Source organism: Stenotrophomonas sp. KH_036_B (assembly GCF_057839485.1).
The window spans coordinates 1,989,080-2,045,885 of record NZ_CM174491.1; the positions used below are offsets into that span (position 1 = coordinate 1,989,080).

50 protein-coding genes and 1 pseudogene (2 of these 51 cut by a window edge) are annotated in these 56,806 nt (G+C 67.9%); 9 read left to right on the forward strand and 42 right to left on the reverse strand.

Annotated features, from left to right (window positions below):
* The 3 genes in view from AC3ITN_RS09100 to acnB are tightly spaced (at most 60 nt apart) and all read left to right on the forward strand, a layout consistent with a single transcriptional unit that may run on beyond the window.
* Positions 1–132 carry the 3' portion of an AbrB/MazE/SpoVT family DNA-binding domain-containing protein gene (locus AC3ITN_RS09100; protein ID WP_313342853.1) on the forward strand. 93 nt of this gene lie to the left of the window's left edge, so the window shows 132 of its 225 coding nt (coding positions 94–225); its start codon lies beyond the left edge, outside the window; the stop codon is at positions 130–132.
* Positions 133–139: 7 nt separating this feature from the next.
* Positions 140–538 (forward strand): type II toxin-antitoxin system VapC family toxin, encoded by a 399-nt coding sequence (locus AC3ITN_RS09105; protein ID WP_313342856.1) that lies wholly within the window; start codon positions 140–142, stop codon positions 536–538.
* Between the two features lie 60 nt (positions 539–598).
* The gene (gene acnB, locus AC3ITN_RS09110; RefSeq protein ID WP_313342858.1) at positions 599–3,184 is read left to right on the forward strand and encodes a bifunctional aconitate hydratase 2/2-methylisocitrate dehydratase; all 2,586 of its coding nucleotides are present in this window, start codon (positions 599–601) and stop codon (positions 3,182–3,184) included.
* A 62-nt stretch (positions 3,185–3,246) separates the two neighbouring features.
* Here acnB and AC3ITN_RS09115 read toward each other — a convergent pair whose 3' ends face one another.
* The gene (locus tag AC3ITN_RS09115) at positions 3,247–4,500 is read right to left on the reverse strand and encodes a LysR family transcriptional regulator (protein WP_489392728.1); all 1,254 of its coding nucleotides are present in this window, start codon (positions 4,498–4,500) and stop codon (positions 3,247–3,249) included.
* 101 nt (positions 4,501–4,601) lie between these two features.
* On the opposite strand from AC3ITN_RS09115, the gene AC3ITN_RS09120 reads away from it, so the two are divergent.
* The 6 genes from AC3ITN_RS09120 (at position 4,602) to AC3ITN_RS09145 (ending at position 11,040) form a co-directional block, all read left to right on the forward strand.
* The gene (locus tag AC3ITN_RS09120) at positions 4,602–5,273 is read left to right on the forward strand and encodes a 4-carboxy-4-hydroxy-2-oxoadipate aldolase/oxaloacetate decarboxylase (protein WP_489392729.1); all 672 of its coding nucleotides are present in this window, start codon (positions 4,602–4,604) and stop codon (positions 5,271–5,273) included.
* Positions 5,266–6,321 (forward strand): 4-oxalomesaconate tautomerase, encoded by a 1,056-nt coding sequence (locus tag AC3ITN_RS09125; protein WP_489392730.1) that lies wholly within the window; start codon positions 5,266–5,268, stop codon positions 6,319–6,321. Before AC3ITN_RS09120 ends, AC3ITN_RS09125 begins: the two co-directional genes overlap by 8 nt.
* A gap of 58 nt (positions 6,322–6,379) precedes the next feature.
* Positions 6,380–7,693, forward strand: a complete 1,314-nt coding sequence (gene dctA, locus AC3ITN_RS09130; protein ID WP_489392731.1) for a C4-dicarboxylate transporter DctA — start codon at positions 6,380–6,382, stop codon at positions 7,691–7,693.
* Between the two features lie 77 nt (positions 7,694–7,770).
* Entirely contained in the window at positions 7,771–9,051 is a 1,281-nt protein-coding gene (locus tag AC3ITN_RS09135) for a carbohydrate porin (protein ID WP_489392732.1), read from the forward strand.
* A 22-nt stretch (positions 9,052–9,073) separates the two neighbouring features.
* A complete protein-coding gene (locus AC3ITN_RS09140) occupies positions 9,074–10,096 on the forward strand; it encodes an amidohydrolase family protein (RefSeq protein WP_313342883.1) in 1,023 nt (340 codons plus the stop codon).
* 11 nt (positions 10,097–10,107) lie between these two features.
* A complete protein-coding gene (locus tag AC3ITN_RS09145) occupies positions 10,108–11,040 on the forward strand; it encodes an amidohydrolase family protein (RefSeq protein WP_489392733.1) in 933 nt (310 codons plus the stop codon).
* Here the strand turns inward: AC3ITN_RS09145 and AC3ITN_RS09150 are convergent.
* The 41 genes and pseudogenes from AC3ITN_RS09150 to fliF all read right to left on the reverse strand — a co-directional run.
* Complete coding sequence (locus tag AC3ITN_RS09150) at positions 10,980–11,360, reverse strand: hypothetical protein (RefSeq protein WP_489392734.1); 381 nt, start codon at positions 11,358–11,360, stop codon at positions 10,980–10,982. The genes AC3ITN_RS09145 and AC3ITN_RS09150 overlap by 61 nt on opposite strands.
* Positions 11,361–11,523: 163 nt before the next feature.
* Entirely contained in the window at positions 11,524–12,957 is a 1,434-nt protein-coding gene (locus tag AC3ITN_RS09155) for a hypothetical protein (RefSeq protein ID WP_489392735.1), read from the reverse strand.
* A 96-nt stretch (positions 12,958–13,053) separates the two neighbouring features.
* Positions 13,054–14,121 carry a protein-glutamate methylesterase/protein-glutamine glutaminase gene (locus AC3ITN_RS09160; RefSeq protein ID WP_313342891.1) on the reverse strand — a complete coding sequence of 356 codons (1,068 nt, stop codon included), beginning with the start codon at positions 14,119–14,121 and terminating at the stop codon, positions 13,054–13,056.
* On the reverse strand, positions 14,118–14,714 hold the full coding sequence (gene cheD, locus AC3ITN_RS09165; RefSeq protein WP_313342893.1) for a chemoreceptor glutamine deamidase CheD: 597 nt from the start codon (positions 14,712–14,714) through the stop codon (positions 14,118–14,120). The genes AC3ITN_RS09160 and cheD overlap by 4 nt, the downstream gene beginning before the upstream one ends.
* Complete coding sequence (locus AC3ITN_RS09170; RefSeq protein ID WP_489392736.1) at positions 14,711–15,577, reverse strand: CheR family methyltransferase; 867 nt, start codon at positions 15,575–15,577, stop codon at positions 14,711–14,713. The genes cheD and AC3ITN_RS09170 overlap by 4 nt, the downstream gene beginning before the upstream one ends.
* 11 nt (positions 15,578–15,588) lie before the next feature.
* Positions 15,589–17,859 carry a methyl-accepting chemotaxis protein gene (locus AC3ITN_RS09175; protein ID WP_489392737.1) on the reverse strand — a complete coding sequence of 757 codons (2,271 nt, stop codon included), beginning with the start codon at positions 17,857–17,859 and terminating at the stop codon, positions 15,589–15,591.
* A 225-nt stretch (positions 17,860–18,084) separates the two neighbouring features.
* Positions 18,085–20,451, reverse strand: a complete 2,367-nt coding sequence (locus AC3ITN_RS09180; protein ID WP_489392738.1) for a methyl-accepting chemotaxis protein — start codon at positions 20,449–20,451, stop codon at positions 18,085–18,087.
* A 94-nt stretch (positions 20,452–20,545) separates the two neighbouring features.
* Positions 20,546–20,929, reverse strand: coding sequence for a hypothetical protein (locus tag AC3ITN_RS09185; protein WP_313348498.1), 384 nt, complete (start codon positions 20,927–20,929; stop codon positions 20,546–20,548).
* A 147-nt stretch (positions 20,930–21,076) separates the two neighbouring features.
* Positions 21,077–21,568, reverse strand: coding sequence for a chemotaxis protein CheW (locus AC3ITN_RS09190; protein WP_313348496.1), 492 nt, complete (start codon positions 21,566–21,568; stop codon positions 21,077–21,079).
* 466 nt (positions 21,569–22,034) lie between these two features.
* Entirely contained in the window at positions 22,035–22,814 is a 780-nt protein-coding gene (locus tag AC3ITN_RS09195; protein WP_489392739.1) for a flagellar brake protein, read from the reverse strand.
* Between the two features lie 117 nt (positions 22,815–22,931).
* Positions 22,932–23,300, reverse strand: coding sequence for a hypothetical protein (locus AC3ITN_RS09200; RefSeq protein ID WP_489392740.1), 369 nt, complete (start codon positions 23,298–23,300; stop codon positions 22,932–22,934).
* Positions 23,301–23,589: 289 nt separating this feature from the next.
* Positions 23,590–25,830: a methyl-accepting chemotaxis protein gene (locus AC3ITN_RS09205; RefSeq protein WP_489392741.1), complete on the reverse strand. Its 2,241-nt coding sequence runs from the start codon at positions 25,828–25,830 to the stop codon at positions 23,590–23,592.
* A 919-nt stretch (positions 25,831–26,749) separates the two neighbouring features.
* The gene (locus AC3ITN_RS09210; protein WP_489392742.1) at positions 26,750–28,729 is read right to left on the reverse strand and encodes a chemotaxis protein CheA; all 1,980 of its coding nucleotides are present in this window, start codon (positions 28,727–28,729) and stop codon (positions 26,750–26,752) included.
* 48 nt (positions 28,730–28,777) lie between these two features.
* Complete coding sequence (locus tag AC3ITN_RS09215) at positions 28,778–29,143, reverse strand: response regulator (protein WP_038688521.1); 366 nt, start codon at positions 29,141–29,143, stop codon at positions 28,778–28,780.
* On the reverse strand, positions 29,140–29,448 hold the full coding sequence (locus AC3ITN_RS09220; RefSeq protein WP_313348486.1) for an STAS domain-containing protein: 309 nt from the start codon (positions 29,446–29,448) through the stop codon (positions 29,140–29,142). The genes AC3ITN_RS09215 and AC3ITN_RS09220 overlap by 4 nt, the downstream gene beginning before the upstream one ends.
* 190 nt (positions 29,449–29,638) lie before the next feature.
* Positions 29,639–30,829, reverse strand: a complete 1,191-nt coding sequence (locus AC3ITN_RS09225) for a chemotaxis protein CheW (protein WP_489392743.1) — start codon at positions 30,827–30,829, stop codon at positions 29,639–29,641.
* On the reverse strand, positions 30,826–31,608 hold the full coding sequence (locus AC3ITN_RS09230; protein WP_313348484.1) for a ParA family protein: 783 nt from the start codon (positions 31,606–31,608) through the stop codon (positions 30,826–30,828). The genes AC3ITN_RS09225 and AC3ITN_RS09230 overlap by 4 nt, the downstream gene beginning before the upstream one ends.
* Before the next feature lie 109 nt (positions 31,609–31,717).
* Positions 31,718–32,605, reverse strand: a pseudogene (motD, locus tag AC3ITN_RS09235) (flagellar motor protein MotD); the annotation flags it as partial.
* A gap of 1 nt (position 32,606) precedes the next feature.
* Positions 32,607–33,347, reverse strand: coding sequence for a flagellar motor protein (locus AC3ITN_RS09240; RefSeq protein WP_489392744.1), 741 nt, complete (start codon positions 33,345–33,347; stop codon positions 32,607–32,609).
* A 35-nt stretch (positions 33,348–33,382) separates the two neighbouring features.
* On the reverse strand, positions 33,383–35,221 hold the full coding sequence (locus AC3ITN_RS09245; RefSeq protein WP_489392745.1) for a chemotaxis protein CheA: 1,839 nt from the start codon (positions 35,219–35,221) through the stop codon (positions 33,383–33,385).
* 4 nt (positions 35,222–35,225) lie between these two features.
* On the reverse strand, positions 35,226–35,843 hold the full coding sequence (locus AC3ITN_RS09250) for a protein phosphatase CheZ (RefSeq protein ID WP_313348477.1): 618 nt from the start codon (positions 35,841–35,843) through the stop codon (positions 35,226–35,228).
* Positions 35,843–36,235, reverse strand: a complete 393-nt coding sequence (gene cheY, locus AC3ITN_RS09255; RefSeq protein ID WP_313348476.1) for a chemotaxis response regulator CheY — start codon at positions 36,233–36,235, stop codon at positions 35,843–35,845. The genes AC3ITN_RS09250 and cheY overlap by 1 nt, the downstream gene beginning before the upstream one ends.
* Positions 36,236–36,251: 16 nt before the next feature.
* Positions 36,252–36,998, reverse strand: coding sequence for an RNA polymerase sigma factor FliA (locus AC3ITN_RS09260; RefSeq protein WP_313348475.1), 747 nt, complete (start codon positions 36,996–36,998; stop codon positions 36,252–36,254).
* Positions 36,995–37,882 carry a MinD/ParA family ATP-binding protein gene (locus tag AC3ITN_RS09265; RefSeq protein WP_313348473.1) on the reverse strand — a complete coding sequence of 296 codons (888 nt, stop codon included), beginning with the start codon at positions 37,880–37,882 and terminating at the stop codon, positions 36,995–36,997. The genes AC3ITN_RS09260 and AC3ITN_RS09265 overlap by 4 nt, the downstream gene beginning before the upstream one ends.
* On the reverse strand, positions 37,869–39,788 hold the full coding sequence (locus AC3ITN_RS09270; RefSeq protein WP_489392746.1) for an AAA family ATPase: 1,920 nt from the start codon (positions 39,786–39,788) through the stop codon (positions 37,869–37,871). Before AC3ITN_RS09270 ends, AC3ITN_RS09265 begins: the two co-directional genes overlap by 14 nt.
* A 151-nt stretch (positions 39,789–39,939) precedes the next feature.
* Positions 39,940–42,042, reverse strand: coding sequence for a flagellar biosynthesis protein FlhA (gene flhA, locus AC3ITN_RS09275; protein ID WP_489392747.1), 2,103 nt, complete (start codon positions 42,040–42,042; stop codon positions 39,940–39,942).
* The gene (gene flhB / locus AC3ITN_RS09280) at positions 42,039–43,169 is read right to left on the reverse strand and encodes a flagellar biosynthesis protein FlhB (protein ID WP_489392748.1); all 1,131 of its coding nucleotides are present in this window, start codon (positions 43,167–43,169) and stop codon (positions 42,039–42,041) included. The genes flhA and flhB overlap by 4 nt, the downstream gene beginning before the upstream one ends.
* Before the next feature lie 727 nt (positions 43,170–43,896).
* Entirely contained in the window at positions 43,897–46,038 is a 2,142-nt protein-coding gene (locus AC3ITN_RS09285) for a putative bifunctional diguanylate cyclase/phosphodiesterase (protein WP_489392749.1), read from the reverse strand.
* Positions 46,039–46,230: 192 nt separating this feature from the next.
* Positions 46,231–47,022, reverse strand: coding sequence for a flagellar biosynthetic protein FliR (gene fliR, locus AC3ITN_RS09290; RefSeq protein ID WP_313348467.1), 792 nt, complete (start codon positions 47,020–47,022; stop codon positions 46,231–46,233).
* A 12-nt stretch (positions 47,023–47,034) separates the two neighbouring features.
* A complete protein-coding gene (locus AC3ITN_RS09295) occupies positions 47,035–47,304 on the reverse strand; it encodes a flagellar biosynthetic protein FliQ (RefSeq protein WP_313348465.1) in 270 nt (89 codons plus the stop codon).
* Positions 47,305–47,311: 7 nt separating this feature from the next.
* Positions 47,312–48,094 (reverse strand): flagellar type III secretion system pore protein FliP, encoded by a 783-nt coding sequence (gene fliP / locus AC3ITN_RS09300; RefSeq protein WP_489392750.1) that lies wholly within the window; start codon positions 48,092–48,094, stop codon positions 47,312–47,314.
* Between the two features lie 2 nt (positions 48,095–48,096).
* A complete protein-coding gene (gene fliO / locus AC3ITN_RS09305; RefSeq protein WP_489392751.1) occupies positions 48,097–48,498 on the reverse strand; it encodes a flagellar biosynthetic protein FliO in 402 nt (133 codons plus the stop codon).
* On the reverse strand, positions 48,495–48,833 hold the full coding sequence (gene fliN / locus AC3ITN_RS09310) for a flagellar motor switch protein FliN (protein WP_313348460.1): 339 nt from the start codon (positions 48,831–48,833) through the stop codon (positions 48,495–48,497). The genes fliO and fliN overlap by 4 nt, the downstream gene beginning before the upstream one ends.
* On the reverse strand, positions 48,830–49,837 hold the full coding sequence (gene fliM / locus AC3ITN_RS09315; protein ID WP_313348458.1) for a flagellar motor switch protein FliM: 1,008 nt from the start codon (positions 49,835–49,837) through the stop codon (positions 48,830–48,832). The genes fliN and fliM overlap by 4 nt, the downstream gene beginning before the upstream one ends.
* 9 nt (positions 49,838–49,846) lie before the next feature.
* The gene (locus AC3ITN_RS09320) at positions 49,847–50,380 is read right to left on the reverse strand and encodes a flagellar basal body-associated FliL family protein (RefSeq protein ID WP_313348456.1); all 534 of its coding nucleotides are present in this window, start codon (positions 50,378–50,380) and stop codon (positions 49,847–49,849) included.
* 658 nt (positions 50,381–51,038) lie between these two features.
* Positions 51,039–52,190 (reverse strand): flagellar hook-length control protein FliK, encoded by a 1,152-nt coding sequence (locus AC3ITN_RS09325; RefSeq protein WP_489392898.1) that lies wholly within the window; start codon positions 52,188–52,190, stop codon positions 51,039–51,041.
* Complete coding sequence (gene fliJ / locus AC3ITN_RS09330; RefSeq protein WP_313348454.1) at positions 52,190–52,648, reverse strand: flagellar export protein FliJ; 459 nt, start codon at positions 52,646–52,648, stop codon at positions 52,190–52,192. Before fliJ ends, AC3ITN_RS09325 begins: the two co-directional genes overlap by 1 nt.
* 3 nt (positions 52,649–52,651) lie before the next feature.
* Positions 52,652–54,034: a FliI/YscN family ATPase gene (locus AC3ITN_RS09335; protein WP_489392752.1), complete on the reverse strand. Its 1,383-nt coding sequence runs from the start codon at positions 54,032–54,034 to the stop codon at positions 52,652–52,654.
* Positions 54,031–54,666, reverse strand: coding sequence for a FliH/SctL family protein (locus AC3ITN_RS09340; RefSeq protein ID WP_313348451.1), 636 nt, complete (start codon positions 54,664–54,666; stop codon positions 54,031–54,033). The genes AC3ITN_RS09335 and AC3ITN_RS09340 overlap by 4 nt, the downstream gene beginning before the upstream one ends.
* Entirely contained in the window at positions 54,663–55,667 is a 1,005-nt protein-coding gene (gene fliG, locus AC3ITN_RS09345; protein ID WP_489392753.1) for a flagellar motor switch protein FliG, read from the reverse strand. The genes AC3ITN_RS09340 and fliG overlap by 4 nt, the downstream gene beginning before the upstream one ends.
* Positions 55,660–56,806, reverse strand: the 3' portion of a protein-coding gene (gene fliF, locus AC3ITN_RS09350; protein ID WP_313348449.1) for a flagellar basal-body MS-ring/collar protein FliF. It continues 500 nt past the right edge of the window; 1,147 of the gene's 1,647 nt are visible here — the last part of the coding sequence; the start codon falls outside the window, past its right edge — the gene reads right to left on this strand; it ends in the stop codon at positions 55,660–55,662. Before fliF ends, fliG begins: the two co-directional genes overlap by 8 nt.

The window sequence follows — 56,806 nt, forward strand, 5'->3', positions numbered from 1 at the left end:
GAGCTGGACGGCAGCCGCATCATCCTGCGCAAGAGCGTGGACGACGCCATTTCCCGTGCACGCGGCAAGTTCGCGCTGGACGGTTTCGAGTCGGCCGACGCGGCCGTGCGCACCGTGCGCGACGAGGAATGAGCGCCGCATGATCGCCGTCGATTCCCCGGTCCTCATCGAACTGCTCAGCAACGGCCCGCAGGCCGATGCGGTGGAAGCCTGCCTTCGCCAGAGCCTGGTCGGGGGACGCGTGGTGATCTGCGGGGTGGTGCTGGCCGAGATCTGCGCCGCGCTGCGCGGCGGTACCGAAGCACAGGAAGCGCTGGAGGAAATGGGCATCCATTTCAGCCCGCTCGAAGCCAAGTCCGCGCTGCGTGCCGGTGAGATGCACCGCCGCCACCGGCAGCGTGGCAGCGGCCGGCGTGGCATCGACGACTTCATGGTCGGCGCCCATGCGCTGCTGCAGTGCGACGGCCTGATCACCTGGAACGACACCTTTTACCGCGACTACTTCAAGGGCCTGAAGCTGATCGTGCCGCACGCCTGAGCCCCGTTTTTCCACCGCAGTATTCAACCGTATTCTTCAAAGAATCACCCGGGAGTTGTCATGTTGGAAGCCTACCGCCACCACGTAGCCGAGCGCGCCGCGCTTGGCATCCCGCCGCTGCCGCTGAGCGCCCAGCAGACGGCCGACGTCATCGAACTGCTCAAGAACCCGCCGGCCGGCGAGGCAGAGTTCCTGCTGGAACTGCTGACCCACCGCGTTCCGGCCGGCGTGGATGACGCCGCCAAGGTCAAGGCCTCGTACCTGGCCGCCATCGCCTTCGGCAGCGAAACCAATGTGCTCATCAGCCGCGAGCGCGCCACCGAACTGCTGGGCACCATGCTCGGCGGTTACAACGTCGCCCCGCTGGTGCAGCTGCTCGACGACGCCGCGGTCGGCGCGATCGCCGCCGAAGCGCTGAAGAAGACCCTGCTGGTCTTCGACGCCTTCCACGACGTCCAGGAAAAGGCGAAGGCCGGCAATGCCCACGCCCAGGGCGTGCTGCAGAGCTGGGCCGATGCCGAATGGTTCACCAGCCGCCCGGAAGTGCCGCAGAGCCTGACCATCACCGTGCTCAAGGTGACCGGCGAAACCAACACCGACGACCTGTCGCCGGCGCCGGACGCCACCACCCGCCCGGACATCCCGCTGCACGCCCTGGCGATGCTGAAGAACAAGCGCGATGGCATCGAGCCGGAAGAAGACGGCAAGCGCGGCCCGGTGAAGTTCATCGAATCGCTGAAGGACAAGGGCCATCTGGTCGCCTACGTGGGCGACGTGGTGGGCACCGGTTCGAGCCGCAAGTCCGCCACCAACTCGGTGCTGTGGTTCACCGGCGAAGACATTCCGTTCATTCCGAACAAGCGCTTCGGCGGCGTGTGCCTGGGCTCCAAGATCGCCCCGATCTTCTACAACACCATGGAAGACGCCGGCGCGCTGCCGATCGAGCTGGACGTGTCGCAGATGAACATGGGCGACGTGGTCGAGCTGCGTCCGTATGACGGCAAGGCACTGAAGGACGGGCAGGTCATCGCCGAGTTCCAGGTGAAGTCCGACGTGCTGTTCGACGAAGTGCGTGCCGGTGGCCGCATTCCGCTGATCATCGGCCGTGGCCTGACCGCCAAGGCGCGCGAAGCGCTGGGCCTGGCCCCGACCGATCTGTTCCGCCTGCCGATGGACCCGCCGGACACCGGCAAGGGCTTCTCGCTGGCGCAGAAGATGGTCGGCCGCGCCTGTGGCCTGCCGGAAGGCCAGGGCATGCGCCCGGGCACCTACTGCGAACCGAAGATGACCTCGGTGGGCTCGCAGGACACCACCGGTCCGATGACCCGCGACGAACTGAAGGACCTGGCGTGCCTGGGCTTCTCGGCCGACCTGGTGATGCAGTCGTTCTGCCACACCGCGGCCTACCCGAAGCCGGTCGACGTCAAGACCCACCACACGCTGCCGGAGTTCATCTCCACCCGTGGCGGCGTGTCGCTGCGTCCGGGCGATGGCGTGATCCACAGCTGGCTCAACCGCATGCTGCTGCCCGACACCGTCGGCACCGGCGGCGATTCGCACACCCGCTTCCCGGTGGGCATTTCGTTTCCGGCCGGCTCGGGCCTGGTGGCCTTCGCCGCCGCCACCGGCGTGATGCCGCTGGACATGCCCGAATCGGTGCTGGTGCGCTTCAAGGGCACCATGCAGCCGGGCGTGACCCTGCGTGACCTGGTCAACGCGATCCCGCTGTACGCGATCAAGTCGGGCCTGCTGACCGTGGCCAAGGCCGGCAAGAAGAACATCTTCTCCGGTCGCATCCTGGAAATCGAAGGTCTGCCGGAGCTGAAGGTCGAGCAGGCGTTCGAACTGTCCGATGCCTCGGCCGAACGTTCGGCTGCCGGTTGCTCGGTGCACCTGAACAAGGAGCCGATCATCGAGTACCTCACCAGCAACATCACGCTGCTGAAGTGGATGATCGCCGAGGGTTACCAGGACGCGCGTTCGCTGGCCCGCCGCATCGAGAAGATGGAAGCGTGGCTGGCCAACCCGGAGCTGCTGCAGCCGGATGCCGACGCCGAGTACGCCGCCGTCATCGAGATCGACCTGGCCGACATCCACGAGCCGATCGTGGCGTGCCCGAACGATCCGGACGACGTCAAGACGCTGTCGGACGTGGCCGGTGCGGCCATCGACGAAGTGTTCATCGGTTCGTGCATGACCAACATCGGTCACTTCCGTGCGGCGGCCAAGCTGCTGGAAGGCAAGCGCGACATTCCGACCAAGCTGTGGGTGGCCCCGCCGACCAAGATGGACGCCTCGGAGCTGACCAAGGAAGGCCATTACGGCACCTTCGGCACCGCCGGCGCCCGCATGGAAATGCCGGGCTGCTCGCTGTGCATGGGCAACCAGGCGCAGGTGCGTGAGGGCGCGACGGTGTTCTCCACCTCGACCCGCAACTTCCCGAATCGTCTGGGCCGCAACTCGAACGTGTACCTGGGTTCGGCCGAGCTGGCCGCGATCTGCTCGCGCCTGGGTCGCATCCCGACCAAGGAAGAGTACATGGCTGACATCGGCGTGCTCGATGCCAGCAGCAAGGACATCTACCGCTACATGAACTTCGATCAGATCGAGGACTATCAGGACGTGGCCAAGACGGTTGCTGCCTGAACCTGATCGGTTGATGTGTTGAACGAAAACCCCCGGTGAAAGCCGGGGGTTTTTCTTTTCCTTCAACGCGCGGGGTAACGGAACGGCCAGGCGCCGTCCACGTCGTTGCTGCGTTCGGCGCACACGGTACGAAAGGTGTCCACGAACGCCTGCTGCAGGCGGGTCGGGTGCCAGTCGGTGCGGGTGGTCAGGCCGATGCGGCGGCGCAGCTCGTCGCCGGCGCTGCCGATCTCGCAGAGCAGGCCGGCGCGGCGTTCGATCACGAACTGGTCGCGTGACATCAGGGTGAGCCAGTCGTCTTCCAGCAGCAGGCCGCGGGTGATCAGCACCGAACCGCATTCGATGCGCAGGCGTGGCGGTTCATGGCCGTGCTGGCGGAACATGCGCTCCCAGCGTGCGCGCACCGGGGCGCCGGTCGCGGCGATGACCCACGGGTAGTCGAGCAGCCGGTCGAACGTGGGGGTGCCCGCATGGGCGAGCGGATGGCCGCTGCGCGCGACGATCACCGGGTCGTCGTCGAACAGGCCCTCCTGGGCCACGTCGCGCACCGGCAGGGTGTCGCGCATGGCGCCGATCAGCAGGTCCAGGCTGCCTGCACGCAGGTCACCCAGCAGTTCCGCATACGGACCTTCAATCACGTTCACGGACGCGCCCGGATGCGCACGGGCGAACCGTGCGAGCACCTGCGGAAGGAGGATGGCGCGGGCCAGCGGCATGACGCCGAGGGTGACCCTTCCGCCGTGTTCCGAGCGCAGCAGGGCCACTTCATCCAGCCCTGCGGCCAGTTCGGACAGCGCCAGCCGTACCAGCCGCAGCATGCGCGTGGCGGCCGGCGTGGTCTGTACGGTCTTGCCGTGACGTTCGGTGAGTGGAATTTCGATGGCGGTGCCCAGCTCGTGCACGGCACGATAGATCGCCGGCTGCGAGATGCCGGCACGGCTGGCGGCCAGGGTGAAGCTGCCAGCGGCGTCCACCGCCACCAGCGCCCGCAGCTGGCCGAGCGTGACCCGTCGCTCGACGGCGGGCAGCGCGGGCAGGCGCTGCGTGCGACGGGCAAGCCTTACGCCGTCGGCGATGTAGCTGATGGCGCGCTCGATCCGGGGCACCAGCAGTTCAGCCGCCTCGGTCGGCGCCATGCCGCCGGGCTGGCGGTCGAACAGGATCGCATCGAGCTGTGTTTCCAGCCGCGCGATCGCCTGGGTCAGCGCGGGCTGTGACAGATTCACCTGCGGCGCAGCGGCGCTGATGCCGCCATGCCGGTGCACCGCGACCAGCGCGTGCAGGTGTTTCAGGTTCAGTTCGTCGACCCGCTTCATGCACCAACTATAACCAAACCCAATGGCAGTTGCGGAAATCGATCTTGAGGGGGTGGTCGAAGGGGGACAACACTTCATCATCGTCATTGAAGGATGGATGGATGTCCCGCGTCGTCACCCATGTCGAACGCGCCGCTGCCGGCGCGATCCAGATTCTGGCCCAGGCCGGTGTTGCCACCGCGCACGAAGCCCAGGGGCGCAGCGGCCTGCTGCACCCCCGGCTGCGCCCCCTCTACAGCGGCGCGCGCATTGCCGGGAGCGCCATCACCGTGTCGGTGCCCCCCGGCGACAACTGGATGATGCATGTGGCCATCGAGCAGCTGCGCGATGGCGATGTGCTGGTGGTGGCGCCAACCAGCGAGTGCACCGACGGATATTTCGGCGACCTGCTGGCCACCTCGGCCCAGGTGCGCGGCTGCCGTGGGCTGGTGATCGATGCCGGCGTGCGCGACGTGCGCGACCTGACCGCGATGGGCTTTCCGGTGTGGAGCCGGGCGATCCACGCGCAGGGTACCGTCAAGGAAACACTGGGCGCGGTGAACGTGCCGGTGGTGTGCGGCGGGGCTCTGGTGCACCCCGGCGACGTGGTGATCGCCGACGATGACGGCGTGTGCATCGTGCCGCGTGCCGATGCCGCACGCGTGGCGGCCGAGTCGCAGGCGCGCGAGGCGCGCGAGGCGGAGAAACGCGATCGTCTGGCCAAGGGCGAGCTGGGCCTGGACATCTACGCCATGCGCGAGCGCCTGGCGGCCAAGGGCCTGCGCTATGAATGAGGGCGTGCCGGCGATGTGGATGCGCGGTGGCACGTCCAAGGGCGGCTACTTCCTGGCCACGGACCTGCCTGCCAACGCGGACGCCCGCGATGCGTTCCTGCTGCGCGCCTACGGCTCGCCCGACCCGCGCCAGATCGACGGCATGGGCGGCGCCGATCCGCTGACCTCCAAGGTCGCCGTGGTGTCTCCGTCCACGCGGCCCGATGCAGATGTGGAATACCTGTTCCTGCAGGTGTTCGTGGACCAGGCCGTGGTGAGCGATGCGCAGAACTGCGGCAACCTGCTGGCCGGCGTAGGCCCGTTCGCCATCGAGCGTGGGCTGGTCCCGCCCACCGGCGAAAGCACCGATGTGCGCATCTTCATGGTGAACACCGGCAAGGTGGCGACCGCCAACGTACATACGCCCGGTGGCCAGGTGCGCTATGACGGCACCGCCCGGATTGACGGGGTGCCGGGAACGGCTGCGCCGATCCCGCTGACCTTTGCCGACATCGCGGGTTCGAGCTGCGGCGCGCTGCTGCCGACGGGCAGGGCCCGTGATGTGATCGACGGCGTGGACGTCACCCTGATCGACAACGGCATGCCGTGCGTGGTGCTGCGCGCCAGCGACGTGGGTGTGAGCGGGTACGAGGACCGCGCCACGCTGGATGCCGACGACGCAGTGAAGGCGCGGTTGGAGGCGATCCGGCTGCAGGCCGGCCCGCTGATGAACCTCGGCGACGTCGCGGCGCAGTCGGTACCGAAAATGATGCTGGTGGCCGCGCCACGCGATGGCGGTGCGATCTGCGTGCGTTCCTTCATTCCGCACCGCTGCCACGCCTCCATCGGGGTCCTCGGTGCGGTGACCGTGGCGACGGCCTGCCTGTTGCCCGATTCACCGGCCAGCGCACTGGCGGTGGTGCCGGACGGCAGCCGCCTCCAGCTGGACATCGAACACCCCAGTGGCAGCACCGGCTGCGTGCTGGAGCGGGATGCAGAAGGCCACGTGGTTGCCGCCGCGATCCTGCGCACGGCCCGGAAACTGTTCGACGGGGTGTTGTTCGGTTGAACCCCGGTTCGACTGAATGCGCGCCACGTCTTTATTCTTGCGACCTGGGAGGGTTGATATGACCGTTGTAGAGAAGCGGCAGGGCCGCTTCGGCGTCTTTGGCCAGTTGTGGTTCCAGGTGCTGGCCGGCACCCTCATCGGCGTCGTGCTGGGCTGGCTGCAGCCGGACTGGGGTTCGGCGATGAAGCCGTTCGGTGATGCCTTCATCAAGCTGATCCGGATGATGATCGGGCCGATCATCTTCGTCACCGTGGTGCACGGTATCGCCGGCATGCGCGACATGCGCAGTGTGGGCCGGCTCGCACTGAAGTCGTTGATCTATTTCGAGGTGATCACGATTCTCGCGTTGATCGTCGGCCTGGTCGCGGTAGACCTGTGGAAGCCGGGCGCGGGCATGAACATCGACCCGGCGACCATCGACATGGCCAGCATCCAGGGCTATGTGCATACCGCGCATGACCAGTCGATCGTCTCCTACATCATGGCGATCATCCCCAACACGCTGGTCAGCGCGTTCACCGAAGCGCACGTGCTGCAGGTGCTGTTCGTGGCGGTGCTGTTCGGTGTGGCGCTTGCCTCCATTGGCGAGCGCGGCGCGCCGGTGATGAAGGTCATCGAAGGTACGTCGGCGGCCCTGTTCAAGATCATCGGCTACGTCATGTACTTCGCGCCGATCGGTGCGTTCGGTGCCATCGCGTTCACCGTGGGCCAGTTCGGCGCCGGTTCGCTGCTGTCGCTGGGCGAGTTGATCATCGAGTTCTTCGTGGTGTGTGCGGCGTTCACGGTGTTCGTTCTCGGCGCGGTGTGCTGGTGGACCGGTGCCAGCCTGTGGCGGCTGCTGGCCTACCTGCGCGATGAAATCGTGATCGTGGCAGCCACCACGTCCACGGAAACCGTGCTGCCGCGCCTGATCGAGAAGATGAAGAAGCTGGGGTGCGAGGAAGGCGTGGTCGGGTTCGTGATTCCCGCCGGGTACTCGTTCAACCTCGATGGCACCTGCCTGTACCTGACCACGGTGGCGCTGTTCCTGGCCCAGGCGACCAACACCGAGCTGACGGTGTGGCACCAGCTGGGCCTGATCGCGGTGCTGCTGCTGACCTCGAAGGGCGCTGCCGGCGTGGCCGGTGCGGCGTTCGTGGTGCTGGCGGCGACGCTGGGCACCACCGGCACCATCCCGGTGGCCAGCATCGCGCTGATCCTGGGCATCCACCGCATCCTGGCCGAAGGCCTGACCTTCGTGAACCTGGTGGGCAACGCGATTGCGGTGCTGGTGATCGCCAAGTGGGAAGGCAAGCTGGACGAGAAGGTGATGGCCGCGCAGATCGGCACCCGCCGCGCCCGCCTGCGCCATCTCGGCGTGCGCGAAGCCTGACCGACGCGCCGCGGGTTCGCGGCGCCCACCCCGAATGCATTGAACCCGCTGCCCATGGCAGCAGGGAGGGAGAGTTCATGTCCATCCTCCGCCACACCCCGCTGGCGCTGTTGTTGAGCGCCGCACTGGCCGCACCGGCCGCCGCCGAGGGCACCGTCCCCAAGGGCGTCGACCTCACCCTGGATTTCGTCGGCAACGTCGCCTCCAACCCCGTGGGCGGGGTGGAGCAGGGCACCGAAGGCTCGTACTGGATCATGGCCCAGTCGAAGTTTGATCTGGACGAGCTGTTCGGCGTGCACAACACCGACGTGGACGCGCAGTGGGCCTGGTTCGCCGGGCGCAACCTGGCGCGCGAGAAAATCGGCAACTCGATCAGCGCCCAGCAGACCTGGCGCCCGGTGGCCGGTGGTCGCCTGACCCGGCTGACCATCCGCCACCGCTTCGACAACGGCCTGAGCATCACCGCCGGCCGCGCGCCGGTGAACAGTTACTTCAACAATTCGGCGCTCAACTGCGTGTTCATGAGCAATGCGATGTGCCTCACCCCGTACGGGGCGATCACCGACCTCGGCATCACCGCGTTCCCGAATTCGTCGTGGGCCGGCATCCTGCGCTACGACGTGGACGATCGCTGGTACGTGCAGGGTGGGGCCTTCGACTACAACAACGAGCTGAACAAGGCCGGCAAGAACGGCCTGGATTTCTCGGTGGGCGAGGGCACCGGCACCATCACCGCGTACGAGGCCGGCTACCAGACCAGCTTCGCCAACGACCGGCTGCCGCGCACGTATCGGCTGGGCATGTACCGCAACAGCGATGGCGGCAAGAGCTCCTACTTCGATGCCGCTGGCAACTCCGCGGCGCTGACCGGACGCCCCACGGCGGTTCAGGACGGCGCACGGACGGGCTGGTATGCGATGGCCGACCAGACCGTGTGGCGCGGTGACGGCAAGCGCAACCTGGCGCTGTTCGCCCGGGCTTACGTCAACACCGGCAACGAGGCGCCGGTGGACCAGTTCCTGGCGGCCGGTTTCGTCAAGACAGGCACCTTCGCCGGCCGCGACCAGGACACCTTGGCGATGTTCGTTTCCAACACGCACTTCAGCGACGAACAGATCGCCTTCCTGCGCGACCGCCGCGCGCGCAATGGCGGCAGCGGTGCCCCGAATGCCGACGAGATCATCGCCGAGCTCAGCTACGGCTGGGCGGTGCACAAGGGCATCCGCCTGATGCCGAACCTGCAGTATGTGATCAACCCGGACCCCATCTACGCACCGACCCGCACCACCGACATTCCCGACGCATTGATCGTCGGGCTGCGCGTGGACGTCCACTTCGCCCAGCTGTTCGGCTGGTAACTCCTCCCCCACGAGGCCGCTCATGATCATCGATTGCCACGGTCACTACACGACCGCTCCCGCCAGCCACGATGCGTTCCGCAAGGCGCAGGTGGCCCACTTCAATGACCCGTCGCTGCCGGCGCCGGTGTACCCCACGATCAGCGACGACGAACTGCGCGACAGCGTGGAAGGCAACCAGCTGCGCCTGCTGCGCGAGCGCGGTGCGGACATGACGATCTTCTCGCCGCGCGCCAGCACCATGGCCCACCACATCGGCGACGAGGCCGTCAGCGCGGAATGGACGCGCCGCTGCAACGACCTGATCGCGCGGGTGGTGGCGCTGTACCCGGAGACGTTCATCGGTGTCTGCCAGCTGCCGCAGTCGCCCGGCGTGCCCATCGCGAATTCGATCGCCGAACTGGAGCGCTGCGTCAACGAGCTGGGCTTCGTCGGCTGCAATCTCAATCCAGACCCGTCCGGGGGTCATTGGACCGGCCTGCCGCTGACCGACCGCGCCTGGTATCCGTTCTTCGAGAAGATGGTGGAGCTGGACGTGCCGGCCATGGTGCACGTCTCGGGCAGCTGCAACGCCAACTTCCACGCCACCGGCGCGCACTACCTCAACGCCGACACCACCGCGTTCATGCAGTTCCTGCAGGGCGATCTGTTCCGTGACTTCCCGGACCTGCGCTTCATCATTCCGCACGGCGGTGGCGCGGTGCCCTACCACTGGGGCCGTTTCCGGGGGCTGGCGGACATGCTGGGCAAGCCGCCGCTGAACGAGCACGTGATGAAGAATGTGTTCTTCGACACCTGCGTTTACCATCAGCCGGGTATCGACCTGCTGTTCAAGGTGATCGACATCGACAACATTCTGTTTGGCTCGGAGATGGTGGGCGCGGTGCGAGGGATCGATCCGGAGACCGGGCAGTATTTCGACGACACGCTGCGCTACGTGGAGGCACTGGGGCTCTCGGCCGCGGACCGCACCAAGGTGCTTTCGGGTAATGCGCGCCGGGTGTACCCGCGACTGGACGCCCAACTGAAGGCGAGGGGGCTGTAATGGCGGAGTTTGTGAAAGACGCCGACTGGCTGGACTTCTGCCCGGACCCGAGCCGGCCGCAGTTCGTGCCGCCCCCGGGTGCGGTGGACGCGCATTGCCATGTGTTTGGCCCTGGCGACCGCTTCCCCTATGCGCCGGAGCGCAAGTACACGCCGTGCGATGCCGGCAAGGACCAGCTGTTCGCGCTGCGCGACCTCCTGGGCTTCTCGCGCAATGTGATTGTGCAGGCGACCTGCCACGGCGCCGACAACAGCGCGCTGGTCGACGCGCTGCGCAGTGCCGACGGGCGTGCACGCGGGGTGGCGACGGTACGCGACAGCGTCACGGATGCGGAGCTGCGTGAACTGCACGACGCCGGGGTGCGCGGCGTGCGCTTCAATTTCGTGAAGCGGCTGGTGGACCCGAAGCCGGATGCCTACTACCACGCGATCATCGAGCGGATCGCGCCACTGGGCTGGCATGTGGTGGTCTACTTCGAGGCGGCGGACCTGGCCGAGCGCTGGAACTTCTTCACCTCGTTGCCGACCACCGTGGTGGTGGACCACATGGGCCGGCCGGATGTGACCCAGCCGGTGGACGGGCCAGAGTTCCAACGGTTCGTACGGTTGATGCGCGAGCACCCGAACGTGTGGACGAAGGTCAGCTGCCCGGAGCGGTTGTCGCAGTCGGGTCCGCCGGCGTATGACGATGTGGTGCCCTTTGCGCGGCACCTGGTGGAGCAGTTCCCGGACCGGGTGCTGTGGGGCACGGATTGGCCGCACCCGAACCTGACATCGCACATGCCCGATGACGGCACGCTGGTGGACGTCATTCCCCGGATTGCGCTGACGCCCGAGCTCCAGCAGATGCTGCTGGTGGACAACCCGATGCGCTTGTACTGGGATCAGTCGTCCCAGTCTTCGGGCGTCCACTCGGCCTTGCCTACGATGCGCCTGCCCTTGTAGTGCAGCACGCCGGTGTTGCCTACGACATCCATCTCGAACCACGGCAGGCCGTCCCGTTCGCGCGGGCGGATGTGGGCGCGCTTCTGCGCGCGATTGAACTCGATGTAGTACGTGCGGTGCGGCATGTAGCTCTTGAAGTCGCTGGACATGACCTGGATCGCGCCAGGATCCTGGCGGCCGGTCATTTCCAGCGTGAAGTGGAACGTTCCCTGTGAGGCCTCGAACTGGAACAGGCTGCCGCTGGCGATGACGGCGGGCGACAGGCAGCACAGCAGCACCCACAGCAGGCGGGTTCCGATCCAGCGGCAAGGCCTTTCCATGGCGTCTACTCCGTTGTGTTGACGGCATATCTCAACACAATGGCAGCAGGCGGGCGGCAACGTCAGTCACAGACATCGGCGGGCGCCACGACCCACGGTCGTGGCCTGCCTTGGTAGCGCACGACCTTGGGTCGTGCGGCGGGGTGCAGCGCCGTCGAAGGCGTCAGGCCTGCTCTGTGGCCACTGCGGGTGCCTCGTCGTCCACCGGTGCGATGGGCGCCGGCGCCGGCTCGGGCGCGGCCAATGCCGGGAACACGTTCGGCAGTTCGGCCACGAAGCGCGCGACGCATTGTTCAGCGAACGCCTGCGAGGCCGCTCTGACCTTGGCGTAGTCGTCGGCCTGCCAGTCTTCCAGCGGTGCCTGGAGCCGCTCGTCGGCACAATACACGGTGGTCTGGGTCTGGCCGTCCTTGGGCAGCAGGAAGCCGATGCTGGCTTGGTGGCGAAGCTCATACGGGACGTTGGAGCCGGCGAGTTTCTGGTACGCCAGCGTCCAGGTGCCGGCGCTGGCCTGTACCGTGCGCCGCTCGTAGGGAATCGCATCGGGGTGGGCGCGGAAAAACTCGGCAAGTCCTGCGCGCAGCAGGTCCGGCATGTGGACCACGGCCGGGCTTGGCACGCTCTCGATGGTGTCACCGCGCAGGTTGTTCTTGTTGAATCCATCAACGCGCCCCACGTAGGCACGACCCGTGACGGCCAGCGCCAGGACTCCCAGCTTCAGGCCGACGACCTTGCCGGTATCACCCCGGCTCACCAGACGAAGCGCCAGATCACCGTAGCGATTGTTGTCCTGCCCGCTGCCCTGGGTGGACATGATGCCCACGGTGCGGGTCCAGTCCCTCGGCGCAACAGCCTTGACGGCGGGCGGCCCAACCGCGTTGCCATCCGGCACAGCAGCGGCCTCGATCAACGCCGTCGCATCGGCGGCAACCGTCGTCATCGCGTCGCCCGTCCCTGCGCTGCCCACGGGCGTGGGTGACGCGGCCTGCACCGGTGCCTCGCAGCGCTGCGGCGGTAGCGTGGTCGCTTGCGGCTGCACGCTGCCATCCGCGCCCACGTGGTTGGCACTCAACCGGCAGATGCCGCCGGCCGTGCTCATGAAGACTTCGTAATCCTGGCCGGGTTCAGCAGTGAACTGCAGGGTCAGCTCACGGTCGCAGCGATAGTCGTTGGTGTTCTCGACGCGTGCGTCGAAGATCAGCGGTTTTCCGCCGGCAACGGCGTATTCCTGGTAGTTGGGCTTGGAGAACAGCACGCTCTTCATGTTGCGGACGGTGGGCGTCTCGGGCATGCCCAGCGAGACATTGTCCGGCGCGCCGCCAAACAGGCTGCCGATGGCGCGGGCACCGGAGCGGGCCACTTCCACCTCGTCGGTGTAGGTGTCGCGGCAGGCGGCGTTGGTGTACATGGTGATGCCCTGTCCATTCTGGCCGAAGATGCGGACACGGGCGTTGGCGGCGGGTGGGGCGTCGATGACGCTTGTGGACGCCGGGGCGACGCTGGCTGCGTCGTCGGGTGCGTCCTGGGCCAGGGCGGGGCCGGCCATCATCAGGGTGGCCATCAGCAGGCCGGGCAGGGTGTGAAGTGATGCACTCACGGTGTTGCTCCTTGTTGAAATCGGTAGTGCGTGACGCACGCGTTGACGAGTGCCGGGCAGAGCCCGGCGCTACGCCGCCAACGCATCGTCATGTTCTCAGCCGCGTGCCAGCGCCATCAGACGTTCGGCGATGCGCTCCAGCGGCACCTGCTCGTCGGTGGCGCCCAGCTTGAACGCGGCGCCCGGCATGCCCCAGACCACGCTGGTGGCCTCGTCCTGCACCAGGGTCGGGGCGCCGACGTTCTTGAGCTCCAGCAGACCCCGTGCGCCGTCGTCGCCCATGCCGGTGAGGATCGCGCCGATGGCGTTGGCGCCGGCGCTCTCCGCGACCGAACGGAACAGCACGTCCACGGCGGGCTTGTGGCGGTTCACCGCCGGGCCGTCGTCGATGCGGCAGCGCCAGCGGGCACCGTCGCGAATGACCCGCAGGTGCTTGCCACCGGGCGGCAGGTAGGCGTGCCCGGGCAGCACGGCTTCGCCGTCGGTGGCTTCCCGCACCGACATCGCCGAATGGCGGTCAAGGCGCTCGGCAAACGGGGTGCTGAAGGCGGCGGGCAGGTGCTGGGTGAGTACCACGGCGGGGGCGTCGGCGGGCATGCCTTCCAGCACCACGCGTAGTGCTTCGGTGCCGCCTGCCGACGCGCCGATGGCGATCAGGCGGTCGGTGGTACGGAACTGGATGGACCGCGTCGGGGCCGGGGCCACCGTGTCCAGGGTGATACGCGGGGTGATCGGACGCGCCAGCGTGCGCACGCGCGAGCGGGCGGCCATCTTGACCTTGCCGATGATCTCGTCGGCGTAGCCCTGCAGGCCACGGGCCACGTCGAACTTCGGCTTGGAAATGAAGTCCACCGCACCCAGCGCCAGCGCCTGCAGGGTGGTATCGGCGCCACGCTCGGTCAGCGAGGAAATCATCACCACCGGCAGCGGATGCAGGCGCATCAGGTTTTCCAGGAACGCCAGGCCGTCCATGCGTGGCATTTCCACGTCCAGCGTGATCACGTCCGGCGCCAGGCGCTTGATCTTCTCGCGCGCCAGCAGGGGATCGGCGGCGGTGCCGACCACTTCGATGCCCGGATCGGCGGCCAGGATCTCGCTCAGCATCTGTCGTACGACGGCAGAATCGTCGACGATCAGGACTCTGCAGGGTGCACCCGTGATCATTCGAAGAGCTCCACGCCACCGGTGACCGGGGCACGCGCCAGGCGGGCGCGCACGGCGATTTCGGTCGCGGCCACTTCGGCTTCGTGTGCGTGCGGCAGGCGCTGCACGACCACGCGGCCGGTGTCGGCGAAGAACCACACCTTGCGCGGATGGATGCCACACAGGTCCTCGGCCAGCACCGGGATGTGCTCGGCCTGCAGGTACTGGCGGACGAACTCGGCGTTGCGCGTGCCAACCGGATTGCTGGTGAAGCCCTTGAGCACGTTGGCGCCGCCGAACACCTTCGCTTCCAGGCGCTTGCGGTGCGCGCCGCGCTTGAGCAGGTCGTTGATCAGCAGTTCCATGGCGTAGCTGCCATAGCGGGCCGGCGCGCCGTCGCCGACGTTGCCTTCGGGCAGCAGGAAGTGGTTCATGCCGCCGATCTTCAGCACCGGATCGCGCAGGCAGGCGGCCACGCACGAACCCAGCGTGGTGGTGAGCGCGGTGTCGTCATCCACCACCAGGTACTGGGTCGGCAGCAGCTTGGCCGCCGTGACCTTGAAGCGGCTGTCGAAGTAGCGCATGACCTCGTCGTTGCGGGCCGCCAGGTTCATACCGGTGCTCCGGGCGCCCGCTTGTACAAGGTGCGCCCGCACGGCTGGATCAGGTCCGCCGCATGCAGGTAGTTTTCCGAGTGGCCGGTGTAGAGCAGGCCATCGTCGCCCATGTGCTGGATCAGCCGCGAGAGGATGCCGCGCTGGGTGGGCTTGTCGAAGTAGATCATCACGTTGCGGCAGAACAGCGCGTCGAACGGGCCGCCCACGTCGTAGCGCGGCGCCAGCAGGTTCAGCGGGCGGAAGTCGATCAGGTCGCGCAGTGCCGGATGCACCCGGCAATGCCCCTCGTTGGGGCCGCTGCCGCGCTGGAAGTAGCGCTTCTTGAGGGCGATATCCAGCCCCGACACGCGGTCGATCGCGTAGACGCCACGGCTGGCCGTGGCCAGCACCTGGGTATCCACGTCGGTGGCGAGGATGCGCACCGGCGGCTTGAGCGTGCCGAAGGCCTCGCATGCGGTGATGGCCATGGAGTAGGGCTCTTCGCCGGTGGAGGCCGCACACGACCACAGCTGCATCGTGCCGTGGCCGGCCCGCGCGCGCAGCTCGGTGTCGAGCTTCTCGAAGTGGTGCGGCTCGCGGAAGAACGCGGTGAGGTTGGTGGTCAACGCATTGGTGAACGCCTGCCACTCATCGCCGCCGTGCTTCTCCAGCTGGTCCAGGTAGTCCTGGAAGTTGCGCAGTCCCAGCGCGCGCAGGCGGCGCGAGAGACGGCCGTAGACCATGTCGCGCTTGGCCGGCGCCAGCGAAATGCCGACGCGCTGGTAGATCAGGTCGCAGATGCGGCGGAAGTCCCGGTCGGCGAACTCGAATTCGCGACCGGTCGTTGACGCGGCAGAAGCAGGTGCGGAAGGCGTGCTCACAGGCGGATTCCTCAGAACTCTTGCCAGTTGCCGTCGTCGGCGATGGGGGTGCGGGGCGCACGTGCGGCCGCGACCTGCCTCGGTGCGCTGGCCTTGGGCGCGGCCGCCGGCTTCACGCTGCGCAGCGGGGCCGGCGCGGCGATGCGGGCGGTGACCGCGCTGACGGCCGCAGCGACCTGGTTGTCGAGGCGGAAGATGGACACCGCATCGGACAGCTGGGTCGCCTGTTCTTCCATGGCGCGGGCGGCAGCAGTGGCTTCTTCAACAAGTGCGGCGTTCTGCTGGGTGGTCTCGTCCATCTGCGTCACGGTCTGGTTGACCTGCTCGATGCCGGCCGACTGTTCCTGCGAGGCCGCGGAGATCTCGGCCATGATGTCGGTCACGCGCTGCACCGAGGCGACGATCTCGCCCATGGTGGTGCCGGCCTTGCGCACCAGCGCGGAGCCATCGGCCACGCTGGACACCGAATCGTCGATCAGGCCCTTGATCTCCTTGGCGGCACCGGCCGAACGCTGGGCCAGGGTGCGCACTTCGGAGGCGACCACGGCGAAGCCACGGCCCTGTTCGCCGGCGCGTGCGGCTTCCACCGCCGCGTTCAGTGCCAGGATGTTGGTCTGGAAGGCGATGCCGTCGATGACCGAGATGATCTCGGCAATGCGCTTGGAGCTGGCTTCGATCGCGCTCATGGTGGTCACCACCTGGCCGACCACGTCCCCGCCCTGCGAGGCCACCGAATGCGCGCCGATGGCGAGCTGATTGGCTTGGCGGGCATGTTCGGCGTTCTGGCGCACGGTGGAGGTCAGTTCCTCCATCGAGGCGGCGGTTTCTTCCAGGTTGGCGGCCTGCTGTTCGGTACGGCGCGACAGGTCGTTGTTGCCGGTGGCGATCTCGCTGGCGGCCTGGTTGATGCTGCCCGCCGATTCCTGGATCTGGCCGACGATCTGGGTCAGCTGGGCGACGGTGGCATTGGCGTCATCGCGCATGGTGGCGAACACGCCCTGGAAATCACCGTGCATGCGCGCGGTGAGGTCACCTTCCGCAATGGCCGAGAGCAGCTGCGACAGCTTGCCCAGGTTGTCGTCGCTCACCTGCATCATCGCGTTGAGGCTGGCGATCATCTGGCGGAAGTCGTGGTCGAAGCGGGCCTCGTCGCCGCGCTGGGTGAAGTCGCCGGCGGCGGCCGACGCGCCCAGGCGCTTGATTTCGGCGTTGATGCTGGCCAGGTTCTGCTTGACCGTATCGACGGTGGTGCTGATTGCCGCCTTGTCGCCCGGATACCGGGCGATGTCGGCGCTGAGATCGCCCACGGCATAGCGCTGCACCACGCCCAGCACGTCCTGCATGGTCTGCACGTGCGCGCCGACCAGGGCGTTGGTTTCATGCACCATCAGGCCGTACTCGCCCGGGAAGGCGCTCTCGTCCATGCGGTAACGGGTCTGGCCGGCCTCGTGCTGGCTGGCCATCTCGCGCTGGGCGCCGATGACGGCGTGCAGCTGCTGCTGCATGCGGCCCATGCTTTCGAGCAGGCGGCCCGGTTCGTCCTGGGCCTGCGGACCGATGCGGCTGTCCAGCTTGCCGCCGGCGATGCTCTCGGCCACGGTGGTGGCCTGGCGCAGCGGCCCGGTGATGCGGTTGCCGATCAGCCAGCTCAGGGCCAGCACGATCAGGACCAGCGCGCCGCCGGTGGCGGCCATGATGCCGGTGAAGGCCATGGCGGCGGCCTGGACGTCGTCCATGTACACACCGCTGGTGACCACCCACTGCCACGGCGCATACATGCCGGCGTAGGTAGCCTTCTCGATCAGCTTCTCGCCGGCGCCCGGCTTGGTGGTCGAGTAGTAGGTGAAGCCGCCGCCGGTCTTGGCCAGGTCCACCTGCTGCAGGTACAGCGGCACGCCGTCCTTGGACAGGTAGGCCTTCTGCACCTTGCCAACGCGGTCAGGCGCGAACGGATGCATCAGCAGGGTGTAATCGGTGGTCAGCACGTTGTAGTACGCGCTGTCGTTGTCGGCGCGCATGCCGTGCAGCGCCTTCAATGCCGCGGCCTTGGCCGCCTCTTCGGTGAGCTCGCCGGTGCCGGCCAGGCGCTTGTACTGGTCGATGATGCCGTAGGTCAGTTCGACCTGGGTCTTCAGGCCTTCCTTGCGCGTTTCGGCCAGGTCGATGTACTGCATGCGCGCGGCGATGACGGCCAGTGCGATCACGCCGAGGGCGATCAGGGCGGTGAGCAGGTTGAGCTTGCCCCGGACGGAGAGGTTGGAGAAGCGACTGGAAAGATTCATGGGCATGGGGTCTTTTCGAGCGGGGGCGTGCAGCAATGCCTGGAGAGCGGGGCGGAAGCCGTGGGGGCCGACGTCGACGAACGTGTCGAGGCAATGCTGTTATCGGCCGCATACGCGGTCTATTGAGGTCGCGCAGCTGAGCGCATTCAGCATTGGATGCAAAAAGGCCCCGATGCCGGAGCATCGGGGCCTGTGCAGAACCGGGGCGCGCGAGCGCCGGGCGGCTTAGAACTCCTGCCAGTCACCGTCGGCCAGTTCGGCGGCGACCGCACGGCTGGCCGGCTTGCGTGCCGGGGCCGGGGCTGCCGACGGACGGGCAACGGCGCGCGGCGCCGGCGCGGCGACGGGAGCGGCGGAAACCACGTCGCGCTGGTCGAGCGTGAAGATCGACACGGCATCGCTGAGGTGGCCGGCCTGTTCTTCCATCGAACGGGCGGCGGCGGTGGCTTCTTCGACCAGCGCGGCGTTCTGCTGGGTGGTCTCGTCCATCTGCACGACGGTCTGGTTGACCTGTTCGATGCCGGCGGACTGCTCCTGCGAGGCCGCCGAGATCTCGGCCATGATGTCGGTCACGCGCTGCACCGAGGCGACGATCTCGCCCATGGTCGCGCCGGCCTTGTGCACCAGCGCCGAGCCTTCGTTGACCTTGCCGACGGAGTCGTCGATCAGGCCCTTGATTTCCTTGGCGGCACCGGCCGAACGCTGGGCCAGGGTGCGCACTTCGGAGGCGACCACGGCGAAGCCGCGGCCCTGTTCACCGGCACGCGCCGCTTCCACCGCGGCGTTCAGCGCCAGGATGTTGGTCTGGAAGGCGATGCCGTCGATGACCGAGATGATCTCGGCGATCTTCTTGGACGAGGTCTGGATCGCGCTCATGGTGGTGACCACCTGGCCGACCACGTCGCCGCCCTGCGAGGCCACCGTGTGCGCGCCGATGGCGAGCTGGTTGGCCTGGCGGGCATGCTCGGCGTTCTGGCGCACGGTGGAGGTCAGTTCCTCCATCGAGGCGGCGGTTTCTTCCAGGTTGGCGGCCTGCTGTTCGGTACGGCGCGACAGGTCGCTGTTGCCGGTGGCGATCTCGCTGGCGGCCGAGCTGATGGCCATGCTGGACTGCTTGATCCTGGTCACGATGCCGCTGAGCTGTTCGGCGGTGGCGTTGGCATCGTCGCGCATGGTGGCGAACACGCCGTCGAACTCGCCGTGCATGCGCACGGTCAGGTCGCCCTGCGACAGTGCGGTGAGCAGGCCGGAGATCTGCTCGATGCTGGATGCATTGGCGTCGAGCAGGCCGTTGATCTGCTGGGCCAGCTGCAGGAAGAAGCCGTCCTTGCCTTCGGCGCCAATGCGGCCGGACAGGTCGCCGGCGGCGGCCTGGGCGATCACGCGCGCCACTTCGGCCTCGACCAGCGCCTCGGGGGTGCGGTCGCGCCATTCGACGACATGGCCGACGCTCTCGCCTTCTTCATTCCGGATGGTCGACACGACCTGGGCGAACTGCGCGTCACCGAACTGCATGGCGCGGCGGGCGACACCGTGCTGCTTGAGGTTGGCCAGCAGGTTGGCGTCCATTTCGCCACGGTGCTCAAGCACGGTCAGCGGGCGGCCGACCAGCGAGGTGCCGGCGTCGAAGTCGGGCAGGCTCCTGCTCAGCTCGTCCTGGTACTGGGACAGGGTCTGTTCCAGGGCGCGGTTGGCGTAGACGATGTTGAGGTTGTTGTCGGTCAGGTAGACGCCGGTGGAGCTGTAGTCCAGCGCGGTACGGATGCGCAGGTTTTCGCGGGCCACGGCCTGTTCGGTCTCGGTACGGTCGCGCAGGTCGCGCTGCATGCGCTGCATGGCCTGCATGAGGTCGCCGACTTCGTCCTTGCGGCTGACGTCGATGGTGCCGTCCAGCTTGCCGCCGGCCACTTCGTTGGCCACCGACACGGCGCCGCGGACGCTGCCGACCAGGGAGCGGGCAAACAGGTACACCAGCACCAGGCCGAGCGCGGCACCGCCGAGCAGGGCGATGATGGTCAGGGTGGCCGAGGTGGCGTAGGTGGACTCCGCTTCTTCGCGCGAGGCGCGGGCGAGGCGGTTGTCTTCGGCAATCAGCGTTTCAAGCGCGCTGGAGGCCTTGAGGTGCTTGGTGCGGGTTTCGCCGACGAAGGTATCGATGGCGTCGTCCGGCAGGTCCAGCTCCAGCATTTCGGTGACGGAATCGTAGGAGGCCAGCGAATCGGTCCAGTCCTTGGCGAAGGCGTCGAACAGCTTCTTCTGCTGGGGGCTGTCGATGAGGGCGGGGTACTTCTTGATCGAGGCGTCGATCTTGCCGCGCAGGTCGGCCGCGCGGGTCTTGGCTTCTGCCTTGACGTCGTCGCTGGCGCGGATCAGGCCCTGGTAGGCCGAGTTGCGGTATTCGCCAAGCATGCCACGCATCTCGCCGGCCATGCGGATGCTTTCCATCCGGTTGCCGGCCAGTTCGGTGGTCACGTTGTTGAGGGAGTGCAGGCCACGATAGGCGACTACGCCCTGCAGCAGCATCACCAGCAGGAGTACGCCGAAAGTCAGCATCAACTTCGGCATCAGTTTGAGGTTATTGATCCACGGCATGGTGGTGCAGTCTCCAGTGGCAAACGCGTCCGGGCGTGGCGCCCGGTTGCAGCGACCACGCCGGCCAGTGCCGGCGTGGCAGGGCGTTGGACGGTTACTTGATGTTGGCGAGCTTCAGGCCGGCCGGCGAGCTGACTTCGATTTCAGCGCGCGAGGCATCACGGGCAATCTTGCCGATCACGCAGACGGTCTTGCCTTCCAGGGTTTCCAGCGGGAAGCTGAACTTGCCGCGGTTGGCGCCGGCGATGCGGGCCGAGAAGGTGTGGCGCGGGAAGGCGCCGCCCATGTACAGGAAGGTCGGCTGGCCTTCGGAGCCTTCAGCGTAGCGGGCCTTTTCGACCTTGCCGCAGACCATGCCATCCTTGCCGACGGCGCGCGCGGCCAGCTCCGGCGGGATCATGTCGGCCGACTGGGCGAAGGCGGACGACGCGGAAGAGGCGAGGACGGCAACCGAAAACAGAGCGAGCAGGGACTTCATCGGGAGATTCTCCGGGGGATATGGATAGTTGGCCCGGGCGTGGCGGTTGCCACGGCGCCGGGTCCTGAATCCAGCTATCGGCCGTTTGCGACAGAACTGAAGGACTTTCTTGAACGAAAATCGATCTCGTCCATCGCGGACGGCAGGTCAGGCGGCGACGTCTTCTACGACGGCGGTCTGGCCCATGTCAGCGCTGTCGAGCAGGGTTTCGATGTCCAGCAGGATGAGCATGCGATCGTCCTGGGTGCCGATGCCGGAGATGAAGCGGGTATCGACGGCGGCGCCGAACTCGGGGGTCGGACGGATCTGCTCGGCGCTCAGCGGGATCACGTCGGAGACGCTGTCGACCACGATGCCGACGACGCGGTCTTCGACGTTGAGCACGATCATGACGGTGAAGGCGTCGTAGCGGGCTTCGTCCAGGCGCAGCTTGAGGCGCAGGTCGATGACGGGAACGATGGTGCCGCGCAGGTTGATGACACCCTTGATGTAATCGGGGGCATCGGGAACGCGGGTGACGGAGTCATAGCCGCGGATTTCCTGCACCTTGAGGATGTCCACGCCGTAGTGCTCGGCGCCGAGGGTGAAGCTGAGGAACTCGCCACCGCTGCTGGCGGCGTTGGGGTTGCTGTCTTTCATGGAAGGGATCCTGGGTCGGGCGTGGCGGTCGGAAAAGCGGGGCGTCACGCTCAATATCGGCCTGGGATGTCGCGACTTTAGAGGCGCAGGGCATAGAGCAAGAGCGCTGGGTCTGAGGGTGCCCCGGGCTTGGGCTGGCGGGTGTGGGCATCCGGGGGACGCTGCAAGTACGTCCATGTAAGCTCCGTCGCCGCATCCATGCGGCTCAGGCCCCCGGATGCCCACCCCCGCCAACCCTTTGACGCTTGGTCGGTGCGCCAGCAAAAAGTGGTAAATACCAACCGTTGGTTGGTACTGCTCTTGCTTTCAACGAGGCGCCGACCATCCACGGACGGAGCGGTGGGGATGGGGTTGCGGGGGTGTGAGCGGCATGGATGCCGCGACCAAGCCCCCATGGACGGGTTTACGGCGTCCCCCGCAACCCCATCCCCACCGATCCGTAGCAGCGACCAACCTGCCGCCGCCCTCAGCTTTCGCCGTTTTTGCGGGCGCTGCGTTGGCGGTCGATGCGGAAGATGTAGCGCTGGATCGCGCTGTCGCCGCCGCGCGGCAGGCCGTCGAAACGCATGCCGATGCGCTTCATTTCCGCGCCGCTGGGCAGCTTGACCGCCAGCTGGTTGCAGACGATCAGCGACACATGCAGCGGGCCGGCGTCGGGCACGTCCAGGCGCGCGTCGTAGCGCTTCTGCATGCTGAAGATGTTGCAGTCCACCGGCACGGTCACGGCCAGGCCGCCGCCGCTGATGTCCACCACGCGCAGATGCAGGGCCTCGCTGCGGTCTTCGTTGATCGGGAACATCAGCTGCGGCGAGTCGGTGATGGGCGTCTCCAGCCGGTACAGCTCGCGGCGCTGCAGGTGCACCAGCTCGGTCGGGAACGGCACGCGGAAGGCAACGTGGCGGTGGCCGCCCGTGCGTTCCAGGTGGTCCAGGCGGAAGCGCACCATCACCCGGTCCAGCTGCGCGAAGCACAGCAGGTGGCCGGCGTCCTCGGCGGCGCGGTTGGCCGGCTCGGACGGGCTGCCGTCCAGCAGCAGGCAGTCCTCGTCCTCGTCCAGCTCGAGGATCGCGGTCGGGAACGACTGGTCGCGACCGCCCAGATGCGCGTTGATCAGCGAACGCTGGTCAATCAGCGCCTGCAACAACTGCCGGATCTGCCGGGGGTTGCGTACCAGGTAACGGTCATCCGTGCCGTCGTCATCGGCGGCATGGGGAGCGTCGTGTGCGTCAAGGCTGCCTTCGGACATGGACTCTGGCTGGGTTGGGCGGGTACAGACATCAAGCGATGCCGGGTCTCTGTCCGTTTATCGGCACCGGTTCACAATAATGTAGGGCGAATGTGTGTACGGCGACCGGTGATGGGGCTACTCCTGCACGCATGAGCAGCGCGACGACAGGATCATCGGTGGCTGCGGATGTGCCAGCAGGCGCTGCACCAGCGGTGCGGCCGACTGTGGACGGCCGTCTTCACGGGTGATCAGCGCAGGTCCCGCGTACACCAGCCGCTGCTCCCCATCGAGTACCACCCAGGGATAAGGCACCACGGTGGAGATGCTGTGGTAATCCACGGCCTGCAAGGCAGGCAGGACGGCCAGGGTGTTGTGGGCACAGGCGCAGGGCGCCCCGATCCGCAGCAGCAGCGGCGCACCGTGGGTGGCGGGCAGCGGGCCGAGCCGGGCCAGGATCTGCGCGGCGCTCAACGCCGGTTCGCTGGCCGAAAGATGCGGGTACACCAGGGGCACCAACCCGCCCAGCCACGCGGCCAGTGCGACCGCGCAGAGCGCAGCGCGGGCCGAAGAGGGACATCCCGACCACCGCTTCAAGAGACCGACCCCACCACGTTCCATCCTTCCCAGGCCATGCAGTAGACGGGTAGCGGCGCGGTGCGCGGTGAACTTGATGCGTTTCAGTGGGCATTCGACGATTCAAGGCAGTGTTGTTTCGGATATGTGACGGGCCGCTCAAAACGACACCACCCCGCGCGGGCGGGGTGGTGTCGTTCATGCGCAGTGCTGGCGTGCGTCAGAATTCCTGCCAGTCACTCTCGTTGGCCAGCGCCGGTTCGCGTACCGCCGCCCGACGCGCCGGTGCCGGCGCGGCCGGTCGGGCACGCGACGGTGCGGCGCTGCGCGAGGCCACCGGTGCGGCGGCCGCCACCGGCGCGGCGTGCGCATCGAGCTTGAACAGCGACACGGCATCGGTGAGGTGGCCGGCCTGTTCTTCCATCGAACGTGCGGCGGCGGTGGCTTCTTCGACCAGCGCGGCGTTCTGCTGGGTGGTCTCGTCCATCTGCATGACGGTCTGGTTGACCTGCTCGATGCCGGCCGACTGCTCCTGCGAGGCCGCGGAAATCTCGGCCATGATGTCGGTCACGCGCTGCACCGAGGCCACGATCTCGCCCATGGTGGCGCCGGCCTGGTTGACCAGTGCCGAGCCTTCGGCGACCTTGCCGACCGACTCGTCGATCAGGCCCTTGATCTCCTTGGCGGCGCTGGCCGAACGCTGGGCCAGGGTGCGCACCTCGGAGGCGACCACGGCGAAGCCGCGGCCCTGTTCGCCGGCACGCGCGGCTTCCACCGCGGCGTTCAGCGCCAGGATGTTGGTCTGGAACGCGATGCCGTCGATGACCGTGATGATGTCGGCGATGCGGCGCGAGGATGCGTCGATCTCGTGCATGGTGCTGACCACCTTGCCGACCACTTCGCCGCCCTGCGAGGCCACCGAATGCGCGCCGATGGCGAGCTGGTTGGCCTGGCGGGCATGTTCGGCGTTCTGGCGCACGGTGGAGGTCAGTTCCTCCATCGAGGCGGCAGTTTCTTCCAGGTTGGCGGCCTGCTGCTCGGTGCGGCGCGACAGGTCGTTGTTGCCCGAGGCGATCTCGCCGGCGGCGGTGCTGATGCTGCCCGACGCATGCTGGATGCGACCGACGATCTGGGTCAGCTGGGCCACGGTGGTGTTGGCGTCGTCGCGCATGCTGGCGAACACGCCGTGGAACTGGCCCTGCATGCGTGCGGTGAGGTCGCCGTTGGCGATCGCCTGCAGCAGGTGCGAGAGCTGGGACAGGTTGCCGTCGGCCACTTCCATCATGGTGTTCAGGTGTTCGATCATCACCCGGAAGTCGTGGTCGAAGCGCAGCGCATCGCCGCGCTGGGTGAAGTCACCGGCGGCCGCGGCCTGGGCGAGCGACTGGATCTGGGTGTTGATGGCCAGCAGGCTGGCCTTGGCCGCATCCATCGATTCGTGCAGGATCGCGCGGGTGCCCGGCAGGCGGCGCGCATTCTGCGACAGGTCGCCGGCGGCGTACTGGTTGAGGACGTTGATGGCGTCCTTGATCGAATCCAGGTGCTCGAAGATTACCGTGTTGACGCCCACGGCCAGCTGGCCGTACACGCCCGGGAAGTCTTCCGGGATACGGTGGCTGATGTCCGGGCCGGCGTGCATCTCGACCATCTGCTGGGTCTGCTCGGAGAAGCGGCGCAGCATCAGGGTCATGTCGCGGGTAGCGGCCAGCATCCGGCCGGACTCGTCGGCATTGGTGATGCTGGGGATGTTCACCGACAGATCGCCACGGGCAACCGCCTGGATCGCGGTCATGGCCTGGCGGATCGGGCGGGTGATGGCGCGCGAGATCACGAAGCCCATCGCCACGGCCAGCGCCGACAGCAGCAGGATGGTGGTGATGATGGCCGCCACGCTGTTGCGGTGGGTGGCATTGGCGTCGGCGATCTTGCTCTGCATCAGGTTGCTGCTGAAGGCGCCGAGTTCCTTGAGGTCGTCGAACATCTTGCGGCGCGCCGGGCGCGACTTGTCGTCGGAGATCTGCTGGGCCAGCGCGCCATCACCGGCCGCCACGGCCGCGCGCATCTCGCCATTGGCGGCGAAGTAGGCGTCGAGGTCGGTGGCGACCTTCTTGTACAGGGCCTTCTCCTCGCCGCCGGCCGGCAGGGCGGCATAGGCCGCCAGCTCGTCGCGCACGGTCTTGGCGGTGGCGTCCATGCGCTTGTTGTAATCGGCGACCTTGTCGGCCTGGTCCAGCATGGTCAGCTGGGCCAGCTCGAAGGTGCGGAACTCGCCCAGCTGCGCGCGCACTTCGCCCAGGTGCTGCACGGACGGGATGTCGTTGTTTGACATCTCGGCAAGCTCGGCATTGACGCTGTTGAGGCGCACCAGGGCGAACACGCCCAGCGCGATCGTCATCAGGGTGGTGAGGGCAAACCCGACCGCGAGTTTGCGGGCGATAGGCAGATCGTGGAACCACTTCATGCTGGAAACTCCGGACGGGTCGGGGGCGCACAGCCGTGGGAGCGCTGGGCGGAAGGACGAAAGCGGTGCGGCGGCAGGGCGTAGGACGGGCAATGAAAGTGTCATCGCTACTGCGGATAACGGCGGCAGAGCGTCTGAACTTGAGTGTTCGATGTCACATTTTTTTCGGGATGTCGGCACGCTGCGGGTTTGCCGTGATCGTTGCGAAAGCAAGCAGTAGCAATGCATTCGCCGTGCGGTGGCGAATGGGGTATCGATACCGGGCCGTATCGGCGCCGACCGACATCACGGTTTTCCATCAGGGGTTCCTGGCCCGGAACGAAGAGCATCCACGCAGGGCGTGGATCTACGCGTTCGGTCGCATTCGTTATCGCGGCCGGCCTCGCGCGTATCGCGTTGGGTTTGGATGTTGATTACGCGATCGTCCTGCGCACGTAACGGTTCGTAGGTCCACGCCGCGCCGCATGACCGTCGGGCACCATTTCGATGAGCGCGTCGCCACGCGCCCGGGACAGACCGCATCTGTGAGGCATGATTCTGTTGCGTGGACACCGCGCGCAGCGCGGCACAAGCGTCCGAAGCCGACGCGGCAACGGTTGCCGCCATGGTTCCAGCGTTTAGACCGAAACGAAGCCGCCCGTCAGGCGTTATGACCCCGCAACGAAGCGGCACAAGCGTCCGAAGCCGACGCGGCAACGGTTGCCGCCATGGTTCCAGCGTTTAGACCGAAACGAAGCCGCCCGTCAGGCGTTATGACCCCGCAACGAAGAACGGCCGACCAACGGTCGACCCCACCAGAAAACAATCACCGCTCGGCCCCACCGTCATTCGCGAAACCACGCGCCGAAAAACAATAACGCCCCCGACATCAAACGGGGGCATGTCCACCCGGCCAACGGCCGGCGCTACCATCGGGCAGTTACGCCGCCTGCGGCACCCGCAGCGAACGCACCAGTCCGCCGATATCGACGATCAGCGCGACACGGCCGTCGCCCAGGATGGTGGCACCGGATACGCCACTGATGCGGCGGTAGTTGTTCTCGATGTTCTTCACCACGACCTGCTGCTGGCCGACCAGTTCGTCCACTTCCAGCGCGATCTTCTGGCCATCGCCTTCCACCACCACCACCAGCGAATCATCGTTGGTGCGGCGGCCGAAGCCGTAGTACTCGCTGAGCGACAGGATCGGCAGGTACTCGCCACGCACGCGCAGCACGCGGCCTTCGCCGGCCATCGAACGCACGTCTTCGGCCTGCGGCTGCAGCGCCTCCAGCACGTAGGCAAGCGGCAGGATCACGGTTTCGCCGGCTACCGACACGGTCATGCCGTCGAGGATGGCCAGGGTCAGCGGCAGCCGGATCAGCACGCGGGTGCCATTGCCGGCCTTGCTTTCCAGCTGCACTTCGCCACCCAGGGCCTGGATGTTGCGGCGGACCACATCCATGCCCACGCCGCGCCCGGACAGATCGGTGACGGCATCGGCAGTGGAGAAGCCGGGCTGGAAGATCAGATCCCAGACCTGGGCGTCGGTGGGGTTGTCGGGCACGGCCAAGCCGCGCTCGAGGGCCTTGGACAGGATCTTGTCGCGATTCAGGCCGCGGCCGTCGTCGCTGACTTCAATCACGATGTGGCCGCCCTGGTGCGAGGCTGCCAGGGTGATGGTGCCGGTTTCGTCCTTGCCCGCGTCGCGACGGACATCGGGCATTTCCAGGCCGTGGTCGATCGAGTTGCGGACCAGGTGCACCAGCGGGTCGGCGATCTTCTCGATCAGGCCCTTGTCCAGCTCGGTGCCTTCGCCGATGGTGCGCAGGCGCACGTGCTTGCCCAGGCGCGAGGAGAGATCGCGGACCAGGCGCGGGAAGCGGCGGAACACCGCATCCACCGGCAGCATGCGCACGCCGATGACCGCTTCCTGCAGGTCACGGGTGTTGCGTTCCAGCAGGTCCAGGCCGGCGAACAGCTGCTCGGCATGCACCGGATCGAGGGCATGCGAGACCTGCTTGAGCATGGCCTGGGTAATGACCAGTTCGCCGACCAGGTTGATGAGGGCATCGACCTTTTCCACGGCGACGCGGATCGAGGTTTCCGCCTCGTGCGCGGCAGCGGCTGCCGGGGTGGCAGCGGCAGGTGCGGCCGCAGCGGCGGCGACCGGGGCCGCGGTGGCGGCCGGTGCGCTGGTGGCCAGGCTTGGCGGTGCGGCCGGACGGATGTCCAGTTCGCAGTCGTCCACGACCCAGGCGAAGGTATCTTCGATCTTGCTGCGCGGCACCTTGCCGACCAGGCCCAGGTCCCAGGCGAGGTGGGCCTCGAGCGGGTCCAGCTGGTCGAAGCCGGGCAGGCGTTCCATCCGCGCGGCGACCTGCAGCGAACCGAGGTGTTCCAGCTCGCGGATGATGCGCAGCGGATCGTTGCCGCTCATGAACAGCGACGGCGCCGGGACGAACCCGATCTGCCACGCTTCCGGGGTGTCGTCGACCTTGGCGGCAGCCGGTGCGGCGGCGGCCGGCGCCTGGCCGGACAGCACCGCTTCCAGGCGGGCCTTGATCGCGGCAACGGCCTGCGGGTCGGCCGGCGTGCCGTGTTCGGCTTCGCGCAGCAGCGCGCGCAGCACGTCCACCGAGGAGAGCATGGCGTCCACCGCGGCCGCTTCCAGCGCGCGCTTGCCGGCGCGCAGTTCGTCCAGCAGCGTTTCCAGGACGTGGGTCAGCGCGGCGATGGCATCGAAGCCGAAGGTGCCGGCGCCGCCCTTGATGGAGTGCGCGGCGCGGAACACCGAGTTGATGATCTCAGGGTCCTGCTGACCCGATTCCAGTGCCAGCAGCCCGGCTTCCATCGCGTCCAGCCCCTCACGGCTTTCCTCGAAGAAAGTGGCGTGGAAGCGTTGCAGGTCCATGCTCATGAGAGTTCGGGTCCGGTTACCAATGGGGGAGGAGAAGACGGAAGGGGATCAGCCCAGGACTTTCTGGACGGTGGCGACCAGCTGTTCCGGGTTGAACGGCTTGACCAGCCAGCCGGTGGCACCGGCAGCCTTGCCTTCGGACTTCTTGTCGGCGGCCGATTCGGTGGTCAGCATCAGCATCGGCGTGAACTTGTAGTCCGGCAGCTGGCGCAGTTCGCGGATCAGCGAGATGCCATCCATGTTGGGCATGTTCACGTCGGTGACCACCGCATTGAAGCGCTGGCCCTTGGCCCGCCCCAGTGCGACGGCACCATCTTCGGCTTCCTCGACGGAAAAACCAGCCGAGGTGAGGGCGAAAGAGACCATCTGGCGCATCGACGCCGAATCGTCCACCACCAAGATACGTGCGCTCATGCCGCGTTCTCCACAGATTTCAGGTTGTCATGGGTTGCATCCAGGCCGAGGGCCTGGGTGACACCGAGCAGGCGCGCGGCATCACGGAAGGTGGCAGTGCAGCCGTCGAATGCGGTCGGGTAGCCTGCCTGACGGCGGGCTTCGACGAAGGCACACAGGACCTGCATTGCCGCGGTATGGATACGGCCGACCTGGCTGGCATCCAGCGTCAGATCGCCGGCCTGGTCCACCAAGGGGGCCAGGCGTGTTTTGAGCTCGGTGCTGTTCTCGATTCCGAGATCATCACCCAGGGCCACAGTGCTCATCGTTGCTCCGGACAAACGGTTCCTAGGTCTATAACGGCGTGCGTTCCGAAACCTTTAGGGCGGGGTGATTGCGGGGTGGCCGGCGGCGCGTGGGACACGCATGGCGTGTCGCTACGCGTCCCGCCCATCAACGTGCACGCAGGTGTAGCGACACGCCATGCGTGTCCCACGTACCGCCGGCCACGTCCGATCAATTCAACAACTGGGTGGCATCCAGCAGGATCATCGGCTGGGCGGTCACGCGGGCCACGCCGCGGAACAGGTCGTTGGAGATCTGGCAGATGCGCGCGGTATCCGGCGGTTCGATCTGGGAGTCGGTGAGGTTGGCCACGTCCTCCACCGCCGAGACCCGCAGGCCCATGGTTTCGCCGTCTTCCTCGAGCACCACGATGCGGGTGTTGGCATCGTCGTGGGCCGGGCCGGCGCCGAGGTGGATGCCCAGGTCCATCACCGGCACCACCTGGCCACGCAGGTTCATGATGCCCAGCATGGCCGAGGACGTGCCGCGCAGCGGCAGCAACGGGACCGGCAGCACCACCTCCTGCACCTTCAGCAGCTCCAGCGCGTAGGCCTGGGCGCCGCAGCGAAGACGCAGCCAGCGTGAGGTGCGCTCGCTGGCGCGGCGGTCGCCGCGCGGACTGGAGGCGGGGTTGCGGGCCTGGGCCTGCAGTTCCTGCCAGCTGGTGGGGCGCCCGGAGGCGGCGGCAGGCGCGGGCGGCGGCGGTGCCGCGCGCGCGACAGGAGCGGGGAGCGGTGTGGGCATGGCGCGGGCAGTGGGGGCGGGCGTCGGTGTGGGGGCAGGCGCGCGTGCCGGCGGTGGCGGTGCAGGGGCCGGCGCTGGCGGCGCCGAGGTGTCGTGCAGGGCCTCTGGCGGGAGGTCGTCCCAGCTGGGGCGCGCATCGTTGTCGCTGGCGGCGACCGGGCCCAACGCCGGGTCGTTCATCAGCTCGTCGAGCAGGGCCAGCGCGGCCGGCGCGCCGGGCGCGGTGGGGCTGTCGAAGGCCGGTGTGGCGGCAGCGGGTGCCACCACCGGGCCCAGCGCCGGGTCGTTCATCAGCTCGTCGAGCAGGGCCAGCGCGGCGGGTGCGCCGGGCGCGGTCGGGCTGTCGAAGGCCGGTGCGGCGGCAGCGGGTGCAGCTACCGGGCCCAAGGCCGGGTCGTTCATCAGCTCGTCGAGCAACGCCAGCGCGGCCGGTGCCCCGGGTGCGGTGGGGGTGTCGAAGACGGGTTCGGCAGTCTCCTGGGGCTGCGCGAACTCGGCGCGGATCGCCTCGGCGACGCCCTCGGGCTCGTCCTGCGCGGCCACGGCGACCGCTGCGGCGGGCACGGCGTCCCCGAGCAGTTCTTCCAGGTAGTCGTCCAGTACGTCGCTGGTACTCATGCCGCGCGCTCCATATGCAGCGCGTCGTCGGCCAGGATCCACTCCAGCGCGCGCCGGTAGGAGGCCAGGCCGCGACCCGGGTAGTCGGTCGACTGCAGCGGCAGGGTCAGGCTGGCGGCATTGCTGACCCGGGTGTCCACCGGAATGGCGTCTTCCCAGACGCGGTGGCCGTGGTTGTCCTGCATCTGCTTGAGGGTCTCGTTGCCGGTGCGGGTGCGGCGGTCGAACAGGGTCGGCAGGATCGACATCGGCAGCGGGCGGCGACGCGAGCGCTCCACCATCTCGCCGGTGCGCACCATGCCATCCAGCCCGTGCAGGGCCAATGGTTCGGCCTGGGTGGGAATGATCAGGCGGTCGGCGGCGGCCAGCGCGTTGATCATCAGCAGGCCCAGGGTCGGCGCGCAGTCGAGCAGGATGTAGTCGTGCTGGCCCCGGTGCCGCGCCAGCGCGTTCTGCAGGGCCAGGCCCAGGCCGGGCTGGTTGGCGCTGCGGCGCTCCAGCGTGGCCAGTGCGGCTTGGGCGCACACGTAGTCCACACCGGGAATATCGCTGTGGTGGGCGAGGCTGGCCAGCTCGGCCGGCGGGGTGCCGAACAGTTCCAGCACGCCCTGCGGCGTGGGGTCCAGCGGCACGCCGAACGCGCGGGTCAGCGACGAGTGCGGATCAAGATCGATCAGCAGCACGCGGTGGCCGAGCGTGGCCAGGCCGCGGCCGAGAGCGAGCGTGGTAGTGGTCTTGCCCACGCCGCCTTTCTGGTTGGCGATTGCCCAGATACGCATCGGTTCACTCCTTCATTGCAGGGGGGGCGGCGGCGCCAATGCGGCTGCCGGCCGGCACCGGTGGCAACTGCACCGGGGCGAGGGGGGAAACTGGGGGCGCGGTGGACGACGGTGCCGCCGCGCTGGTTTCGGCGGTGAGCTGCGGACCCAGCGGGTCCACGGCCTGCGCGGTGTCGGCCAGGATGATCACCATCACGCGCCGGTTGCGGTTGCGGCCGTCGGCGCTGGTGTTGTCTTCGCGTGGGCGGAACTGGCCGTAGCCGACCATCGCCAGCCGTGCCGGCTGCACGCCCTGATCGGCGAACAGGTGCACCACGCTGGCCGCGCGCGCGGCCGAGAGTTCCCAGTTGGACGGAAACATCGCGGTGGCGATCGGCACGTTGTCGGTGTGGCCTTCCACGCGCACGCCGTTCGGGGCGTCGTGCAGGACCTGGGCCAGGGAGGACAGGGTGTCCCGTGCATGCACGTCGAGCGTGGCCGAGCCGGTGGTGAACAGGATGTCGCTGTTGATCTCCACTTCGATCCACAGCTCGGTGCGGCGCACGGTGATCATGCCGCGGTCGATCAGCGGCGCCAGCGTGGCGGTGAGGCGGTCGGCGATCGTGTTGAGCTGGCGCTCGGCGCGCTGCAGCTGTTCCTGGTTGTGCACCGAGACCGGCATGCGCATCTGCGAGGCCATGGCCGGCAGCAGGGTGGGGTCGTTGGTCGGGGAGGGCGCGGACGGGCCGACCCGGTTGCCGGCCTTGATCACCGACGGGCTGTCCCAGCCGCCGCCCTGGACCTGCTGGTTGCCGACCTGCACCGGGTTGATGGTGCGCGGCGCGCCACCGAAGGCGGTGGTCAGCGCATCGGCCATGACCCGGTACTTGCCCTCGTTGAGCGAGGAAATGGCGTACATCACCACGAAGAACGCGAGCAGCAGGGTCATGAGGTCGGCGTAGGGAATCGCCCAGGCCTCATGGTTGGCATGCTCTTCGTGGGCTTTGCGGCGGGCCATGTCAGTGCAGGAACCCGGACAGGTTGGTTTCGATGTTGCGCGGGTTCTCACCCTGGGCGATCGAGATCAGGCCTTCGATGATCATCTCGCGGTCGCGGCTGTTGTGGTGGATCACGCTCTTGAGCTTGGCCGAGACCGGCAGGAACAGCAGGTTGGCCGAGGCGATGCCGTAGATGGTGGCGGTGAACGCGGCGGCGATGCCGTGGCCGAGCTTGCTTGGGTCGGCGAGGTTCTTCATCACGGCGATCAGGCCCAGCACCGCGCCGATGATGCCCAGGGTGGGGGCGTAGATGCCCATGCCCTCGAACACCTTGGAGGCGGCCAGGTCCTGGCTCTCCTGGCTGCTCAGTTCGATTTCCATCATGTGGCGGATGGTTTCCGGCTCCACGCCATCCACCAGCAGCTGCAGGCCCTTGCGCAGGAACGGGTCGTCCTGTGCGTCCACCTGTGCTTCCAGGCCCAGCAGGCCCTGGCGGCGCGCGATGTTGCTCCATTCCACGATCTGGCGGATCAGTTCGGCGCGGTCGCTGCTCGGCGGGCGCACCACCCAGCTGACGATCTTGAAGGCGTGCTTGAACACGGCCGGCGAGGTGTGCAGCAGGATCGCGGCCAGGGTGCCGACAATGACGATCACGAATGCGGCGGGGGACCACAGCGACGCCAGCCCGGCACCCTTGAGGATGCTGCCGCCGACCAGCGAGGCCAGGGCGAGGAAAAGTCCAATGAGGCTGAGTCTGTCCATTTGTCCGTTATCGGCTTGCGTGTGGGGGACTTGAATCAATCGTGCGGGGTGCGCAGGCCGTCCACGTCGAGGATCAGCGACATGCGGCCGTCACCGATCAGGGTGGCGCCGGCGTAGCCGCGCAGGCCGCGCAGCGCCTTGGGCAGGGGCTTGATCACCACTTCCTCGCGGCCGCGCACCTGGTCCACGACCAGGCCGAAGCGTGCTTCCCCGGCCTGCAGCACGACGATGGTGAGCAGCGGCGAGGCCACCGGTTCCACCGCCAGCCAGTGGCGCAGGTCCACCAGCGGCAGGGTGTGGGACTTGCGGTCCAGCACGGCGCGCCCGTCGAACCAGCCCAGCGAGGAGTTGGGGGCGTGCAGCACCTCCATCACGCGCGCCAGGGGCAGGGCGTAGACATCTTCGCCGGCCTGGACCAGCAGGGTGGGCAGGATCGCCAGGGTCAGCGGCACGCGGATCATGAAGCGGCTGCCACGGCCCAGTTCGGACTGGATCTGGATCTGGCCGCTGAGTTCGCGGATACGCGACTGCACCACGTCCATGCCCACGCCGCGGCCGGAGATGTCGGTGACTTCCTGCTTGGTCGAGAAGCCCGGCAGGAACACCAGGTGCAGGCACTCTTCGCTGGTCAGGCGGGCGGCGGCTTCGGGATCGATCAGGCCCTTCTCGCGCGCCTTCGCACGGAGCCGTTCCGGATCGATGCCGGCGCCGTCGTCCTGCACTTCAATGCTGACGTAGTCGCCTTCCTGCTGTGCCGACAGGCGGACGTTGCCGCTGCGGGTCTTGCCTTGCGCTTCGCGCAGCTCGGGCATTTCAATGCCGTGGTCGATCGCGTTGCGCACCAGGTGCACCAGCGGATCGGCCAATGCCTCGACCAGGTTGCGGTCCAGTTCGGTCTCGGCGCCGATCAGCTCCAGCTCCACTTCCTTCTTGAGGTTGCGCGCGACGTCGCGGGCCACCTTGGGGAAGCGCGAGAACACCTTGCCCACCGGCTGCATGCGGGTGCGCATGACCGCCGATTGCAGGCGGGCGGTGGCGATGTCCAGGGTGGAGACGGCGCGGTCGAGTTCTTCGTCGTGCAGGCGCGCGCGCAGGGTCTTGAGCCGGTTGCGCGACAGCACCAGTTCGCCGATCAGGTTGACGATGGCATCCAGGCGCTTGGTGTCCACGCGCACGGTGTGTTCGGCTTCGGCCACCGGCTTGTTGGCGGCCGGCTTGGCCGGGGCCGGGGCGGCCACTGCGCGCGGTGGTGCGGCCACGGGTGCCGGCGCGACGGCTGCGTGGCTGCCCGGGGCGGCGCCGCCATGCAGCTGGTCGAGCAGCGCCTCGAATTCGTCTTCGCCGATCATGCCGTCATCGGCGCGTTTCGTGGGCGTCACGGCGGTGGGTGCCGCACCGCCATGCAGCTGGTCGAGCAGGGCTTCGAACTCGTCGTCGCTGATCAGCTCGCCGCTGCTCGCACCGGCCGCCGCGGCTACTGGAACCGGCGTGGCCGGAGCATTGACGTCGAACTGCGCGATCAGTTCCGGCGGGGCATAGCCCGGCTCGGTGCCGGCAGCCACCGAATCAAGCATCGACTGCAGGTAATCCAGCGATTGCTGGCCGGCATCGAAGTGATGCGCCTGCAGCGTGGCCTGGCCGGAACGTGCCATGCCGAGGGTTTCCTCAGCGGCGTGGCAGAGCTCGACCATGGCCTGGATGCCGAGGAAGCCGGCACCGCCCTTGAGCGTATGGAAGCCACGGAAGACGGCGTTGAGCTGGTCGCTGTCCTGGGGCGACTGCTCCAGCGACACCAGCTGTTCGCCGAGGCGATCCAGGATCTCCTGGGCCTCGAGGATGAAGTCTGCGGCAATGTCGTCTGGAACAGCACTCATGGTTTCAAAGCCCCAAATCTGAAAGCAGGTCGTCGGCATCCACCTGCGATACCTGGTGGCGGTCCAGCCCGGTCACGGCCGGGCCGGCCAGGCCGTTGTCGCGCTTGTTGGCGGTGTCGTCCTGCGGCGGCGGCAGGCCGAGCGCGCCGAACCCTTCGTGCACGCGCCGCACGATCCCCACCACGCGGCGGATGATCTGCCCGGTGAGATCCTGGTAGCTCTGGGTCAGCGCGATTTCGGTGAGGTTGTGGCGGATCCGGTCCAGCTGCTGGTCCTGGTCCGGGCTCAGCCCGTTGGCGCGCAGCTGTTCGGTCAATGCCCGGCATTCCTCGGCGAGGTCCAGGGTGCGGTGGGTGGCCTGTTCGGTCATCGCCACCACGTGGTCCAGGCGCGCGCAGGCGTCGTCCAGCTCACCGGCCTCGCTGGGCAGGGTGGGCAGCTCGCCCAGGGCCTGGCCCAGCTCGCGGGCAAGCCGGTTCAGGCCGGCCATCATCGGCTGGGTGCGCACGGCGGCCAGGGCGTCGATTTCCCGGCGCCAACCGGCCTCGTCACCGCTTTCCAGCGCGGCCAGGGCATCCTGCAGGCGCTGCACCAGCGCGGACTTGTCGCGAAGGCTTTCCATCAGGCGCTCGCCGCCAGACGCTCGAAGATCTTGCCGAGCTTTTCTTCCAGGGTCGCTGCGGTGAACGGCTTGATGATGTAGCCGTTCACGCCGGACTGGGCGGCTTCGATGATCTGCTCGCGCTTGGCTTCGGCGGTCACCATCAGCACCGGCAGCGTCTTGAGCTTGGCATCGGCGCGGATCGCCTTGAGCAGGTCGATACCGGTCATGACCGGCATGTTCCAGTCGGTGACCACGAAATCGAACGCCTGGCTCTGCAGCAGGGCCAGCGCGGCATGCCCGTCCTCGGCTTCGGCCGTATTGGTGAAGCCCAGATCGCCCAGCAGGTTCTTGACGATACGACGCATGGTCGAGAAGTCGTCGACGATCAGGATACGCATGTTCTTGTTCAAAGCACTTTCCTCGGTATCAAGTGTTTTCAAGGCCGGCGTCGGCCGCCTCGAAGATCTTCAATCGGCCACGCAGGCGCAGCACTGCCTGGCCGTGGATCTGGCAGACGCGTGACTCGCTGACGCCGAGCACCGCGCCGATCTCTTTCAGGTTCAGCTCCTGCTCGTAGTACAGCGACAGCACCAGCTGTTCGCGCTCGGGCAGCAGGCCGATGGCATTGCCCAGTTCGCGCCCGAACTCGCCGCGTTCCAGGACCTGCTGCGGGGTCGGGCCGCCCTGGGCAACGGTGTCCAGTTCGCCCTGGTCTTCAATCCGTGATTCCAGGCTCAGCACCTGGCCGCGCGAGGCGTCTTCCATCAGGCGCAGGTAGTCGGGCAGGGGCATGTCCATCGCCGCGGCCACTTCGGTGGCGCTGGCGGCGCGGCCGGTACTCTGCTCCAGGCGGCGGATGGTGGACGCGGCGTCGCGGGCACGGCGGTGCACCGAACGCGGCACCCAGTCGCCACGGCGGATCTCGTCGATCATCGAGCCGCGGATGCGGATCGAGGCATAGGTTTCGAACGAGGCGCCCTGGTCGGCGTCGTAACTGCGCGAGGCCTCGATCAGGCCCATCATGCCGGCCTGGATCAGGTCGTCCACTTCGACGCTGGCCGGCAGGCGCGCGGCCAGGTGGTGGGCGATGCGCCGGACCAGGTCCGAGTGCTGGGCAATGCACTCGTTGGCCGCAGCGCGCTGGACCTCTTTGTATTGTGCGGCGCCTTTCATGCGGTCACCCCGCGTTGCTTGAGGATACGTTCCAGGAAGAACTCGACGCCGCCGCGCGGCTCGGTCGGTGCCTGCCAGCGGGCGGTGCGGCGGGCGATCTCGGTGATCGCCTGCGCGGCCGGGCTGGACGGGTAGGCCTTCACCACCGGCTGCTGGCGCTGCACCGACAGGCGCAGCCAGTCGTCCTGCGGCACGCAGCCCAGGTAGTTCAGCGAGACATCCGCCAGGAACTTGTCGCAGACCCGGCTGAGCTTTTCGTACAGCACACGGCCTTCGTTGGGGTCGCGCACCATGTTGGCCACGACCTGGATGCGGTCCACGCCGCGTTCGCGCGACAGCACCTTGATCAGCGCGTAGGCGTCGGTGATGGACGCCGGCTCGTCGCAGACCACCACCACGGTGTCCTGGGCGGCCTGGCAGAAGGTCAGCACGCCGTCGGTGATGCCGGCGGCGGTATCGACCACCATGAAGTCCAGATCGCGTTCCAGTTCGGAGAACACGTTGACCAGGCCCACGTGCTCGGCCGGCTGCAGTTCGGCCATGTGCCGGCGACCGGACGCGGCCGGCACCACCAGCACGCCGCCGGGGCCTTCCAGGATCACCTCGTCCAGGGTGCAGCGACCGGCGACCAGGTCGGCCAGGGTCAGCTTGGGCTGCAGGCCCAGGATCACGTCGATGTTGGCCAGGCCCAGGTCGGCGTCCAGCAGCAGCGTGCGCTTGCCCATGTCGGCGAGCGCCACGGCCAGGTTGGCCGACACGTTGGTCTTGCCCACGCCGCCCTTGCCGCCGGTGACGGCGATGGTACGGACCGGGCCCAGCGGCGCACTACGCGTGGCCGACAGCGGGAAGGTCTTGGTCAGATTGGCATACTCACGCGACGGCATGGTTCAACTCCGGGTTGCAGGGCATATCGGCCGCGCGGCGCAAATCTTCAAGGCGAAGTACAAGATTGGCTGCACTGGCCCGGTGCAGGTCTTCGGGAACGTCCTGGCCATCGGTCACCCAGGTGATCGGCAGGCGGTGGTCGACGGCCACCGACAGGGCGGTGCCGAAGCGGCCGGTTTCGTCCAGCTTGCTGAGCACCACGCCCTGGGGGTTGGCGGCGCTGAAGCGGCGGACCACCTCGTCCATGTCGCCGAAACTGGTGTTGGCCGGCAGCACCAGCAGGGTGCGGATCTGCGGGGCGGCGCGCAGCCACTGCAGCTGGGCGGCCAGGGCGCGGTCGCGCGGGCCCAGGCCGGCGGTGTCGATCAGCACCAGCTTGTAGTCCTTCAGGCGTTCCAGCAGCTGGGTCAGGTCGCTGCCGCTGTTGGCCTCATGCACGGCGATGCCGAGCTGGCGGCCGAAGCCATACAGCTGCTCGCGGGCGCCGATGCGGCCGGTGTCGGTGGTGACCAGGGCCACGTCACGTGCGGCATGGGCTTCGGCAAAGCGCGAGGCCAGCTTGGCAATCGTGGTGGTCTTGCCGGCGCCGGTCGGGCCGACCAGGGCGATCACGCCGCCGGCCTCCAGCGGGTCCACCGGGGCGATCGGCAGCTTCTTGGACAGCAGGCCCAGCATCAGGCCGCGGCCGCGGTGGGCTTCGGTGTCCAGCGGAATCTGCAGGGCCACATCGCGGCTGATGCCGGCATCGAAGCCGTATTCGTCCATCAGGTCCAGCGCGGCGGCGCGTACGGCCGAGCCGCGCAGGCGCTCGTCGGTGAAGCGGGTCATCTCGCGTTCGATGATGTGGCGCATGCCGGCCACTTCATTGCGCAGCTGGCGCAGGTCCTCGTCGTCGCGGGCCACCACGGTCAGCGGCGCGGCAACAGGGGCCGGGGCAGCGGCCACCACGGCGACGGCGACGACCTCGGCGACCGGTGCGGGTTCGTTGGCGGCCTGCATCTCCGGCAGGGCCGGCGGGGCGATCGGGGCAGCCGGTGCGGCGGGTGCAGCCGCCTCAACGCTGGCGATCGGCGCGACCGGCGTGAACACGGCCGAGTCGTCGATCTGCAGCATCGGCGAGACCGGCGCCGGTACCACCGGCACGGTCTCCCACAGCGGCGCGGCCGGGACGAGGGCGGGGGCGCGCTGCATCTGTTGGGACGGCATCTGCGGGATCTGCGGAATCTGCGGCGGCACCGTGGCGCGGCTGAGCGGGGCATGCATTTCGAACAGCGGCGCCTCGTCCATCGGCGGGTCGATGATGAAGCGGGCGCGGTTGGGCGCGGCCGGCGCGGCGGCACGGACCGGTGCCTGGATCGCAGCCGGCATCCCGGCGACGTCATGGGTGGCGTGGGCAGCAGCGCGTTCGGCGGCAGCAGCCTGTTCCACATTGAACGGGGCGAAGATCTGTTCCGGCAGTACGTCGGCCCGGGAGGCGGGCTGTACGTTGGCGCGGGCCAGGGTGGCGGCGAAGCCACTGCTGCCCGGCGGCGGCACGATTTCGTTGGCGCTGTCCAGGGTGCGACCGGTCGCGCCGACGGCGGCGCGGGCCAGGGCGGCCACCGCAGAGGTGGTAGCGGCGACCGGTTCCGGTGCGGCCAACGGGGCCTTGCGGCGGGTCACGGCGGCAATCACGGCATCGGCGGCATTGCGCGGACGCGGGGCCGGCGGCGGCGGGGCGACATCCTTGCGGGCCGCTTCCAGTGCACGCTGCACGGCGCCTTCGTCATAGTTCGCGGCCGCCACGATTTCGACGCCTTCCTCGATCCGGCGATTGGACAGGATCACGGCATCCGGACCGTGTTCCTTGCGCACCAGGTTCATGGCCGAGCGCATATCGGGAGCGACGAAGCGTTTGATTTTCATGCTGTGGTACCGGGACTGGGGCGGCTGGGCGGTCGAAGGGAAGCGCTGGTTGTCGGTGGTCTGCACGGTCCGGGTTTCCCTTTGTGTCCTGCTGCGGTGATATCGAAATGGGGGTGTCTGTTTTCTGACGCGTTGCTGTCGGAGTTCCGGCTCAGCTGATCGTGCCGACCAGCTTCAACCGCTTGTCCTCAGGCACCTCGCTGTAGGCAAGTACCGACAGCGAGGGGACGCTGTGCCGTACCAGCCGTGCCAGCGCGGCACGTACCGGACCGGGCACCAACACCACCGCGGGCTCGTTCTTCGCTTCCTGCTTGCCGACACATTCGGCCAGGCTCTGGTGCAGTCGCTCGGCGAGTCCGGGTTCCAGCGCTGCGCCGTTGCCCTGAGTAGACTCTTGCAAGACACGTTCCAATTGCGGGTTGAGCGTGAACACCGGCAGCTCCGGCGACATTCCGGCGATCTCCTGCACGATGAAACGGCCCAGCGCATTGCGCACGGCGGCGGTCAGCACGCTCGGGTCCTGGCTCATCGGGGCGTTCTCGACCAGCGACTCGGCGATCTTGCGCAGCTGGCGCACCGGGATGCGTTCGATCAGCAGGTTCTGCAGCACCCGTACCACCACCGACAGCGGCAGCGCCTTCGGGGTGAGGTCTTCGACCAGCTTCGGCGCGCTCTTGGCCAGGTTGGCCAGCAGCTGCTGCACTTCCTCGTGGCCGAGCAGTTCCGGGGCGTGTTCGCGGATCAGGTGCGACAGGTGGGTGGCCACCACGGTGGCCGGGTCGACCACGGTGTAGCCCATCGATTCGGCGTGGGCGCGCTGGTGCGGCTGGATCCAGGTGGCGTCCAGGCCGAAGGCGGGGTCCTTGCCGGCGATGCCTTCCAGCGCGCCGAGCGCGCTGCCCGGGTCCAGCGCCAGTTCGCGGTCGGGGTGGATCTCGGCGGTGGCCACCGGCACGCCATGGATCAGCAGGCGATAAGCGGTGGCGGCAAGTTCCAGGTTGTCGCGGATGTGCACCGACGGAATCAGGAAGCCGATGTCATGGGTGAGCTTGCGGCGCACGCCCTTGATGCGGGCCATCAGCTCGCCGCCCTGGTTCTTGTCCACCAGCGGGATCAGCCGGTAGCCAACTTCCAGGCCCAGCGGATCGACGGGGCGCAGTTCGTCCCAGGTCAGTTCGGCGGTGGGCGAGGGTGCGCCGCCGGGCAGGCCCAGGGCGGTGGTCGGCCCGGCGGCCGGGGCCTCGGCGGCACGCTGTGCGGCCACGCTCTTCTTCCACAGCTTCCAGGCGATGAAGGCCAGGATGCCGCCAAGCGTCAAGAAGGCGACGTTGGGCATGCCCGGCACCAGGCCGACCAGGATCAGGATGCCAGCAGCAATGGACAGCGCGCGGTACTGGCCGAACACCTGGCCCATCATGGCCTGGGCCATGTCCTGCGACCGCGAGGCGCGGGTGACCAGCATGGCCACCGCCGACGACACCAGCAGCGCGGGCAGCTGCGCCACCAGGCCATCACCAATGGACAGCAGGGTGTAGGTGGCAGCGGCTTCGCCGAACGGCATGCCGTGCTGGAGCACGCCCACGGCCAGGCCGCCGATCATGTTGATGAACAGAATGAGGATGCCGGCGATGGCATCGCCGCGGATGAACTTGCTGGCACCGTCCATCGCGCCGTAGAAGTCGGCTTCCTCGCGGACCTCCTCACGGCGCAGCTTGGCCTCCTCGCGCGTCAGCAAACCGGCGTTGAGGTCGGCATCGATGGCCATCTGCTTGCCGGGCATGGCGTCGAGGATGAAGCGCGCGGTCACTTCGGACACGCGGCCGGCGCCCTTGGTGATGACCACGAAATTGATGATGGTCAGGATGGCGAAGACCACGATGCCGACGGCGTAGTTGCCGCCGATCACGAACTCGCCGAACGCGGCGATCACCTTGCCGGCCGCCTCGTGGCCGTTCTGGCCGTTGAGCAGGATCACGCGCGTGGAGGCGACGTTCAGCGCCAGCCGCAGCATGGTGGTGATCAGCAGCACGATGGGGAAGATGGTGAAGTCCAGCGGGCGCTTCACGTAGACCACCGCCAGCAGCACCATCAGCGAGATGGCGATGTTGAAGGTGAACAGGGCATCCAGCACCGGGGCGGCCAGCGGCACCACCACCATCGCCAGCAGGGCCAGCACGATCAGCGGGGCGCCCAGGCCGTTGCGGATCATGTCCAGGGCGCGGCGGGTGTTCATTCCAGCGGGCTGGGCGCTCATGGGCGGCCTCCCTTGCCGTGTTCATCCACGTCGATGCTGGGGGCAGCGGGCATCGGCCCACCCCGCCAGGTGCGCAGCTGGTAGACGTAGGACAGGACCTGGGCAACGGCCGAATACAGTCTCACGGGAATTTCCTTTCCAAGTTGACCTTCCCGATACAAGGCGCGTGCCAAAGGCGGCGCCGAGACGATGGCGATCTTGTTGCCGTCGGCCACTTCACGGATGCGCAGGGCGGTTTCGTCCACGCCCAGGGCCACCACGGTGGGGGCGCCCATCTTGCCGCCGTCGTACTTCAGGGCCACGGCGTAGTGGGTCGGGTTGACCACGACCACGTCGGCGGTGGGCACCGCCTCCATCATCCGGCGGTTGGACATCTGCTGCTGCAGCTGGCGGATGCGGCCCTTCACCTCGGGGCTGCCCTCGCTTTCCTTCATTTCCCGGCGCAGCTCCTCGCGGGTCATCTTCAGCTTGCGCATCCAGTTCCAGCGCTGGTACGGCGCGTCGATGGCGGCCAGCAGCATCATGGCGCCGCCGGTGGCCAGCATCAGCTTCAGGGTGAAGCCCAGGCCGTTGACCATGGCGGCCTCCAGCGGCTGGTGGATCAGGTCGCGCAGCGGCCGGATGCCGTGCCAGACCACCAGCCCGGCGGCGGCGCCGACAAACAGGATGCGCAGCAACGACTTGGTGAACTCGGCAATGGCTTCGGCGCCGTAGAGGCGCTTCATGCCGGCCATGGGGCTGAGGCGGTTGAACTGGGGCATCAGCGACTTGTTGGACCAGCGCAGCCCGCCCATGGCCACCGGCGCCAGGAAACTGGCCAGCAGGCAGATCAGCAGCAGCGGCCACAGGGCCAGCATCAGCTGCAGGAACAGGTGCCCGAAGTGGTTGAACAAACCCAGCGGTTCAGCACGCAGGCCCGGCTCCGGGCTCAGTGCCATCTTCATCCACGCCTTGCTGCTGCTGGCGATCCCCCCGGAAAACGCCATCAGCGCCAGCACCGACGCCCCGAACACGGCGGCCGTGGCCAGCTCACGCGAGCGCGGGATGTTGCCCTGTTCACGGGCATCGCGCAGGCGTTTTTCGGTAGGTTGTTCGGTTTTTTCGCCGGCTTGTTCTTCGTCGGACATCGGGCAGGGCACCGGGGGGGATTACCCGGGGTGGTGCAAGAACTGTTCCATGACGGCAGGCCTTGCCGGTGCGGAAGCGCGCGCAGCCACGCAGGGCGTGGCTCTACGGAATGCTGCTGTGCACGGACGTAGTGCCACGCCCTGCGTGGCAGCCGCGCGCAGCGCGGCACAAGTCCCCGAAGCCCATCCAATACCGGTCCCGACCATGCAACCGGCGTTTAGACCCACCGAAGCCACCCGTCAGGCGTTCATGACCCCGGAACGAAGTGCAGCCACGCAGGGCGTGGCTCTACGGGATGATCCTGTGCACGGACACGTAGTGCCACGCCCTGCGTGGCAACCGCGCGCAGCGCGGCACAAGTCCCCGAAGCCCATCCAATACCGGTCCCGACCATGCAACCGGCGTTTAGACCCACCGAAGCCACCCGTCAGGTCTTCATGACCCCGGAACGAAGTGCAGCCACGCAGGGCGTGGCTCTACGGGATGATCCTGTGCACGGACACGTAGTGCCACGCCCTGCGTGGCAACCGCGCGCAGCGCGGCACAAGTCCCCGAAGCCCATCCAATACCGGTCTCGACCATGCAACCGGCGTTTAGACCCACCGAAGCCACCCATCAGGCGTTCATGACCCCGGAACGAAGTGCAGCCACGCAGGGCGTGGCTCTGCACGGACACGTAGTGCCACGCCCTGCGTGGCAACCGCGCGCAGCGCGGCGGTCGTGCACTCAATCCAGGAAATGGCCGCCTTCGATGGCCTTGAACGGCTCGGCCACCACCGCGCGGGGACGCGGATGGTCATGCAGCTGCATGAACCGCTGCGGATCAACCGGGTGGCCGAGCAGATAGCCCTGCAGGTAGTCGCAGCCAAGCCGCTCCAGATACGAGCGCTGGCTGGCGGTTTCCACGCCTTCGGCGACGATGTCCATGTCCAGCGCATGGCCCAGGGCGACGATGGCCGACACGATCACCACGTCTTCCGAACTGTTTTCAAGATCGTGCACGAAGGCGTGGTCGATCTTGATCTCCGTGGCGGGCAGGCGCTTGAGGTAGAGCAGGCTGGAATAGCCGGTGCCGAAGTCATCGATCGAAATGCCCACGCCCAGCCGGGCCAGCGATTGCAGCAGGTGCAGGCTGGCGTCGGTGTCGCGCATGACCGTGCTTTCCGTGATCTCCAGCACCAGCCGGCGCGGCTCGATGCGGTGCGCCTGCAGTACGTCGCGCACTTCCTGGAGCAGGTGCGGGGAGCCGAACTGGATCGGTGAGAGGTTCACCGAGACGGTCCAGCTGTCGTGGCCCGCGTCGTGCCAGAGGCGCAGCTGGCGGCAGGCTTCGTCCAGCGCCCAGCGCCCGATTTCGTTGATGACGCCGCTGCGTTCGGCCAGGCGGATGAAGCGGTCCGGTGGTATCAGCCCCTGTTCGGGGTGACGCCAGCGGATCAGGGCCTCGGCGCCACAGACCTTGTGGCTGCTGACGCGGACTTTCGGCTGGTAGTGCAGGAACAGTTGCGGGGTGCCGATGGCGCGGCGCAGGTCGGCCAGGAGCCTGAACTGCTGCTCGGCGCTGTCGTTCATCCACTCGGCGAACACGACGAACGCGTTGCGGCCCGCTTCCTTGGCCTGGTACATCGCCGCGTCCGCGTTGCTCATCAGCTGGCGCTCGGTGGCGGCGTGGTCGGGACAGATCGCAATGCCGATGCTGGCGGTGACCTGCAACTCGTGGCCCGGCACCAGGGTGCCGGTGCCCACCGCCTGCAGGATGCGGCTGGCCAGGGTGGCCAGGTCCTCATCCGTCTCCATGGGCACCACCATCACGAACTCGTCGCCGCCCAGCCGCGCCAGCACGTCGTTCGGCCGCAGCAGCTTGCGGGTGCGCTCGGCCACGGCGACCAGCAGCGCGTCGCCGGTCTGGTGGCCATAGGCGTCGTTGACCTGCTTGAAGCCGTCCAGGTCCATGAACATCAGCGCGAAGCGGCCGCCGCGCTGCTCGGCATCGACCAGTGCGTGCTCGATATGCTGTTGCAGCAGCAGGCGGTTGGGCAGGTGGGTCAACGGATCGTGCAGCGCGGCCTGGCTCAGTTCCGCATAGGCGTCTTCCAGCGAACTGCGCAGGCGCTGGTTGCGCAGGCGCAGCAGCTGCGCCTGCATGCGCTGGTCGAGCCAGGACACCAGCAGCACCACCGCAAGGATGGCGATGGTGAGCACCATGACGATGGCGGCCAGCCATTGGGTCTGCAGGCCGGTGCCGGCGGCGGCGCCACAGATGCTGCCCTCCGGGAAGCGCGCGGCGGCCATGCCGGTGTAGTGCATGCCGACGATGGCGGTGCCGAGGACGGCGGCGGGAAGCACGCGGTGGCGCAGGCGATGGCCACTGTGGCGGAGGCGGAAGGCGACGAACAGTGCCACCCACGACGCGGCCAGGGCGATCAGGAGCGACAGCGTGAACCAGCCGGGGTGGTAGTCGATGCCCGGCTGCATGCGCATGGCCGCCATGCCGAGGTAATGCATCGCCGCGATGCCGCTGCCCATGAGCAGGGCGCCGAGCGCCAGCCGTGAGTGCGGGAGGGTGGGGCGCGACACCAGCCACAGCGCGAACACCGACGAGGCCATGGCCGACAGCAGTGACACCGTGGTCCAGCCCAGGTCGTAGCCCAATGGGATGGGAAGCCGGAAGGCCAGCATGCCGATGAAGTGCATGGACCAGATGCCCAGCCCCATGGCGCAGCCGCCGCCGAGCAGCCAGAACAGGCTCAGCCGCGGCGTGGCCGCGGTGGTGACTCGATTGGCCATGTCGAGCGCCGTGAATGACGCAAGCATGGCGACCAGCAGCGAAACCACGACCAACCACGGTGTGTAGCTGCCGATGAGCATCAATGACTCTCCCTGGTCAGATCTGCAATCGAAAGATATGGGTGGCGATGCTTTCGAATTCCGCCTCGCTACAGGCAGTGGCCCCCCGCTGCCTGCGCAAATCTACGCCCATTCCCCTGGGGGAACGCAAGGCCCAATTGGCCAAAATTCCGTAGGCAAATTCCGCGACGTGACAATGCGGTGGCGTACTGCCTAGTGGGTCACACCGTCGGCGGCCTGGAACGCGGCGTCGAACATGCGCTGTACCGGCGGACCCATCTCGCCGGCCAGTACGGTGAGCAGGAACATGCCGAGCAGCAGTGCGACCGGCAGCCCGAGCTGGATGGGATTGAGCGCGGGTGCGGCGCGGGCGAGCACGCCGAAGGCAAGATTCACCGCGAGCATGGCGACGGTCAGCGGCAGCGCCAGGGTGAGCGCACCGCGGAAGACCTGCAGCACGAAGGTTGGCGCGGCACTGAGAAATGCATCGATGTCGGGCAACGAAGCACCGATGGGCACGGCCTTGTAGCTGTCCATCAGCAACGAGATCAGCGCGAGGTGGCCGTTGGCGGTGAAGAACAGCAGGCCGAACAACAGGTAGAACCACTGGCCGATCACACCGGAGGTGCCGCCACGCATCGGGTCGCTCATCTGCGCGAACGCAAGGCCGGTGCCCTGCGAAACCAGTTCGCCCGCCATCGCGCCTGCTTCGAAGACGAGCCGCAGCAGGAAGCCGATGGAAATGCCGATCGCCAGCTCACGCGCGATGCTCAGCACGGTGGCCGCGTCGAAGCCGGTCCAGGCCGGCACCGGCGGCAGCATCGGCGAGAGCGCGATGGCCAGCGCGCCCGACAGCATGACCCGCACGCGCGCGGGCACGGCACGGCTGCCGACCAACGGCATCGCCATGATCATGGCGCCGATGCGCAGCATGGTCCACAGCACGGTGCCGATCATGCCGAAGGCGTTGAGCCCGTCGGCGGCCATCTGGGTTGCGGAATCCATCGCGGCCGTCCGCTAACCGATCAGGTGTGGAATGCGCTGGAACAGCAGCGTGGTGTACTCGACCAGATGGCCGATCAACAGGCTGCCCAGTGCGAACAGGACGGCGGTCAATGCCGCCGCCTTGGCAACGAATGCGATGGTGGGTTCGTTGAGCTGGGTGGCGGCCTGGACCACGCCGACGACCACGCCGACAATCAGCACGGTCAGCAGCAGCGGGCCGGCGATCCAGAGCACGGTGATCAGGCCACCGCGCAGTTCAGTGAGGGCAAGTTCGGGGGTCATGTGCGCCTCAGACCGCGTTGAAGCTGGCGGCGAGGGTGCCGACCACCAGCACCCAGCCGTCGACCAGCACGAACAGCAGGATCTTGAACGGCGCGGAGACCAGCATGGGCGAGAGCATCATCATGCCCATCGACATCAGCACGCTGGCCACGACCAGGTCGATGATCACGAATGGAATGAAGATGAGGAAGCCGATCTCGAAGGCGGTCTTCAGTTCGCTGGTGACGAACGAGGCGACCAGCACCGGGAACGGAATCGCATCGGGGCTGGCATAGGTGCCGTGCCCGGCCATGCCGGCGAAGGTCATGAGGTCGGTTTCGCGGATCTGCGCCAGCATGAAGGCGCGCAACGGTTCGGTGGTGAGGCTCCAGGCGGTCTGGAAGTCGATCTCGCCGTTGAGGTAGGGCGCCATGCCGCTGCCCCACGCCTTCTGCCACACCGGCAGCATCACCATGGCGGTGAGGAACAGGGCCAGGCCGAGCAACACCTGGTTGGACGGGGTCTGCCCGGTGCCCAGCGCCTGGCGCAGCAGGCCGAGCACGATGATGATGCGGGTGAACGCGGTGAGCACCAGCAGCATCGACGGGATCAGGGTGATCGCGGTCATCAGCAGCAGGGTCTGCAGCGGCAGGCTCACTGCCTGGCCGCCGATCTTGCCGACATTCACGTCCGGCAGCGGGGTGCCACCGGGCAGGCCGGGTGCGGCCATGGCCAGCGCCGGCAGGGCGCACAGCAGCAGGGTCAGCAGCAACGGCAGGTAACGGGTCCAGGATGCTCGGGGGCCACGCATGATCAGGGTTCCTTGCGCAGCCGCTGTTGCAGCAGCTGGGCGAAATTCGGGAGGTTCTTGAAGTCCGGCAGGCGTGCCGGTTCCGGGGTGGGCAGCGGTTCGGACAGGCGGTGCAGGGTGTTGATGCCGCCGGCGGTGACACCCAGCAGCAGCTGTTCGCCGTTGACGTCGACCACGACCACGCGTTCCTTGGCGCCCACGTTGAGGCTGGCCACCATGCGCAGGCCTTCGGCGGGTTTGAAGCCGCTGCCGGGCATGCGCTTGAGCACCCAGCCCAGGCCGACGATCAAGGCCAGCACGGCCAGCAGGGCCAGCACCGCGCCGAACATGCTCGGTGCGGCGGCGGCGTGCTGGCCCACCTTGGTGGCGGGCGCGCCGGCAGCGATGAGCACCAGGGCGATCAACGCAGTCTCCGGATCCGTTCGCTCGGGCTGACCACGTCGGTCAGGCGCACGCCGAAGCGATCGTTGATGACCACCACTTCGCCGTGGGCGATGAGGGTGCCGTTGACGAACACATCCAGCGATTCACCGGCGCCACGTTCCAGCTCGACGACCGAGCCCTGGTTGAGCTGCAGCAGGTTGCGGATGGGCAGGCGGGCGCGACCGACTTCCAGCGACAGGGTCACCGGCACGTCCAGGATGACGTCCAGGTTCAGATCGGCACCGCCGCTGGTGTCATCGGAATGCAGCGTGGTGAACTGCGCCGGTGCCGGTTCGTTGGTTTCGATGTCGTTCATTGCGGGTCTTCCTGGATTACGGGAACACGCGGGCGGCTGCCCGGCGGATGGGTGGCGGTGATCTTGACGGCGTTCATGCCGTTGGCGACGCCGAACTGGCCGGTGAACACGGGAATGTTCTCGACGCACAGGGGCACCTGCGGCGGCAGGTCGATGGGCAGGATGTCGCCGATCTTGAGTTTGGTCAGGTCGCGCAGGCTCATGCGCTTGGTGGCCAGGACGCTGGACAGGGTGACTTCGGCGATATTCAGCTGCTCGCGCAGCATGGTGCCCCAGCTTTCATCGCGGTCGTTGCGGTCGCTCTGGATACCGGCGTCGAGCAGTTCGCGGATCGGTTCGAGCATGGAGTACGGCAGGGTGACGTGGATGTCGCCGCCACCGCCATCGAGTTCAACATGCAGGCGGCACACGACGACGTATTCGCGCGGGGTCACGATGTTGGCAAAGTGCGGGTTGATCTCGGAGTTGATGTACTCGAGTTCGACATCCATGACCGGTGCCCAGGCTTCGCGCAGGTCGGCGAAGGTCTGCTTGAGCAGAAGGTGGATGACGCGCATTTCGGTGGCGGTGAACTCGCGGCCTTCGATGCGGGTCGGGTAGCGCCCGTCGCCGCCGAAGAAGTTGTCGACGATGGCGAACACGAGGGTGGGTTCGAACACGATCAGGCCGGTACCGCGCAGGGGCTTGAAGCGGATCAGGTTGAGGTTGGTGGGGACGTACAGGGAGTGCATGTAGTCGTTGAACTTGATCAACTCGATGCCGCGCACGGACAATTCGGCGGAGCGGCGGATCAGGTTGAACAGGCCAATGCGCCACAGACGGGCGAAGCGCTCGTTGACCATCTCCAGGGTCGGCATGCGGCCGCGGATGATCCGGTCCTGGCTGGCGAAGTCGTAGTTGCGCGCCTCGCCGGGGGCGATGGCGTCGACGTCGGTTTCGACGGCGCCGGAATCGACGCCATGCAGCAGGGCATCGATCTCGTCCTGGGAAAGCAGGTCATTCATGGCAGGCCCTTACTGGGTGACGAAGCTGGTGAACAGCAGTTCGTCGACGCCCTTGCTGCCGGTCTCGGCCTTGAGCAGTTTCTGCACTTCGGCCAGGGAGTCGGCCTGCAGGCGTTCCTTGCCGGCGCGATCGGCGATCTGGGCCGGTTCGACCTGGGAGAACAGCATGAGCAGCTTGGCGCGGATGGCCGGGGCGTGCAGTTTGATGGCTTCGAGTGCGGCAGGGTCGCGGGTCATGAGCTGCACTTCGACCTGGAGGTAGCGCGGGCCGTCGAAGCTGCTGCTGAGGTTGACGACGAACGGGGGTTCGAGGCCGAAGTACTGGGCGGGGGCGGGCACGGCGGACTTGGCGGCGGCGGGCTTGGCCGGGGACTTCTCGTCGTGGGACTGGGTGAAGTACCAGACGCCGCCACCGGCAGCGCCGGCGGCCAGCACGGCGATGAGCGCCGTGACGAGGAGCGGGCTGCGCGGCTTGGCGGCCTTGTCCTTGTCGGCGGATTTCTTGGTTTTATCGGCGGCTGCGGCCACGAGGGGAAGCTCCATTGGATTGCTTCCTGGCTACATGCAAACGGCGTGCCGAACTGCGACGGTTCTTCGTTGCCGGAAATTTGACGGCGGAGGCGACGGGATTCGACAGTCCATGGGGCGCCGGGCGTCGCCCGGCAGCGGCATGCATTTCGGCGAACAGCGGGTGGCCAGTGGTTCCCCTGGCTTGGCGGGACGGTGCGGGTTTGCGGGGGACGCCGTGAACCGCCCTCCGGGCCCCGGCCCAACCGCCAGCGGTTGGGCGTTCAGTCGCACGCGAGGCAGTGCCTCGCAAGCAGTGCGCCTTCACCCATGGGGGCTTGTAGAAAACATCCATGTTTTCTACACCCCCGCAAACCCGCCCCGACCCGCCTTTGACAGTGTGTCGTTGCCACGGGAAGAAGCGGGAGCATGTCCAAAACAGGATGCATGAAGCGCTCGGACCATCGGCTTTTCCTTTGGCCACCGGTGCACTGTCGAGGGTCGGCCGGGGCGGGTTTGCGGGACCGTAGAAAACATGGATGTTTTCTACGAGCCTACACGGACGTATTCACGGCGTGTCCCGCAAACCCGCACCGGACGGCCCAGCCCGGGGCATGCATCAGCAAAGGGCTGTTCGCCTGAATGCATGAAGCGGCTGGCCAACGGCCAGCTGCCCTGGGGACCTTCGCAAGGATCAGGCGTACGCGTCGACCAGGCCGCGCTGGCGCATCAGCTGTGATGGGGAGACGGTGGTCTCGACCAATCCCACGTCGCCGTCGCCGTTGCCGTGGCCCGCTTGGCCGCCGCCGGCCTTGCCGTCCTGCGCGGTGTGCTGATGGCCGACATCGGCGTTGCCGAGCTGGAAGCCCTGGTCGTTGAGCATTTCACGCAGGCGCGGGATGCTGGATTCGAGGGCGTGGCGGACGTCGGCGTGGGCGCTGCTGAAGCTGGCGTGGACCTTGTCGCCGTCCATCTGCAGGCGGACTTCGATCTGGCCCAGGTCGTGCGGGGTGACCTTGATGACGGCATGGCCGATCTTCTGGTCGGCGAGCCAGCCGACGCGGGCGCTCATGGCGTCGTCGAAGTCGTCGCCACCCACATGCGGGGTGGCGGTGGGGTCGCCACTGAACGGCACGGAGGCGGCGCCGGTCTTGAGTTCGGCGGCGGCGTGCAGGGCGTGCAGGAACGGGGTGGTGGGAGCGTCAGGGTCGGTGGCGGCGATGGCGTCGGCCAGGGCCTTGGGCAGCGCGGTGTCGTCGCTGACCTCGGCGTCGAGCGGCAGCGCGATCGCGCCGGTGGCTGCGGCGCTGTGGGTGGCACCGGCCGGCGCGGCGGCGCCCGCGAGGGCGGGTGCCGCGGGTGCGGTGGAAGGGGGGGCGGGCAGGGTGGTCAGCAGGGGATCGGCCTTGGCCAGGGCGGTGGCGTCGGCGTTGGCAGCGGGGGCGGCGGCCACGGTGACGGCGTCGAGACCGGTCAGGGCGAGGCCGGCCAGGCCCAGCGGGGGCCATGGGGCGGCGTCGGCGTCGTCGGCAGGCTCGGACGCGGCCGGTGTGTCGGTGGCTGCGGCGGTCTGCGCGGTGGACGGTTCGGTGGCGTCGGTGGCGTCGGTGGCATCCTTGGCGCCGGGGCGCTTGGGCGCGTCGCCGGGCGCCGTGTTGCTGGTGTCGGCGCTGCCGGGCTTGCTGGACTTCGCCTTGGCGGGGGTGTCCTTGCCGGCGGAGTCGCCTTTCAGGAGGGCGTCAAAGTCCCGGCGGTCGCTGCCGGCCGCGCTGTCGGGCCGGGCGCTGCTGCCGGTGCTGGTCGAGGCGCTGGCGGACGCGGAGGCGCCAAGCAGGGTGGGGGGCATCACGGCGTCTCTCCGCTGTCGGTGTCGGGGTGCTGCGCCTGGCGGCTGCGGCGGGCGCCCAGGTCGTCCATCTCGCGCTGGTCGCGGCGGTCGACGAGGACCTTCTCCTGTGCCCGGTAGCTGGCGGCCAGCTGTTCGAGCACGGCCTTGTCGCGGCTGGCCAGGATCAGGCGGGCACGTTCGGCCTCGACCTTCTCGCGGTTGCTGTCCACGGTCTGGCTCTGCTGGGCCACGGCGGTGTCCAGGCGGTCGAGGAAGGCGCGGCGGTTGAGCAGCTGCGCCGGGCTGGTGGCCGCCATCTGTGCGTTGGCGTACTCCTCGGCGTAACGGCGCAGTTCTTCCAGCCGCGACAGGTGGGTGTCGAGCGTGCGCTGGCGTTCGGCCAGGTCGCGGGCCACTTCGTCTTCGTGGTCCTGGGCCCGCTTGAGCAGGGGATCGATGCGCTTGGACTGGATCATGGCTTAGTTCTCTCTCTCGACCAGTTGCTTCAGTGCCGCCTGGCTGTGCGGCAGGTCGGCGGCCTTGCCCACGTCCTGGCCAAGGAATTCGACGATGTCCGACCAGCGTTCCAGCGCTTCATCGGTGGCCGGGTCGTTGCCGCGCTGGTAGGCGCCGATGGCGATCAGGTCGCGGTTGCTGGAGTACGCGGACACCAGACGCTTGAGTTTGCGGATGCGCAGGCGCCACGGTTCGTCGGCGATTTCGGTGACCACGCGGCTCACCGACGATTCGACGTCGATGGCGGGATACAGGCCGCTGTCGGCCACGCGGCGCGAGAGCAGGATGTGGCCGTCCAGAATGGCGCGGGCGGCGTCGGCGATCGGATCCTGCGGATCGTCGCCTTCAGTCAGCACGGTGTAGAAGGCGGTGATCGAGCCGCGGCCCTTGGCGCCGTTGCCGGCGCGTTCGACCAGCGCGGGCAGCTTGGCGAACACGGACGGCGGATAGCCGCGGGTGGTCGGCGGTTCGCCTACCGACAGGCCGATTTCGCGCTGGGCCTGGGCGAAACGGGTCAGCGAATCCATCAGCAGCAGCACGTTCAGGCCCTGGTCGCGGAACCATTCGGCGATGGCGGTGGCGCGGTAGGCGCCATGCAGGCGTGCCAGCGGCGGGCGATCGGCGGGACTGGCCACCACCACGGCGCGGCGCAGGCCTTCCTCGCCCAGGGTGCTCTCGACAAAGTCGCGCACTTCGCGGCCACGCTCGCCGATCAGGCCGACCACGATCACGTCGGCGGCGGTGTAGCGGGTCATCATGCCGAGCAGGGTGGACTTGCCGACGCCGGAGCCGGCGAACAGGCCCACGCGCTGGCCGCGGCCGATCGGCAGCAGGGCGTTGATGGCGCGCACGCCGACGTCCAGCGGCTGGGTGATGGGCTCGCGTGCCAGCGGGTTGATCGACACGCCGGCCATGCTGACGGTGCCTTCGGCGCGGATCGGGCCCTTGCCGTCGAGCGGCACGCCGTCGCTGTCGATGACGCGACCCAGCAGGCCCTCGCCGACTTCCACGCCGCCGCGGCCCAGCGACGGCACCACGCGCGCGTTGGGCAGCAGGCCATGCAGCTCGGCGCTGGGCATCAGGTAGGTACGTTCACCGGCGAAGCCGACCACTTCGGCATCGACCCAGCCGCCGTCGGCCACTTCGACCTTGCAGCTGGCGCCCATGGGCGATTCGCAGCCGACCGCTTCCAGGGTCAGGCCGACCGCGCGGCGCAGCACGCCTTCGCGGATCAGGCCACGGCCGTGTGCGCCGTCCGGCTGGATGCCGTCCAGGCGCGCGGCCAGGCGCAGGTTGCGGGCGGCCGACCAGTCGGCGGCGGGCGGGGGCAGGGGGTCGGTATTCATGCGCTGGCTCCGGACTTCCGCAGCACCGCATCCAGCGCGCCGCGCAGGCGCGCCTCGAGGGTGCCGTCGAGGCGGACGGCCTCGGCGTGTACGCGCAGGTCGCCCCGGCTCAGGCTGAGGTCCGGGGTGAGGCGCTGGGTGGGCGACAGCTGCAGCAGCGGGGCGAGTGCGGCGATGTCGTCGGGGTGCAGGCGCACTTCCACTTCGCGATTGGCACCGCCCACGGCATCCACCGCTTCGCCGACCAGCTGCGCGAGCAGGGCCGGGTCGGCCTGGTAGGCACGGCCGACCAGGGTGCCGGCGATGCGCACGGCCAGTTCGCCCAGTGCGGCGACCACTTCATTCTCCAGGCGTACCAGCGGCCGGCTGAAGTTGTCCAGGATGCCTTCGATCTGTGCGATCAGGCGACGCACCTCGGCCTGGCCCTGGGCCTGGCCGTCGGCATGACCCTGCTCGAAGCCGTCCTTTTCCGCCGCGTCCTGGATCGCCTGGATCTCCTCCAGGGTAGGCAGCTGCAGCAGCGGTTCGGGATCGTGTTCGACACCCTCGTCGATGGGGTCGTAGCTGTCGTCCTGCGGGAGTGCAGGTTCGGCCAGCAGGTCCGGGGCAAGCCAGCGCACGGCAGTGTTCACAGCATTGCCTCCGCGTTGCCGCCAATGGTGACGGTGCCCTCATCGGCCATGCGCTTGACGATGGCCAGGATTTCGCGCTGCGCCACTTCCACGTCGGACAGGCGCACCGGACCGCGTGCCTCCATGTCTTCGAGCAGGATTTCGGCGGCGCGCTGGGACATGTTGCGGGTGATCTTGTCGCGCACCTTGATGTCGGCGCCGCGCAGGGCCAGGCCCAGGCGTTCGCCGCTCACTTCGCGCAGCACCAGCTGCAGTTCGCGGTCTTCCAGGTCGATCAGGTCGTCGAACACGAACATCTTTTCCTGGATGCGTGCGCTCAGCGGTGCATCGATGCGCGAGATCTCGCCCAGGATGGCCTGGTCCTGGCCGCTGTCCATGAAGTTGAGGATGTTGGCCGCGCACTGCACGCCGCCGATGTTGGACGACTTGAGGTTCTGGTTGCCGGCGAACTGGCGCTCCATGATCTCGTTGAGCTCGTTCAATGCGTTGGGCGGAATGCCGTCCAGCGTGGCGATGCGCAGCAGCACGTCAACGCGGGTGCGTTCGGGCAGCAGCTTCAGCGCGTCGGCGGCCTGGTCGGTTTCCAGGTGGGCCATCACGATGGCGATGATCTGCGGATGCTCGTTGCGGACCAGGTCGGCCACCGCACGCGGGTCCATCCACTTCAGCGCATCCAGGCCGGTGGTGTTGCGGCCCAGCAGGATGCGGTCGATCAGGTTGCCGGCCTTCTCACTGCCCAGCGCCTGCACCAGCATGTTGCGGATGTAGTCGTCCGAGCCGACGCCCAGCGAGGTCTTGGACCCCAGTTCCGCGTTGAACTGGTCCATGACGCCCTCTACCTGGGCGCGGGTGATGTCGCTCATGGTGGCCATGGCGATACCGATTTTCTGCACTTCCTTGGGCTCCATGTGGCGCAGCACATCGGCCGCCTCCACTTCGCCGAGGGAGAGCAGCAGCACGGCGGCGCGCTGCACGCCGTTGAGGGGGGCGACGTCAGTCATTGGCCACCCAGCCCTTGACGACCTGCGCCACACGCTTCGAATCGGTCTTTACAGCTTCACGCGCCATGCGCAGTCGTTCCTCGTAGGAGTCCACCGGCAGGGCCAACGGCTCATGCCCGGACAGGTTCACACGGTCCGAGCCAAGCGCGGGCAGGCCGTCGCCGTCGTCCACCAGCTGCACGTCGGCGCTGTGCGGTTCCAGGCTGTCGTTGGCGGACGGCTTCTTTGCCTGCCCGGTGATCGAGCGCAGCGCCGGGCGCAGCACGCCGAACACCAGGGCGAGCACCACGATGGCGCCCAGCAGCAGCCGCAGCCCGTCCTGCACCTGCGGCAGTTCCCACCACTTGGGCCCTTCAACCGGGGTGACTTCACGCACGAACGGGGCGTTCATCACCGACACGGTGTCGCCGCGTTCGGCATCGAAGCCCACGGCCTGCTTGACCAGCGCTTCGACGCGGGTGAGCTCGGCCGCCGACAGGGGCTGTTCCACGGTCTTGCCGTTGGCGCCGGGGCGCGGCACGTTGTCCATCAGCACCGCCACCGAAACGCGCTTGATGCGACCGGCCGGCTGGCGGGTGTGCTGCAGGGTGCGGTCCAGCTCGAAGTTGCGGGTGGCATTGCGCGAGGTCTCGGTCGGCGTGGCGGCGGTGGCCGGTGCGGCCGCCGGGCCTGGCGGGGTGTTGCTGGCCGCACCCGGAACACCCTGCGGGCCGGGGGTGCTGGTGCTGTTCTCGCTGGTCTGTTCGCTGCGCAGCTTCTGCGGCTCGCCGTTGTACAGCTCGCGGGCTTCTTCGATCACCGAGAAGTCCATGTCCACGCTGACTTCCGGATTCACCCGGCCGGGGCCGGTCATCGGCTCGAGCAGCTCACGGATGCGCTGGTTGAACGAGGTTTCCTGGCGGCGCACCTGGTCGAACTGAGCGGCGTTCAAGGCCGCTTCGCTGTTCGGGTCGGACACGCTGAGCATGCGCCCGCTCTGGTCGACCACGGTGACGCGCTCGGGCGCGAGGTCGGGAATGCTGGCAGCCACCATGTGCACGATGGCATCGATCTGGCCGCGCTCAAGCTGCTGGCCGCCGCGCAGTTCCAGCACCACCGAGGCGCTGGCCACGTCGCGCTGGCGGGTGAAGGCGCTGGGC

What these genes read in the sequence shown, in the direction of transcription:
- AC3ITN_RS09105 (WP_313342856.1), top strand. Translation starts at nt 140, where the DNA reads ATGATCGCCGTCGATTCCCCGGTCCTCATCGAACTGCTCAGCAACGGC.
- acnB (WP_313342858.1), top strand. Translation starts at nt 599, where the DNA reads ATGTTGGAAGCCTACCGCCACCACGTAGCCGAGCGCGCCGCGCTTGGC.
- AC3ITN_RS09115 (WP_489392728.1), bottom strand. Translation starts at nt 4,500, where the DNA reads ATGAAGCGGGTCGACGAACTGAACCTGAAACACCTGCACGCGCTGGTC.
- AC3ITN_RS09120 (WP_489392729.1), top strand. Translation starts at nt 4,602, where the DNA reads ATGTCCCGCGTCGTCACCCATGTCGAACGCGCCGCTGCCGGCGCGATC.
- AC3ITN_RS09125 (WP_489392730.1), top strand. Translation starts at nt 5,266, where the DNA reads ATGAATGAGGGCGTGCCGGCGATGTGGATGCGCGGTGGCACGTCCAAG.
- dctA (WP_489392731.1), top strand. Translation starts at nt 6,380, where the DNA reads ATGACCGTTGTAGAGAAGCGGCAGGGCCGCTTCGGCGTCTTTGGCCAG.
- AC3ITN_RS09135 (WP_489392732.1), top strand. Translation starts at nt 7,771, where the DNA reads ATGTCCATCCTCCGCCACACCCCGCTGGCGCTGTTGTTGAGCGCCGCA.
- AC3ITN_RS09140 (WP_313342883.1), top strand. Translation starts at nt 9,074, where the DNA reads ATGATCATCGATTGCCACGGTCACTACACGACCGCTCCCGCCAGCCAC.
- AC3ITN_RS09150 (WP_489392734.1), bottom strand. Translation starts at nt 11,360, where the DNA reads ATGGAAAGGCCTTGCCGCTGGATCGGAACCCGCCTGCTGTGGGTGCTG.
- AC3ITN_RS09160 (WP_313342891.1), bottom strand. Translation starts at nt 14,121, where the DNA reads ATGATCACGGGTGCACCCTGCAGAGTCCTGATCGTCGACGATTCTGCC.
- cheD (WP_313342893.1), bottom strand. Translation starts at nt 14,714, where the DNA reads ATGAACCTGGCGGCCCGCAACGACGAGGTCATGCGCTACTTCGACAGC.
- AC3ITN_RS09175 (WP_489392737.1), bottom strand. Translation starts at nt 17,859, where the DNA reads ATGAATCTTTCCAGTCGCTTCTCCAACCTCTCCGTCCGGGGCAAGCTC.
- AC3ITN_RS09180 (WP_489392738.1), bottom strand. Translation starts at nt 20,451, where the DNA reads ATGCCGTGGATCAATAACCTCAAACTGATGCCGAAGTTGATGCTGACT.
- AC3ITN_RS09185 (WP_313348498.1), bottom strand. Translation starts at nt 20,929, where the DNA reads ATGAAGTCCCTGCTCGCTCTGTTTTCGGTTGCCGTCCTCGCCTCTTCC.
- AC3ITN_RS09190 (WP_313348496.1), bottom strand. Translation starts at nt 21,568, where the DNA reads ATGAAAGACAGCAACCCCAACGCCGCCAGCAGCGGTGGCGAGTTCCTC.
- AC3ITN_RS09195 (WP_489392739.1), bottom strand. Translation starts at nt 22,814, where the DNA reads ATGTCCGAAGGCAGCCTTGACGCACACGACGCTCCCCATGCCGCCGAT.
- AC3ITN_RS09205 (WP_489392741.1), bottom strand. Translation starts at nt 25,830, where the DNA reads ATGAAGTGGTTCCACGATCTGCCTATCGCCCGCAAACTCGCGGTCGGG.
- AC3ITN_RS09210 (WP_489392742.1), bottom strand. Translation starts at nt 28,729, where the DNA reads ATGAGCATGGACCTGCAACGCTTCCACGCCACTTTCTTCGAGGAAAGC.
- AC3ITN_RS09215 (WP_038688521.1), bottom strand. Translation starts at nt 29,143, where the DNA reads ATGAGCGCACGTATCTTGGTGGTGGACGATTCGGCGTCGATGCGCCAG.
- AC3ITN_RS09220 (WP_313348486.1), bottom strand. Translation starts at nt 29,448, where the DNA reads ATGAGCACTGTGGCCCTGGGTGATGATCTCGGAATCGAGAACAGCACC.
- AC3ITN_RS09225 (WP_489392743.1), bottom strand. Translation starts at nt 30,829, where the DNA reads ATGAGTACCAGCGACGTACTGGACGACTACCTGGAAGAACTGCTCGGG.
- AC3ITN_RS09230 (WP_313348484.1), bottom strand. Translation starts at nt 31,608, where the DNA reads ATGCGTATCTGGGCAATCGCCAACCAGAAAGGCGGCGTGGGCAAGACC.
- AC3ITN_RS09240 (WP_489392744.1), bottom strand. Translation starts at nt 33,347, where the DNA reads ATGGACAGACTCAGCCTCATTGGACTTTTCCTCGCCCTGGCCTCGCTG.
- AC3ITN_RS09245 (WP_489392745.1), bottom strand. Translation starts at nt 35,221, where the DNA reads ATGAGTGCTGTTCCAGACGACATTGCCGCAGACTTCATCCTCGAGGCC.
- AC3ITN_RS09250 (WP_313348477.1), bottom strand. Translation starts at nt 35,843, where the DNA reads ATGGAAAGCCTTCGCGACAAGTCCGCGCTGGTGCAGCGCCTGCAGGAT.
- AC3ITN_RS09260 (WP_313348475.1), bottom strand. Translation starts at nt 36,998, where the DNA reads ATGAAAGGCGCCGCACAATACAAAGAGGTCCAGCGCGCTGCGGCCAAC.
- AC3ITN_RS09265 (WP_313348473.1), bottom strand. Translation starts at nt 37,882, where the DNA reads ATGCCGTCGCGTGAGTATGCCAATCTGACCAAGACCTTCCCGCTGTCG.
- AC3ITN_RS09270 (WP_489392746.1), bottom strand. Translation starts at nt 39,788, where the DNA reads ATGAAAATCAAACGCTTCGTCGCTCCCGATATGCGCTCGGCCATGAAC.
- flhA (WP_489392747.1), bottom strand. Translation starts at nt 42,042, where the DNA reads ATGAGCGCCCAGCCCGCTGGAATGAACACCCGCCGCGCCCTGGACATG.
- flhB (WP_489392748.1), bottom strand. Translation starts at nt 43,169, where the DNA reads ATGTCCGACGAAGAACAAGCCGGCGAAAAAACCGAACAACCTACCGAA.
- AC3ITN_RS09285 (WP_489392749.1), bottom strand. Translation starts at nt 46,038, where the DNA reads ATGCTCATCGGCAGCTACACACCGTGGTTGGTCGTGGTTTCGCTGCTG.
- fliR (WP_313348467.1), bottom strand. Translation starts at nt 47,022, where the DNA reads ATGGATTCCGCAACCCAGATGGCCGCCGACGGGCTCAACGCCTTCGGC.
- AC3ITN_RS09295 (WP_313348465.1), bottom strand. Translation starts at nt 47,304, where the DNA reads ATGACCCCCGAACTTGCCCTCACTGAACTGCGCGGTGGCCTGATCACC.
- fliP (WP_489392750.1), bottom strand. Translation starts at nt 48,094, where the DNA reads ATGCGTGGCCCCCGAGCATCCTGGACCCGTTACCTGCCGTTGCTGCTG.
- fliN (WP_313348460.1), bottom strand. Translation starts at nt 48,833, where the DNA reads ATGAACGACATCGAAACCAACGAACCGGCACCGGCGCAGTTCACCACG.
- fliM (WP_313348458.1), bottom strand. Translation starts at nt 49,837, where the DNA reads ATGAATGACCTGCTTTCCCAGGACGAGATCGATGCCCTGCTGCATGGC.
- AC3ITN_RS09320 (WP_313348456.1), bottom strand. Translation starts at nt 50,380, where the DNA reads ATGGAGCTTCCCCTCGTGGCCGCAGCCGCCGATAAAACCAAGAAATCC.
- AC3ITN_RS09325 (WP_489392898.1), bottom strand. Translation starts at nt 52,190, where the DNA reads ATGCCCCCCACCCTGCTTGGCGCCTCCGCGTCCGCCAGCGCCTCGACC.
- fliJ (WP_313348454.1), bottom strand. Translation starts at nt 52,648, where the DNA reads ATGATCCAGTCCAAGCGCATCGATCCCCTGCTCAAGCGGGCCCAGGAC.
- AC3ITN_RS09335 (WP_489392752.1), bottom strand. Translation starts at nt 54,034, where the DNA reads ATGAATACCGACCCCCTGCCCCCGCCCGCCGCCGACTGGTCGGCCGCC.
- fliG (WP_489392753.1), bottom strand. Translation starts at nt 55,667, where the DNA reads ATGACTGACGTCGCCCCCCTCAACGGCGTGCAGCGCGCCGCCGTGCTG.